Source organism: Gordonia jinhuaensis (assembly GCF_014639795.1).
Taxonomy (GTDB): Bacteria; Actinomycetota; Actinomycetes; order Mycobacteriales; family Mycobacteriaceae; genus Gordonia_B; species Gordonia_B jinhuaensis.
This window is the reverse complement of record NZ_BMGC01000009.1, coordinates 57,672-115,342: the sequence shown is the minus strand read 5'-3', so window position 1 is coordinate 115,342 and position 57,671 is coordinate 57,672. Positions and strand designations below refer to the sequence as shown.

45 protein-coding genes and 1 tRNA gene (1 of these 46 only partly in view) are annotated in these 57,671 nt (G+C 66.9%); 15 read left to right on the top strand and 31 right to left on the bottom strand.

Annotated features, from left to right (window positions below):
- Window positions 1-90: 90 nt before the first annotated feature.
- The 6 genes from IEW22_RS08685 to IEW22_RS08660 are packed head-to-tail and all read right to left on the bottom strand — an operon-like array spanning window position 91 to window position 8,125.
- Window positions 91-1,770 (bottom strand): AMP-binding protein, encoded by a 1,680-nt coding sequence (locus IEW22_RS08685; protein ID WP_188586216.1) that lies wholly within the window; start codon window positions 1,768-1,770, stop codon window positions 91-93.
- A gap of 1 nt (window position 1,771) precedes the next feature.
- Window positions 1,772-2,596 carry an HpcH/HpaI aldolase/citrate lyase family protein gene (locus tag IEW22_RS08680; RefSeq protein ID WP_188586255.1) on the bottom strand — a complete coding sequence of 275 codons (825 nt, stop codon included), beginning with the start codon at window positions 2,594-2,596 and terminating at the stop codon, window positions 1,772-1,774.
- Between the two features lie 47 nt (window positions 2,597-2,643).
- Window positions 2,644-3,183, bottom strand: coding sequence for a MaoC family dehydratase (locus tag IEW22_RS08675; protein ID WP_188586215.1), 540 nt, complete (start codon window positions 3,181-3,183; stop codon window positions 2,644-2,646).
- On the bottom strand, window positions 3,180-4,322 hold the full coding sequence (locus tag IEW22_RS08670) for an acyl-CoA dehydrogenase family protein (RefSeq protein WP_188586214.1): 1,143 nt from the start codon (window positions 4,320-4,322) through the stop codon (window positions 3,180-3,182). The genes IEW22_RS08675 and IEW22_RS08670 overlap by 4 nt, the downstream gene beginning before the upstream one ends.
- A complete protein-coding gene (locus IEW22_RS08665; protein ID WP_188586213.1) occupies window positions 4,323-6,590 on the bottom strand; it encodes an acetyl/propionyl/methylcrotonyl-CoA carboxylase subunit alpha in 2,268 nt (755 codons plus the stop codon).
- Between the two features lie 11 nt (window positions 6,591-6,601).
- Entirely contained in the window at window positions 6,602-8,125 is a 1,524-nt protein-coding gene (locus IEW22_RS08660) for a carboxyl transferase domain-containing protein (protein WP_188586254.1), read from the bottom strand.
- A gap of 366 nt (window positions 8,126-8,491) precedes the next feature.
- Here IEW22_RS08660 and IEW22_RS08655 point away from each other — a divergent pair, with 366 nt between their 5' ends.
- Window positions 8,492-12,193 (top strand): indolepyruvate ferredoxin oxidoreductase family protein, encoded by a 3,702-nt coding sequence (locus IEW22_RS08655; RefSeq protein ID WP_188586212.1) that lies wholly within the window; start codon window positions 8,492-8,494, stop codon window positions 12,191-12,193.
- Window positions 12,194-12,313: 120 nt separating this feature from the next.
- Here IEW22_RS08655 and IEW22_RS08650 read toward each other — a convergent pair whose 3' ends face one another.
- The 8 genes from IEW22_RS08650 to sucC form a co-directional block, all read right to left on the bottom strand.
- Complete coding sequence (locus IEW22_RS08650) at window positions 12,314-12,988, bottom strand: MspA family porin (protein ID WP_188586211.1); 675 nt, start codon at window positions 12,986-12,988, stop codon at window positions 12,314-12,316.
- Between the two features lie 61 nt (window positions 12,989-13,049).
- The gene (locus IEW22_RS08645; protein ID WP_188586210.1) at window positions 13,050-13,772 is read right to left on the bottom strand and encodes an MspA family porin; all 723 of its coding nucleotides are present in this window, start codon (window positions 13,770-13,772) and stop codon (window positions 13,050-13,052) included.
- Between the two features lie 287 nt (window positions 13,773-14,059).
- Window positions 14,060-14,761 (bottom strand): TetR/AcrR family transcriptional regulator, encoded by a 702-nt coding sequence (locus IEW22_RS08640; protein WP_188586209.1) that lies wholly within the window; start codon window positions 14,759-14,761, stop codon window positions 14,060-14,062.
- Window positions 14,762-14,849: 88 nt separating this feature from the next.
- Window positions 14,850-15,818, bottom strand: a complete 969-nt coding sequence (locus IEW22_RS08635; RefSeq protein ID WP_188586208.1) for a nucleoside hydrolase — start codon at window positions 15,816-15,818, stop codon at window positions 14,850-14,852.
- A gap of 60 nt (window positions 15,819-15,878) precedes the next feature.
- Window positions 15,879-16,373, bottom strand: a complete 495-nt coding sequence (locus IEW22_RS08630; RefSeq protein ID WP_188586207.1) for an RDD family protein — start codon at window positions 16,371-16,373, stop codon at window positions 15,879-15,881.
- A complete protein-coding gene (locus IEW22_RS08625) occupies window positions 16,370-17,155 on the bottom strand; it encodes a hypothetical protein (protein WP_188586206.1) in 786 nt (261 codons plus the stop codon). The genes IEW22_RS08630 and IEW22_RS08625 overlap by 4 nt, the downstream gene beginning before the upstream one ends.
- A 134-nt stretch (window positions 17,156-17,289) precedes the next feature.
- Entirely contained in the window at window positions 17,290-18,192 is a 903-nt protein-coding gene (gene sucD / locus IEW22_RS08620; protein WP_188586205.1) for a succinate--CoA ligase subunit alpha, read from the bottom strand.
- Between the two features lie 13 nt (window positions 18,193-18,205).
- Entirely contained in the window at window positions 18,206-19,369 is a 1,164-nt protein-coding gene (sucC, locus tag IEW22_RS08615) for an ADP-forming succinate--CoA ligase subunit beta (RefSeq protein WP_188586204.1), read from the bottom strand.
- Between the two features lie 344 nt (window positions 19,370-19,713).
- On the opposite strand from sucC, the gene IEW22_RS08610 reads away from it, so the two are divergent.
- Window positions 19,714-20,961, top strand: coding sequence for a M23 family metallopeptidase (locus IEW22_RS08610; RefSeq protein WP_229742316.1), 1,248 nt, complete (start codon window positions 19,714-19,716; stop codon window positions 20,959-20,961).
- Between the two features lie 128 nt (window positions 20,962-21,089).
- Here IEW22_RS08610 and IEW22_RS08605 read toward each other — a convergent pair whose 3' ends face one another.
- From IEW22_RS08605 to IEW22_RS08580, 6 genes are all read right to left on the bottom strand, one after another.
- On the bottom strand, window positions 21,090-21,569 hold the full coding sequence (locus IEW22_RS08605; protein ID WP_188586203.1) for a hypothetical protein: 480 nt from the start codon (window positions 21,567-21,569) through the stop codon (window positions 21,090-21,092).
- A gap of 156 nt (window positions 21,570-21,725) precedes the next feature.
- A complete protein-coding gene (locus IEW22_RS08600) occupies window positions 21,726-23,072 on the bottom strand; it encodes a sensor histidine kinase (RefSeq protein WP_229742315.1) in 1,347 nt (448 codons plus the stop codon).
- Window positions 23,073-23,077: 5 nt separating this feature from the next.
- On the bottom strand, window positions 23,078-23,716 hold the full coding sequence (locus IEW22_RS08595; protein ID WP_188586202.1) for a response regulator: 639 nt from the start codon (window positions 23,714-23,716) through the stop codon (window positions 23,078-23,080).
- 24 nt (window positions 23,717-23,740) lie between these two features.
- Entirely contained in the window at window positions 23,741-24,982 is a 1,242-nt protein-coding gene (locus IEW22_RS08590) for a lipase family protein (protein WP_188586201.1), read from the bottom strand.
- Window positions 24,983-25,040: 58 nt separating this feature from the next.
- Window positions 25,041-26,468, bottom strand: a complete 1,428-nt coding sequence (locus IEW22_RS08585; protein WP_188586200.1) for an MFS transporter — start codon at window positions 26,466-26,468, stop codon at window positions 25,041-25,043.
- A 97-nt stretch (window positions 26,469-26,565) separates the two neighbouring features.
- Window positions 26,566-29,370, bottom strand: a complete 2,805-nt coding sequence (locus IEW22_RS08580) for a helix-turn-helix transcriptional regulator (RefSeq protein ID WP_188586199.1) — start codon at window positions 29,368-29,370, stop codon at window positions 26,566-26,568.
- Between the two features lie 171 nt (window positions 29,371-29,541).
- On the opposite strand from IEW22_RS08580, the gene IEW22_RS08575 reads away from it, so the two are divergent.
- A complete protein-coding gene (locus IEW22_RS08575) occupies window positions 29,542-30,009 on the top strand; it encodes a hypothetical protein (protein WP_188586198.1) in 468 nt (155 codons plus the stop codon).
- Window positions 30,010-30,118: 109 nt separating this feature from the next.
- Here the strand turns inward: IEW22_RS08575 and IEW22_RS08570 are convergent, their stop codons facing one another.
- From IEW22_RS08570 to IEW22_RS08560, 3 genes are all read right to left on the bottom strand, one after another.
- Window positions 30,119-30,427 carry a hypothetical protein gene (locus IEW22_RS08570; protein ID WP_188586197.1) on the bottom strand — a complete coding sequence of 103 codons (309 nt, stop codon included), beginning with the start codon at window positions 30,425-30,427 and terminating at the stop codon, window positions 30,119-30,121.
- A gap of 206 nt (window positions 30,428-30,633) precedes the next feature.
- Window positions 30,634-33,099 carry a UvrD-helicase domain-containing protein gene (locus tag IEW22_RS08565; protein WP_188586196.1) on the bottom strand — a complete coding sequence of 822 codons (2,466 nt, stop codon included), beginning with the start codon at window positions 33,097-33,099 and terminating at the stop codon, window positions 30,634-30,636.
- Window positions 33,100-33,206: 107 nt separating this feature from the next.
- The gene (locus IEW22_RS08560) at window positions 33,207-35,195 is read right to left on the bottom strand and encodes a hypothetical protein (protein ID WP_229742314.1); all 1,989 of its coding nucleotides are present in this window, start codon (window positions 35,193-35,195) and stop codon (window positions 33,207-33,209) included.
- Between the two features lie 151 nt (window positions 35,196-35,346).
- On the opposite strand from IEW22_RS08560, the gene IEW22_RS08555 reads away from it, so the two are divergent.
- The 3 genes from IEW22_RS08555 to IEW22_RS08545 all read left to right on the top strand — a co-directional run bounded on the left by IEW22_RS08555 (window position 35,347) and on the right by IEW22_RS08545 (window position 39,059).
- Entirely contained in the window at window positions 35,347-35,673 is a 327-nt protein-coding gene (locus tag IEW22_RS08555; RefSeq protein WP_229742313.1) for a chorismate mutase, read from the top strand.
- Window positions 35,674-35,854: 181 nt separating this feature from the next.
- Complete coding sequence (gene pgi / locus IEW22_RS08550) at window positions 35,855-37,561, top strand: glucose-6-phosphate isomerase (protein WP_188586194.1); 1,707 nt, start codon at window positions 35,855-35,857, stop codon at window positions 37,559-37,561.
- A gap of 25 nt (window positions 37,562-37,586) precedes the next feature.
- The gene (locus IEW22_RS08545) at window positions 37,587-39,059 is read left to right on the top strand and encodes a hypothetical protein (protein WP_188586193.1); all 1,473 of its coding nucleotides are present in this window, start codon (window positions 37,587-37,589) and stop codon (window positions 39,057-39,059) included.
- Window positions 39,060-39,072: 13 nt separating this feature from the next.
- On the opposite strand, the gene IEW22_RS08540 is transcribed toward IEW22_RS08545, so the two are convergent.
- Genes IEW22_RS08540 through IEW22_RS08530 form a run of 3 tightly spaced genes read right to left on the bottom strand, consistent with a single transcriptional unit; the run spans window position 39,073 to window position 41,878 of the window.
- Entirely contained in the window at window positions 39,073-39,831 is a 759-nt protein-coding gene (locus IEW22_RS08540; RefSeq protein WP_188586251.1) for an SDR family oxidoreductase, read from the bottom strand.
- A 2-nt stretch (window positions 39,832-39,833) separates the two neighbouring features.
- Complete coding sequence (locus tag IEW22_RS08535; RefSeq protein ID WP_188586192.1) at window positions 39,834-40,970, bottom strand: Ca2+-dependent phosphoinositide-specific phospholipase C; 1,137 nt, start codon at window positions 40,968-40,970, stop codon at window positions 39,834-39,836.
- The gene (locus tag IEW22_RS08530; RefSeq protein ID WP_188586191.1) at window positions 40,967-41,878 is read right to left on the bottom strand and encodes an Fpg/Nei family DNA glycosylase; all 912 of its coding nucleotides are present in this window, start codon (window positions 41,876-41,878) and stop codon (window positions 40,967-40,969) included. Before IEW22_RS08530 ends, IEW22_RS08535 begins: the two co-directional genes overlap by 4 nt.
- A gap of 90 nt (window positions 41,879-41,968) precedes the next feature.
- Between IEW22_RS08530 and IEW22_RS08525 the strand changes: the two genes are divergently transcribed.
- Window positions 41,969-42,736: a 3'(2'),5'-bisphosphate nucleotidase CysQ gene (locus IEW22_RS08525; protein ID WP_188586190.1), complete on the top strand. Its 768-nt coding sequence runs from the start codon at window positions 41,969-41,971 to the stop codon at window positions 42,734-42,736.
- 51 nt (window positions 42,737-42,787) lie between these two features.
- Here IEW22_RS08525 and cobF read toward each other — a convergent pair whose 3' ends face one another.
- The gene (gene cobF / locus IEW22_RS08520) at window positions 42,788-43,549 is read right to left on the bottom strand and encodes a precorrin-6A synthase (deacetylating) (protein WP_188586189.1); all 762 of its coding nucleotides are present in this window, start codon (window positions 43,547-43,549) and stop codon (window positions 42,788-42,790) included.
- A gap of 276 nt (window positions 43,550-43,825) precedes the next feature.
- On the opposite strand from cobF, the gene IEW22_RS08515 reads away from it, so the two are divergent.
- The 5 genes from IEW22_RS08515 to IEW22_RS08495 all read left to right on the top strand — a co-directional run bounded on the left by IEW22_RS08515 (window position 43,826) and on the right by IEW22_RS08495 (window position 50,302).
- Window positions 43,826-45,094: an EamA/RhaT family transporter gene (locus tag IEW22_RS08515; RefSeq protein ID WP_188586188.1), complete on the top strand. Its 1,269-nt coding sequence runs from the start codon at window positions 43,826-43,828 to the stop codon at window positions 45,092-45,094.
- Between the two features lie 128 nt (window positions 45,095-45,222).
- Window positions 45,223-45,295: transfer RNA gene (locus tag IEW22_RS08510), tRNA-Arg, on the top strand.
- Between the two features lie 313 nt (window positions 45,296-45,608).
- Window positions 45,609-47,189: an APC family permease gene (locus tag IEW22_RS08505; RefSeq protein ID WP_188586187.1), complete on the top strand. Its 1,581-nt coding sequence runs from the start codon at window positions 45,609-45,611 to the stop codon at window positions 47,187-47,189.
- A 346-nt stretch (window positions 47,190-47,535) separates the two neighbouring features.
- Complete coding sequence (locus IEW22_RS08500) at window positions 47,536-47,793, top strand: hypothetical protein (protein ID WP_188586186.1); 258 nt, start codon at window positions 47,536-47,538, stop codon at window positions 47,791-47,793.
- Window positions 47,794-48,130: 337 nt separating this feature from the next.
- Window positions 48,131-50,302: a glutamine synthetase III family protein gene (locus IEW22_RS08495; RefSeq protein WP_188586185.1), complete on the top strand. Its 2,172-nt coding sequence runs from the start codon at window positions 48,131-48,133 to the stop codon at window positions 50,300-50,302.
- A 201-nt stretch (window positions 50,303-50,503) separates the two neighbouring features.
- Here IEW22_RS08495 and IEW22_RS08490 read toward each other — a convergent pair whose 3' ends face one another.
- From IEW22_RS08490 to IEW22_RS08475, 4 genes are all read right to left on the bottom strand, one after another.
- Window positions 50,504-50,902, bottom strand: a complete 399-nt coding sequence (locus tag IEW22_RS08490) for a type II toxin-antitoxin system Rv0910 family toxin (RefSeq protein WP_188586184.1) — start codon at window positions 50,900-50,902, stop codon at window positions 50,504-50,506.
- Window positions 50,903-50,926: 24 nt separating this feature from the next.
- Window positions 50,927-52,108, bottom strand: a complete 1,182-nt coding sequence (locus IEW22_RS08485; RefSeq protein ID WP_188586183.1) for a lipase family protein — start codon at window positions 52,106-52,108, stop codon at window positions 50,927-50,929.
- Window positions 52,109-52,191: 83 nt separating this feature from the next.
- Window positions 52,192-52,485: an antitoxin gene (locus IEW22_RS08480; protein ID WP_188586182.1), complete on the bottom strand. Its 294-nt coding sequence runs from the start codon at window positions 52,483-52,485 to the stop codon at window positions 52,192-52,194.
- A gap of 139 nt (window positions 52,486-52,624) precedes the next feature.
- Window positions 52,625-55,135: an HAD-IC family P-type ATPase gene (locus IEW22_RS08475; RefSeq protein ID WP_188586181.1), complete on the bottom strand. Its 2,511-nt coding sequence runs from the start codon at window positions 55,133-55,135 to the stop codon at window positions 52,625-52,627.
- A 258-nt stretch (window positions 55,136-55,393) separates the two neighbouring features.
- On the opposite strand from IEW22_RS08475, the gene IEW22_RS08470 reads away from it, so the two are divergent.
- The 3 genes in view from IEW22_RS08470 to IEW22_RS08460 are tightly spaced (each overlapping or abutting the next) and all read left to right on the top strand, a layout consistent with a single transcriptional unit that may run on beyond the window.
- Window positions 55,394-56,104 (top strand): TetR/AcrR family transcriptional regulator, encoded by a 711-nt coding sequence (locus tag IEW22_RS08470; RefSeq protein WP_188586180.1) that lies wholly within the window; start codon window positions 55,394-55,396, stop codon window positions 56,102-56,104.
- Window positions 56,101-57,339, top strand: coding sequence for an amino acid deaminase/aldolase (locus IEW22_RS08465; RefSeq protein ID WP_188586179.1), 1,239 nt, complete (start codon window positions 56,101-56,103; stop codon window positions 57,337-57,339). Before IEW22_RS08470 ends, IEW22_RS08465 begins: the two co-directional genes overlap by 4 nt.
- Window positions 57,327-57,671 carry the beginning of a D-arabinono-1,4-lactone oxidase gene (locus IEW22_RS08460; protein ID WP_188586178.1) on the top strand. 981 nt of this gene lie beyond the right edge of the window, so 345 of the gene's 1,326 nt are visible here — the first part of the coding sequence; it begins with the start codon at window positions 57,327-57,329; its stop codon lies off the right edge, out of view. The genes IEW22_RS08465 and IEW22_RS08460 overlap by 13 nt, the downstream gene beginning before the upstream one ends.

The following is a 57,671-nucleotide window of genomic DNA, read 5'->3' as shown; positions in this document are numbered from 1 at the left end:
CCGGCGGCCCGCGCACGACAACATCGCACATGCGACCGACAGTTGATCACTCGACACCCCGCTCACACCCAGCCGGGCACCGGGAGACGATCATCCCGGCAGCTCGGCTCCCAATGCGAGGATCTGCATGGCCTGTTCGCGCATCTCCACCTTGCGCACCTTGCCGGTGACCGTCATCGGGAAGTCCTCCACCACGTGGACGTAGCGCGGGATCTTGTGTCGTGCGATCTGCCCGGTCGCGAAGTCACGGATGTCAGCGGCGGTGAGTTCGGCTGCACCCTCACGCAGACGTATCCACGCCATCAACTCCTCGCCGTACTTCGGGTCCGGAACGCCGATCACCTGCGCGTCGATGATGTCGGGGTGGGTGTAGAGGAATTCCTCGATCTCGCGGGGATAGATGTTCTCGCCACCACGGATCACCATGTCCTTGATACGTCCGGTGATCTGCACGTAGCCGTCGTCGTCCATCACCGCCAGATCCCCGGTGTGCATCCACCCGTCGCCGTCGAGGACCTGCTCGGTCTTCTCGGGCTCGTTCCAATACCCCGACATGACGCTGTAGCCGCGCGTGCAGAACTCCCCCGTCGACCCGCGCGGCAGGGTGGTTCCGGTGACCGGGTCGATCACCTTGATCTCCAGATGCGGGCCCACCCGGCCCACCGTGCCCACCCGTTGGGCGATGGTGTCCTCGGAGCGGGTCTGGGTCGACACGGGCGACGTCTCGGTCATGCCGTAACAGATGGAGACCTCGCTCATGTGCATCTCCTCGACCACCCGGCGCATCACCGCGGCCGGGCAGGGCGAGCCGGCCATGATGCCCGTACGCAGTGTCGAGAGGTCATGGTCGGCGAAATCCGGCAGTGCCAGCTCCGCGATGAACATCGTCGGCACACCGTAGAGACTCGTGCACCGATGTGCCGCAACGGCTCTCAGCGCAGCGGAGGGATCGAAGGTCGCCGACGGGATCACCATCGCCGCGCCGTGGGTGGTGGCGGCGAGGTTGCCCATCACCATGCCGAAGCAGTGATAGAAGGGCACCGGGATGCAGATGCGGTCCGCGTCGGTGTAGTGACACAGTTCGCCCACCAGATAGCCGTTGTTGAGGATGTTGCGGTGACTCAACGTCGCACCCTTGGGGTTACCGGTTGTCCCCGAGGTGAATTGGATGTTGATCGGATCGTCGGGATGCAGTGCCGCACGCGCGTCGGCCACCGTCTGCAATTCGTCGTCGGTGGGCGGCGCGGTGAGCTGCGACCATTCGGCGCTGCCGAAGATGATCGACGACTCGAGCTCGGGCAGTGCCTCACCCACCGCGGTGAGCATGCCCGGATAGTCGCTGTCGCGGTGCGCGGGTGAGGCGAGTACGAGTCGTATACCGACATGACGCAGCGCGAACTCGATCTCGCGCAGCCGATACGCCGGGTTGAGGTTGACCAGGATCGCGCCGATCTCGGCGGTGGCGTACTGGGTGATCACCCATTCAGCCCTGTTCGGCGACCAGATTCCGAAGCGATCGCCGCGGCCGATCCCTCGCCGCATCAGCCCGGCTGCCAGCACCCGCACCGCGTCGCGGAACTGCCGGTAGGTCAGCGTGGTTCCGGTGACCTCGTCGATGAGAGCGTCGTTGTCGGCGAAGCGATCCGCGGTAGCCGCCAGCGAATCGCCGATGGTCATCTCCAGCAGCGGCGGTTGCGGCTCGCCACGCGAATACGACAGCCCACTGTTCGCGGCATCCTCCGGATCAGCTGACGTGATGTGCTCGCTCATCTCACTCTCCTGCGGTGTCTGTCGCCGCAGTGGTCGCGGCATGTCGGGCGATGATGCTGTGCGCCTGCGTGATCACGGGGCCGTCGACCATCGTCTCGCCGAGCCGGAACACCCCGCCGCGGCTGTGCGCGGCATCGACGATCTCGCGAGCGCGGATGTATTCGGCCTCGGTGGGCCGATAGCAACGACGGATGACCTCGACCTGTGCGGGATGGATACATGCGGTGGCGGCGTAGCCCAGTGCCACCGCATCGGTCGCCTCGGCCGCCAACCCCGACACGTCGTCGATGTCGATGTGTACCGCGTCCACGGCGAAGCGACCGAATGCAGCGGCAGCCAGTCGCACCGTCGAGCGCACACATCTGGCGACATCCCGATACGTGCCCGAATCGCGTTCTGTGGCAGCGAATCTGCTGGATCGTCCGCCCATCGCGGCGACCAGATCTTCGGCACCCCACATGAGTCCGGCGCAGTTGTCGGCCATTGCGATGTCGGTGGCGCGTACCGCACCCAGCGGTGTCTCGATGAGCGCGATCACCTGCTGCGCGACGTCGGCGAGCTCGTCTGCTGATTCGGATTTGGCGGTCATCACCACCTGATACTCGGTCTGTGCAAGCGCATGCAGATCTCGAGCGCGATCCTCGGTGCCGGCGGCGTTGATCCGCACCACCGTCCGTGTGGGATCCAGCGGGAGTTCGACCAGTGCCCGTCGCGCCGCCTCGCGCGCATCCGGGGCCACCGCATCCTCGAGATCGAGGATCACCACGTCGGCGCGCGCGGCGGCTTTGGCGAAGCGGTCGGGACGATCGGCCGGGCAGAACAGCATCGCCGGTCCCGGCGGCGTCCAGCCGCCGGCACCCCGCGGGTCGGTCGTCACGCCACACCTCCCGCCGATTCACTGCCGCCACTGGCAGCCATGCGCACCAGCGTCGCCCGCGAGGCTCTGGCCACGATCTCGCCGTCCTGATTGCGGCCCACATGTGTCAGATCGACCACGCCTTCCCCTGGGCGCGAACGGGATTCACGCTTTCCGGTGCACACTGTCTCGGCGTAGAGCGTGTCACCGTGGAACAGCGGATGGGGGAAGGCGATCTCACTGAAGCCGAGATTGGCCACAAGCGTGCCCTGGGTCAGCTGAGCCACCGACAGACCGACGATCGTCGAGAGCGTGAACATCGAATTGACCAGCCGCTGCCCGCCGAATCCGGGTTGTGTCGCGGCGAACGCCGCGTCGAGGTGCAATGCCTGGGTGTTCATGGTCAAGGTGGTGAACAGCACGTTATCGGCTTCGGTCACCGTCCGACCGGGGCGGTGTTCGTAGATCGTGTCGATCTCGAACTCCTCGAACCACAACCCGCGCTGGGTGATCCGCCGACCGGCGTGCTGGGCCGAGTCGGCCTGCGAAACACTCATAGTCCCAGCTCTCGTGCGATCAGCATGAGTTGCACCTCGGTGGTGCCCTCGCCGATCTCCAGGATCTTCGAGTCGCGGTAGTGTCGCGCGACCACGTAGTCGTTCATGAATCCGTAGCCGCCGTGAATCTGGGTCGCCACCCGCGCGTTGTCCATCGCGGCCTCGCTGGCCACCATTTTCGCGATGGAGGCTTCCTTCTTGAACGGCTTGCCCGCCAGCATCTTCGCCGCGGCGTCGTAGTACGCGGTGCGTGCGGTGTGGGCTCGCGCCTCCATCCGCGCGATGGCGAATGACACCGACTGGTACTGGGCGATGGGCTGACCGAACGATTGCCGCTGCGTCGCATACTTCACGCTCTCGTCGACACACCCCTGGGCGACCCCGGTCGCGAGGGCGGCGATGGCGATACGGCCCTCGTCGAGAATCGACAGGAAATTCGCGTAACCGCGGCCGCGTGTGCCGAGCAGGTTCTCCTTGGGCACGCGGACGTCGGTGAACGTGAGCGGATGGGTGTCCGAGGCGTTCCATCCCACCTTGTTGTACGCCGGTTCGGCGGTGAAACCCGGTGTGCCCGAGGGGACGATGATCGTCGAGATCTCCTTGCGTCCATCGGGCTTCGTCCCGGTGACGGCGGTGACGGTGACATTGGAAGTGATGGAGGTGCCCGAGTTGGTGATGAACTGCTTGGCGCCGTTGATGATCCAGGAATCACCGTCATCGACGGCGGTGGTCGCGGTCGCCCCGGCGTCGGATCCGGCTCCGGGTTCGGTGAGGCCGAAACCGGCCAGCGCACGCCCGGAGGTGAGGTCGGGCAGCCACCGCTGCTTCTGCTCCTGCGATCCGAAACGGTAGATCGGCATCGCGCCGAGACTCACGCCCGCCTCGACGGTCACCGCCACCGACTGGTCGACCTTGGCGAGTTCCTCCAGCGCGAGTGACAGCGCGAAGTAGTCGCCGCCCATGCCGCCGTACTCCTCGGGAAAAGGCAGACCGAACAGGCCCATCTTGCCCATCTGATCGACGACCTCATACGGGAAGCTGTGCTCGGCATCATGTTTCGCCGACACCGGAGCCACCACCGACTGCGCGAAGTCGCGCACGGTGTGGATCAGGTCGTCGTACTCCTGCGTGAGTTCCATCTAGTCCTCTTCTCGAATGGCGATCGTCGCCAGGGATTGGCCCGCGGCGACCTTGTCGCCGACGCGGACTCGGACATGTGCGTGACCGTCGAGTGGGGCGGTGAGGGTGTGCTCCATCTTCATGGCCTCCACCACGACCACCGCAGTACCCGCCGTCACGTGCTGACCGTCGCTGACTCCCACCGCGACGACCGTGCCCGGCATGGGGCTCACGATGTCGCCGACCGCGTCGGCAGCCGCATCGTCGGCGAGTGTGCGGGCCTGTCGGAACTGCCACGTGCCCGTCGGACCCGACACCCACCAGATCTCGGGATCCTCAGTGCCGCTGTACCGCCCGGGCCCATCCGCCGCTGCGGCGACCGACCACTGTTCGCCGACTCCGTCGAGGATCAGCCGCACCCGGCCCTCGCCGTCGGGTCGATAGCGTATGTGTGAACTCCACTGCGGGTTCGTGGTCTGGGCACTCGCGGCGCCGGTCTCGGTGTCGGTCTTGAGGGTCACGGTCACTGTTCCCGTGAGCTCGCCTCGCGCGGTCGAGGCGATGTCGGCGGCCACGCTGTACACCTCGCCGTCGCGGGTGAGCCGGGTGATCACCGGCGACCGTCCACCGATACGCCAGCCCACCGACTCACGCCACGGATCACCGTCTGGATCACGATGCGGGGCAACCTCTCCCGACGACGCGGAGTCTCTCACGCCCAGACGCCCGGTGGCCACGCGTGACAACCCGACCACCGCTGCGGCCTGCGGAGGCGGCGTAGGCGCCGCATACTCCTCGGCGACCCGGTCGAGCAGTTCGGTGTCGAGTCGCGCCTCGATGACCTCAGGGCGTTGCAGGACATGACGGCAGAAGTCGATGTTGGTCACCACACCGAGCACCCGGGTCTGCGACAGCGCACGGTCGAGGCGCTCGAGTGCCTGAGCACGGTCGTCGCCATGTGCGATCACCTTGGCCAGCATCGGATCGTAATCGCTGCCGATCTCGAGTCCGCGCACCAATGCGGAATCCACGCGCACGCCACTGCTCCCGCCGGTTTCTGGCTCCTCGAGTGCGATGACCGTCCCGCCGGTCGGCAGGAATCCGGCTGCGGGATCCTCGGCGTACACCCTCGCCTCGATCGCATGTCCGGACAGGATCACCTCGTGTTGAGCCACTCCGAGCCGCTCGCCGCGCGCCACGCGGATCTGTTGCTCCACCAGGTCGAGACCGGTCACCATCTCGGTCACCGGATGCTCCACCTGCAGCCGGGTGTTCATCTCCATGAAGAAGAACTCGTCGGGGCGGTGTGCGGAGACGATGAATTCCACTGTGCCCGCACCGGTGTAGCCCACGCTGCGGGCCGCGTCGCAGGCCGCGGCACCGATACGTGCCCGGGTGGCCTCGTCGAGCAATGCCGACGGTGCCTCCTCGATCACCTTCTGGTGGCGCCGCTGCAATGAGCATTCGCGTTCGCCGAGATGGATGACCGATCCGTGTTCGTCGGCGAGCACCTGCACCTCGATGTGGCGGGGGGTGTCGACGAACCGTTCCAGGAACAGGGTGTCGTCACCGAATGCGCCTGCGGCCTCACGCCGTGCGGTGACCAGTGCAGCGGGTAGCGCGGCCGGGTCGTCGACCCGATGCATTCCTTTGCCGCCGCCGCCCGCGCTGGGTTTGATGAGAACGGGGAATCCGATGTCCCCGGCCGCCGCCACGAGTTCGTCATCGGTGAGACCGGGCCGCGAGATTCCCGGGACCACCGGCACGTCGCGTTCCCCGACGGCCGCGCGTGCGGTGATCTTGTCCCCCATCGTCGCGATCGCTGATGCCGGCGGTCCGATGAAGATGATGCCGGCCTCGACCAGAGCTGCGGCGAAATCCTGGTTCTCCGAGAGGAATCCGTATCCCGGATGTACCGCGTCGGCACCGGCTTGTCGTGCCGCGGCGACCACCGCGTCGATGTCGAGGTAACCCTTGGCACTGGGCGTCGCCATCGGATCGTCGGCGGGCACGGGCGGCCCCACCCGTATCGCGGTATCGGCGAGTGCCACATGGGCGGCGTCGGCATCGACATCGGTGTAGATCGCGACACTACGGATACCCAGTCGCCGTAACGTCGAGATCACGCGGCAGGCGATTTCGCCGCGATTGGCCACGAGGACCGTCCGGATCGGGCGAGCAGTCCCCGCCGCAGCACGTGTCCCACCCTCGCCGGAGGAGATGTCTCGCGTGTCACCGGAGTCGCATGCGGAGTCCGCAGGCAGGGACACAGTTGTCGAGCTAGCCATCGTCGTCACCCTCACATCCGGAAGACGCCGTAGCGCTGATCGGCCAGCGGCGCGTATCGACACGTCTCGAGTGCGAGACCGAGAACCGTGCGCGTGTCGGCGGGATCGATGATCCCGTCGTCCCACAGTCGCGCGGTGGAATAGTAGGCGTCGGATTGACGCTCGAACTGCTCGCGGATCGGCGCCTTGAACTCTTCCTGCTCCTGCTCCGAGAAGACCTTTCCGGCACGTTCGATCTGAGCGCGCCGCACCGTGGCCAGTGTGTCGGCGGCCTGCGGACCACCCATGACCGAGATCCGGGCATTGGGCCAGCTCCACAGGAATCGTGGCGAATACGCGCGCCCGCACATCGAATAGTTTCCGGCGCCGAACGATCCGCCGATCATCACCGTCAGCTTCGGAACCCGCGCGCAGGCAACGGCGTTGACCATCTTCGCGCCGTTCTTCGCGATGCCGCCCTCTTCGTAGGCGCGTCCCACCATGAAGCCGGTGATGTTCTGCAAGAAGACCAGCGGAATACGTCGCTGATCGCACAGCTCGATGAAATGTGCTCCCTTGAGGGCGGATTCGCTGAACAGCACACCGTTGTTGGCCACGATCCCCACCGGGTGCCCGCAGATGTGGGCGAAGGCGGTGACCAGGGTGGTCCCGTAGTTCTGCTTGAACTCCCGATACCGGCCGCCGTCGACGAGGATCTCGATCACACCGCGCACGTCGTAGGGTGTGCGCGTGTCGGTGGGCACCACGTCGTAGAGGTCGGTCTGGGCATGCAGAGGCGGCACCACCGGCGAGCGCTCCCACTGTGCGGCCTCGCGGGGGCCCAATGTCGCGACGATGTCCCGGACTGCGGCCAGCGCCTGCTCGTCGTTGTCCACCAGGTGATCGGTGACACCGGAAACCGCGGAGTGCATCGCTCCGCCACCGAGATCCTCGCCCGACACATCCTCGCCGGTGGCAGCCTTCACCAACGGCGGACCGGCCAGAAAGATCGTGCCCTGATCGCGCACGATCACGTTCTCGTCGGTCATCGCGGGCACATACGCACCGCCGGCCGTGGAGGATCCGAGCACCGCGGAGATCTGCGGGATACCGGCCGCACTCATCGTGGCCTGGTTGTAGAAGATGCGACCGAAATGTTCGCGATCGGGGAAGACCTCGTCCTGGGCGAGGAGCATCGCGCCGCCGGAATCCACCAGATAGATGCACGGCAACCGGTTGGCGGCGGCGACCTCCTGTGCACGCAGATGCTTCTTGACCGTCATCGGGTAGTAGGTACCGCCGGAGACCGTGGCGTCATTGGCCACGATCATCACCTCGCGACCGGCGACCCGGCCCACCCCGGTGACGATGCCAGCGCTGGGCGCCTTGCCGTCGTACATGCCGTAGGCGGCCAGCGGCGCGATCTCCAGGAATGGCGATCCCACGTCGAGCAGCCCGTCCACCCGGTCGCGCGGGAGGAGTTTTCCGCGCTCGAGGTGTCGTGCCCTGGCACGCTCCCCACCGCCGCGGGCCACCTGGGCGAGGCGTGCTCGCAGCGTGGTGACCGCGGCGACGTGAGCATCACGGCCAACGGCTTCATCAACCCTGCCGTCATCAACCCTGCCGTCATCAGCCCCGACCGATTCTGTGGCCGGTCCGGCGTGCGTGGAGGTGCTGGTCACACCGCGCCTTTCAGTTAGTGTCGATTAACTGAATCTGACTGTAGCGCAGCATGCCTCTTGATGTAACCCAAATCTCTCATCTTCATTTGAGTGCCGCAGGCCACGTGCACTCGTACTGTGGAAGGCGGGAATCCACCACCTCGGATTCCCGCAGGAGCCGGACCACCCATATCCGCGCTGCACCCGCCGAGGTCACTCGAGACCGCCCGAGGGTGCCGACACGACAGGCCAGGTGTACCCATGACCCTCGCCGGCGAAGCGGCCGACAGCACTTCCAACAACCAGCCCGCACTTAACCGACCCACACCCAACCGACTCACACCCAACCGACCCACACCAGGGACGCAACCGCATGAACGGCTCATCGACCCCGGCGACGTCGCCCTCACCGACCGCTACCTGCGCGAATCGGGTCCGGTGTTCCTCGGCGGTATCCCGGCACTGGTGCGCATGATCGCCGACCGGGTGCGCGTCGACCGACGGGCCGGTGCGCACACCGTGTCGTTTGTCTCCGGTTACGAGGGATCACCGCTGGCCGGCTTCGATCTCGAACTGATCCGCAATCGCACACTTCTGGAACCGTTCGACATCGTGCACCGGCCCGGACTCAACGAGGAACTCGCGGCCACCTCGGTGATGGGCTCACAGCTCGCCGCCACGATCGGCGCCCTCGACGCCACCGCCGACGGGCGGACACGCACCGGCGTCGTCGGCTACTGGTACGGCAAGGCACCCGGCCTCGACCGCGCCAGCGACGCATTGCGCCACGCCAACATCATCGGCACCCATCCCGACGGCGGGGCGGTGGCGCTGGTGGGTGATGACCCCGGCGCCAAGAGTTCGACAGTCCCGTGCACCTCCGAGATGGCACTGGCCGACCTGTACATGCCGACCCTCGCACCGGCCGACTCCCAGGACATCCTCGACCTCGGCGTCCACGCGGCGATGATGAGCCGGGTCAGCGGGGTGTGGACGGCGATGAAGATCTCCGCACACGTCGCCGACGGCGCATCGGTCGCCCTGGTGGATCCCGACCGCGTGGTCCCGGCGCTCGGCGAGCTCGGGCGCAGCCCACATGTGCCCAGCGGCCGGCTTCTCGGCGCCGATCTGATGGAACTCGAGCAGAATCAGCTCACCATCCGCATCCCCCGTGCGCTGGCCTATGCACGCGCCAACCGGATCAACCGCATCACTGTGTCCAGCGGCGACGACCGGATCGGGATCGTCGCCGCGGGTAAGACCTACCTCGACGTGCGCAACGCTCTGCACCTGATGGGACTCGACGACTCCGAACTGAACCGGCTCGGGATCCGGCTGCTCAAACTCGGCATGGTCTACCCGCTGGATGCAGAAGTGGTGCACCGCTTCATCACTCACACCGCCTCCGGGGGACTCGACGAGGTGATCGTGGTGGAGGAGAAGCGCGACTTCATCGAGACCATGATGCGCGACATGCTCTACCGCCACCCGGCGGCGCCACGCATCGTCGGCAAATGCAACGAGGACGGCTCCACGCTCTTCTCGCGCTTCGGTGAACTCGACGTCGACTCCGTGACATTGCACCTGGCTCAGCGTCTGGCAGCCGTCCACCGGGTGGCACCGGCGCAGGCGTGGCTCGACGAGCACACGGCACGGGGTACCGGTACCCGCATCGACCTACCCCTGGCCGTGCGCACCCCGTACTTCTGTTCGGGGTGTCCGCACAACAGCTCGACCAAGGCCTCCCCCGGCACCCTCGTCGGCGGCGGGATCGGTTGTCATGCCATGGTTCTGCTGATGGATCCGGCGCAGGTCGGCGACGTGGCCGGGGTCACCCAGATGGGCGGCGAGGGCGCGCAGTGGCTGGGGATGGCTCCGTTTGTCACCGCCGACCACTTCGTGCAGAACATCGGCGACGGCACCTTCACCCACTCCGGTTCACTGGCGCTGCGCGCAGCGGTCGCCGCCGGGGAGAACATCACGTACAAACTCCTCTACAACCAGACCGTCGCGATGACCGGCGGGCAGGATCCGGTGGGTGAGCTCGGGCTGGCGAGGCTCACCCGGCTGCTCATCGCCGAAGGCGTTGCACGCGTGGTGATCACCTCCGACGATCCGCGTCGAACGGCCAAGGCCGATCTCGCGGCGGGCGTCAGCGTGCGCGACCGAAGCGACCTGGCTGCGGTGACCGAAGAACTCGCGGCCACGCCCGGGGTGACCGTGCTCATCCACGACCAGCAATGTGCTGCGCAGAAGCGCCGTGGCCGCAAGCGCGGGCGGATCGCGCCCCCGACCCAGCGAGTGATGATCAACGAACGCATCTGCGAGGGCTGCGGGGACTGCGGAAAGAAGTCGAACTGCCTGTCGGTGCAGCCTGTCTCGACAGAGTTCGGCCGCAAGACCCGGATCGACCAGAGTTCCTGCAACGTCGACCTCTCCTGTCTGGAGGGTGATTGCCCCTCATTCGTCACCGTGGTCAGCGGGCAGCGCACACCTCGCCGCGCCGCGCCGATCGCTGCGGAATCCACCGCCGAACCGACACCCACCCGCACGGTCACTCCGACGCGGGACTTCACCATGCGCATCGCCGGGATCGGCGGCACGGGTGTGGTCACGGTGTCCCAGGTGCTCGCGACCGCGGCCTTCCTCGACGGTCGGTCGGCGCGCACGGTCGACATGACCGGGCTGGCACAGAAGGGCGGTGCGGTGATCAGCGACCTGAAGATCTCGGCCTTCGAGTCCGCCTGCGGAGGCGACGGCCGCCCGCCCGAGCGTGCCGCCAAGGCGGCCTCTGACACCTGCGACGTGTACCTGGCCTGCGATGCGCTGGTAGGTACCGACCCGGCCACCCTGCGGGTCACCGCGGCCGATCGCACCGTGGCGGTGGTGTCGACAACCCAGATCCCCACCGGGGCGATGGTCATCGACACCGCGGTCGGATTCCCCGCCTCGCACGCGATCCACGATGCGATCGACGCACGCGTCGCGCGGACGGCATATCTCGATGCCGGGTCGCTGAGCACGACGCTGTTCGGCGACGAGCAGTTCGCCAACATGCTGATGGTGGGTGCGGCGTATCAGACGGGCGCACTGCCGATCTCGGCGGCTGCCGTCGAGCGTTCGGTGGAGCTCAATGCGGTCGCGGTCGACACCAACATCCAAGCGTTCCGGCGAGGACGGCAGCTGGTCGCCGATCCGGACGCCGTCGCACGCGCCATGCGACCGCACCCCGCCACCGGCACCGGCTCGCCCAGCAACTCGGTCGCCCCGGTCGGCAGCGTGGACAGGCCCTCCCCGAGCGCGGCGGCACGGTCTGCTGCCGCGGCTGTGGGTTTGGACTCCGAACTCACCCGGACGGTCGCGGTGCGGGTCGAGGAGCTGACCGCCTATGCCGACAGCCGTTATGCCGGTGAGTATCTGAGCGTCCTCGGCGAGCTCGCGCACGTCGGCGGCAGCGCCGAGCTCGTCGATGCGGTCGCGCGCAACCTCTACAAGCTGATGGCGTACAAGGACGAATACGAGGTGGCCAGGCTCACCGCCGATGCCGCGTTCGCCGCACAGATCGCCGGGGACTTCGGCGAGGACGCGACGGTGTCGGTCCGCCTGCATCCGCCCCTGCTACGGGCGATGGGCCGCAAGGACAAGATGAGCTTCGGTCCGCGGACCGCGCCGGTACTCGCGGCGCTCGCCCGATGCAAGAGGCTGCGCGGAAAACGATTCGACCCGTTCGGGCGCACCGAGATCCGGCGCACCGAACGTGCACTGGTCGCCGAGTACCGGGAGCTCGTGGACGCGATATGTGCCGCACTCGCCGCGCGACGGTTCGACGACGCGATGTTGCCGGCGGTGGTGGAATTGGCCGCACTTCCCGACATGATCCGCGGATACGAGCAGGTCAAGCTGGACAACGTCGCCCGTTACCACGACGAATTGTCCCGCCGCCGTGACGAACTGGAGATCTGAGGGCCTCTCCGCATCGCCGGCCACAGACCGCACAGGACACAGAACCGCCCTGCGACTCCCGAGATGGGTTGTCGCAGGGCGGCTTTCCTGTGAGAGGTCAGGAAGTCTCAGGCGGACGTATCAGCCGATGCTGAAGGGCTTACCCCAGACGGTCACGACCTGGTCGGTGCTGCTCGTCGACACCTTGATGGTGGCGAACGAACGAGCCTGCGCGTATCCGGCGCATCCGTTGATCTGGATGGTCGAGTTGATGTAGGTGAACGACCCCTCACCACCGGAGAAGGAGAACTTCGACGCGTGGGAGTCGGCACCGAAGGCGTCGGCGGACTCCACATCGGTGAGGTAGTAGCTGTAGACCTGACCGGGGCCGAGCGAGATCGACGTCGTCGAGGTGGGCTTGAGGGTGATGTCACCGCTCGAGGTCGGCGTGGCAGCGTCGGCGCCGCTCTCGCCTGCCGAGAGCAGGTTCACCTGGCAGCCGACCAGATAACCGGCCTGGATCTTGCCCTTCGCCTTCTTGTCGGAGACCTTCACCTGGTATTTACCCGACACCGTGGCGTTGCGCAGCAGCGGTGTGGAGCTCATGCCGGGGCTGAGGGTGGCGGTCTCGCCGGAACGGGTCACCGTGACCTTGGTGCCGTCGGAGAGAGTCTGCACGTCGGTCTGACCGGGCAGCTTGACAAAGGTGTCGGCGCTGGCGGCCCCCTGTGACAGGAGCCCGATTCCGGCGGTGGCCACGGCCACGGCGCCGGCCATCCGGACGCCGCGGCGCGCGGAGTTGCTGGAGAGCTTCATTGCGATGAGTCCTCGTATCTTGTGGGTCAAGCGATCTCGTGGAGAGCGGAAAGGGGGAAGGTCAGCCGATCGAGAACGGCTTGCCCAGCAGGGTCATCTTGACGTGGTCGTTGCCGGTGGTCTCCACGACCGCGAACGAGCGGGCCTGGGCGTATCCGCCGCAACCCTGCACCGCGATCTGGGTGCGATCCCAGTTGATGTGGTACGTGCCGGCTTTGGTGATGTCCTTGGCATCGAGCAGCGCAAAGGTCACGTTGCCCGGGGTGAGCGGGATGCTCAAGGTGCCGGTGAGTGACGGCGTGGCCGAGATGCCCAGCGCACCACCGGCGGAGAGGCTGGAGATGTTGACCTGGCAGCCCACGATGTAGCCCACCGACAGCGTGGCAGCAGCACCGTCGGTCGAGACGCCACCCGACCCGGGCACCGTCGCGAACTGCGGAAAGGTGTTACCGGTGCTGTTGGGTCCCGAGGCGGCACCGGAGGTGTCTCCGGCCGGTCCGTTGGCCGGCCCCGAGGGTGAGGCCTTGAGCTTCGGCGCCTTCAACGTCACGTCGCCGCTCACCCACGCCACGCGCCCGGCACCGTTGGCCGCCAGCGACGGCGAGACCTGCACATGCTCGTTCGTGCGGGTCAGCGTGAGGCCGGCACCCGACTGCTGACCGTCGGGCAGTTTGACGAACGTGTCGGCGGCAGCGGTTCCGTAGGTCGAGAACGCGATCGCAACCGCGCCCGAGACCATCGTCGCCCCCACCAGAGCACGCCTCATCGAGACGTTCACACTCATGAATTCCCCTTGTACATCGTGCGCCGGCGAACCTTCGCGGGCAGCTCGTCTGGTCGCCTGGAAATCGGCGAACGGGCGAATCGTCCACGTCGCAGCGGAACATCAGGGAAACAATTCACGACACCGTCGTGAAAGTAGAAAGTATGAAAAGCGCTGCGCGACAACGCTTTACTAATTTTACCGATGGATGACGATATATTCTCGGCCGGAATTGCACTGCCCTGGCGCCTCACCGGTACCCGATTCGCAGTCGCTGCGACCTGCGCCGCACCGGTCGCACCGACCGCTCAGAGCTGCAGTGCGGCACTCGCCATCTCGATGAGCAGCTCACGCGCTCGGGCGTTGTCGATGTTCGGCAGGCGTGGCGACGAGTTGAGCAAGCCGAAGGCCGCCTGCACCCGGAACCCCGCTTCGGATCGCGCGAGCTGTGGTGCGTACCGCAGGAGGACGTCGGTCCACAGTTCCACATACCGGCGCTGCAACGACCGGACCGTCTTGCTCGCATCCGGCGACAGCGACGACAGGTCACGATCCTGGACGCGGATCAGATCAGGTTCTCCGAGCGCGAAATCCGTGTGGAATCCGATCAGGCCGGCGAGCGCGGCACCAGGGTCGCGGTTGGCCTCCACCACGGCGGTCCCGCCCTCGAGGAGCCGCGCGGAGATGTCCACGAGCATCGCGGCGAGAATGTCGAGCTTGCCGTGGAAGTGCCGATACATCGCCGGGCCGCTCACACCGGCCTCCGCACCGATGTCCTCCAGGCGAACGCCGGAGAACCCGCGTTCGGCCATCAGCCGCGCCGCCGCCTCGAGCAGCTCACGCCGGCGTTCCGCTTTGGCGAGGTCGCGCCTGGTGGGCGGCCGGGTACCAGAGGCACCGGGGTCAGAGATGCCAGCGCGGTCAGACGAGACCGCTGGGTCGGCAAGTGCTGGGTCGGCAAGCGCTGGGTCGGCAGGCGCTGGTTCTGCGGGGCTGGGATCGTCGGACATCGTCTTGACGACGTTACTCCAGCACGTTCGTCTCACCCGAGCGCCGTGGTGGTCCCCCATCCGGCCGACGATGCGGGCGCCGAAGCCCTCAGACCGAGAGAATCGCCTCACGTAGTCGAGGGGCGAACGGTTCGGCGATCTCGAGCACCACGCGGTGGCGTGCACCCTCGGGGGCGGGATAGCCGCGGTAGCGACCTCTCATATCGCAGATCGTCCGTCCGCGACCGGGGCCGTCGGTGACGTCCACCCGGATCCCGACCGTCGGCGCGCACACCGTGTCGATGTCACCCGCGGCGATCGCCGCGGCCAGCGGATCATGCAACGCCACACAGGGTTCGCCGAAGATCGGAGTGTAGAAGGACATGTAGGTGTCGAGCATCGCCGAGATGGCCTGAGCGGCCGGCCGGCCCGATTGCGTCAGCGCCTGCTGGTCATCGAGGGAGAACCGGTGCGCCATGGTGACGTCGAGGCCGACCATCGTCACTGTCCAGGGGGCTGTGAACACGGCGTCGGCCGCCTCGGGATCGTGCCAGATGTTGGCCTCGGCCACCGGAGTCACGTTGCCCGGCGCACAGGCCGCCCCGCCCATCACCACCACGTCGGCGACGAGTTGCGGCAGCTCCGGTTCGCGCTCGAGTGCGATGGCGAGGTTGGTGAACGGACCCACCGCGAGCACGGTGAGCCGTCCCGGATGGGTATGGGCCAGCTCGATCACCATGTCGGCCGCATCGCCTGCGACCGCCTCGGCCGAGGCCGCCGGCAGCTCGATGTCGCCGATCCCGTTGTCGCCGTGCACCTCCGGCGAGCCGCCGTCGAATGCGCCGACCATCGGATCGTGTGCGCCGACGGCCACCGGGATGTCAGCGCGGCCGGCGACACCGAGGAAGTCGAGGGTGTTGCGGGCGGCGGCCGCGGCCGAACAGTTGCCGCTCACAGTCCCGATACCCACGAGATCGACCTTCGGCGAGGCCAGCAGATATGCCAGCGCCATCGCGTCGTCGATACCGAGATCGGTGTCGTAGTAGATGGGTGTGATGGCCTCGGTCGACGTGCTCATGATGGTCGATTGTAAGCGGGCACAGCATGATCCATCGGGTGACCAGACCGCAGACCCCGGTCAGCCGTGCGCCGCACCGTTGCCGGGGGGCGGCGCGAGAGCACTCGCCGACACCCCCGGCTCACGCGTATAGACCACGCGGGTGCGCAACGCGATGTCCTGGACGGAACGGCGTCCGGCGTCGACCCCCGACCACAGCAGCCCCACGCCGAAGAACGTGCAGAAGACCGCCCGCAGCAGCGCGCGCCGCCAGCCGATCCGTCGGCCGCGCACGTCGACCACCTCCAGTCCCATCAGCGCCGCACCCGGTGTGCGTCCGGAGATGGTCCAGCTCGACGCCAGGTAGACGACGATCACCACCACGGTGGCGGTGCCGGAGAAGATCAGCGACAACGACGGCATGTGATAGTGGCGCGGGGCGTAGGTGAACGACGCGAGCATCAGGCCGAGGTAGGCGACACCGAGCACGATCAGCACGATCACCAGATCGATCACGGAGGCAGCACATCTGGTGACCACACCGGCCACCCGAAGGCGAACCGTCGCGGTGCTCATCGCCGATCACCTCCCTCGCGCTTCGACGAATCGGCACGTGTGGATCGGGCCGCCCCATCACTCGCCGGCCGCTGCACCTCGATCGTCGGGGCCTCGATCTCCTTGCGGCGCAGCAGTCTCGACATCACCCGCGCCACTGTGTCGTCGGCCTGTTCACCCTGAACCCGCACATCGGCCACCACCTCGGTGGTGACACCCATGGTCGACTCGCGGATGATGCGCGGCAGGTCGACATCGTCGATGACCATCGATGCCAGCCCCACGAGGTCGACACGGTCGATGATCGCGTCGACATCCACGCGTGCGGCGACGGCGTTCACGTCGATGAGGCGCGCCACGCCGTCGAGGTCGATCTGGCGGGCAACGGAGTTGACGTCCACGCGGTCGCGGATGATGGCGTCGAAATCGAGCCGGTCGATGATGCGGTCGAGATCGATGGCGTCGGCGATCGCGTCGAGGTCGACATTCTCCTTCACCAGCGAGGTGAGGTCGAGGGTGGCGACGATGTCGGCGACCACCCGCGCGACGAGGATCTTGACGACGACAATCGCCACCGGCAACTCGAGGAACAACGTCCGTTCGCCGGTACGGGCGAGGACATCGCCGACTCGGCGGATATGACGACCGACGAATGGCAGTCGTGCGGCGAGCCGGGCACCGGCCACCCCCGTCACCGCGACCACCTCGGCGCCCAGCACCGCGCCTCGAACCATCAGTGACGCCGCACCGACAGGCACCGTGACCAGCCGCGTCGAGGGCGCCACAGTCACCACTTCGTTCACATCGGCATCCTAGACGCGAAACGCCGGATCCCTCTCGGGGGATCCGGCGTTCACGCATGCTGTGCGGGGCGTCGACGGTGCCCGGCGATCACGACGCGCCCGATCACGGCGAGCGACCCAGCGGGTCGATCGGGTCAGAGAGCCTTGTAGAGCTCGCGGGCGAGGACTGCGGTCTCACTCGGCGTCTTGCCGACCTTGACACCGGCGGCCTCGAGCGCTTCCTTCTTCGCCTGGGCAGTGCCCGAGCTACCCGACACGATCGCGCCGGCGTGGCCCATGGTCTTGCCCTCGGGGGCGGTGAAGCCCGCGACGTACCCGACGACCGGCTTGGAGACGTTGGCCTTGATGTAGGCCGCGGCGCGCTCTTCGGCGTCGCCGCCGATCTCGCCGATCATCACGATGACCTTGGTCTCGGGATCCTTCTCGAAGGCCTCGATCGCATCGATGTGCGTGGTGCCGATGACCGGGTCGCCGCCGATGCCGATGGCGGTCGAGAAGCCGAGGTCGCGCAGCTCGTACATCATCTGGTAGGTCAGCGTGCCCGACTTCGAGACGAGGCCGATCGGGCCCTTGCCGGTGATGTTCGCCGGGGTGATGCCCACCAGCGACTCCTCGGGCGTGATGATGCCCGGACAGTTCGGGCCGATCATGCGGGTCTTGTTGCCGTGATCGACGTTGTAGGCCCACGCATAGGCGGTGTCCTGCACCGGGATGCCCTCGGTGATGACCACCAGCAGCGGGATCTCCGCGTCGATCGCCTCGATGATGGCGTCCTTGGAGAACTTCGGCGGCACGAAGGCGATCGACGTGTCGGCGCCGGTCTTCTCCATCGCCTCGGCGACGGTGCCGAACACCGGCAGCTCGATGTCGTTGCCGTCTTTGTCCTTGTGGGTGACGGTGGTTCCGGCCTTGCGTGCGTTCACGCCGCCGACCACGTTGGTGCCCGCCTTGAGCATCAGCGCGGTGTGCTTGGTGCCCTCACCGCCGGTGATGCCCTGGACGATGACCTTGTTGTCTTTGTTCAGAAAGATTGACATGTGACGTGGCCCCTTACTTGCTCGCCAATTCGGCGGCCTTGTCGGCGCCGGAGTCCATGGTCTCGGCGAGCGTCACCAGCGGGTGGTTCGCATCGGCGAGGATCTTGCGACCTTCCTCGACCTTGTTGCCGTCGAGGCGCACGACCAGCGGCTTGTTGGCCTCGTCACCGAGCTTGTTCAGCGCACCGACGATGCCGTTGGCGACAGCGTCGCAGGCGGTGATGCCGCCGAAGACGTTGACGAACACGCTCTTGACCTGCTCGTCACCCAGGATGACGTCGAGCCCGGCGGCCATCACCTCGGCCGAGGCGCCGCCACCGATGTCGAGGAAGTTCGCCGGCTTGACGCCGTTGTGCTTCTCACCCGCGTAGGCGACCACGTCGAGGGTGCTCATGACCAGACCGGCACCGTTACCGATGATGCCCACCTCACCGTCGAGCTTGACGTAGTTGAGGTCGTTCTCCTTGGCCTTGAGCTCCAGCGGATCGGTGGCGTCCTTGTCCTGGAACTCGTCGTGGTCGGGGTGACGGAAGTCCGCGTTCTCGTCGAGCGTGACCTTGCCGTCGAGCGCGAGGATCTGGTCGTCGGGGGTGCGGACCAGCGGGTTGACCTCCACCAGGGTGGCGTCCTCGCCGACGAACACCTCCCACAGCTTCGCGATCGTCACGGCTGCGGCGTCGAGCACCTCGGCGGGCAGGTGACCCTGCTCGGCGATCGAGCGAGCCGTTGCCACATCGACACCCTTGACGGCGTCGACCGGGACCTTGGCCAGTCGCTCGGGCTTGGTCGCGGCGACCTCCTCGATCTCCATGCCGCCTTCCACCGAGCACATGGCCAGGTAGGTGCGGTTGGCGCGATCGAGCAGGAAGGAGATGTAGTACTCCTCCGCGATGTCACTGGCCTCGGCCACCAGCAACTTCTTGACGATGTGACCCTTGATGTCGAGTCCGAGAATGTTTTCCGCGTTCGACTGTGCGTCATCCGGGGTAGCCGCGTACTTCACACCGCCGGCCTTGCCGCGACCGCCGACCTTGACCTGGGCCTTGATCATCACCGGCTTGCCGATTTCCTCGGCGATAGCCCGTGCGCCCTCGGGGGTGTCGGTAACGCGTCCGGGAGTGGTGGGAACCCCGTGCTTGGCGAACAGTTCCTTCGCCTGGTATTCGAAGAGATCCATTCAGTTCACCGTTTCGTTGAGTTGTCCGCGTGTTGTGTGATTCGCGGACCACAACGAGACATTAGACCTCTCGATTTCGGGCCTGTCGGGACCGTGCCAAGCGTGTGTGCCACGTCACTGCCGACAACCGTACCCGTATGTGACGCGTGTCACATACGGGAATTTTGCCCGATAGCTGTTGCGACTCCCGCAATCATTTCGTTACCGTCAACGCGGCACCAGATCACGAGATGGTTACGACATCGTGAATCTGTAGTTCGCAGTTGACGAATCGGGCGTCAGACACATCTCTGACCACCCGGTTTCCACCACTGCAGAACACCTGCCGCCACGAGGTGAAGGGTTTGAGGATCTTGGTTGACCGGAGCGCGACGAGTCCCAATGGTGCGGGTCGAGACGACCGGCGTCAGCGTGCCGGTGATGCCTATCGCATGCGGCTGGACTCCGACGACCTCCTCACCCCCTCGTTTTCCGATCGCAGCGGATACCTCGACTCCGGCGACCCCCGCGGCGAGGACAACCGCCGACCCCAGTCGCGTCGCACCGCCGGTGTCGCCTACGCCGCGCATATGACCGAGAGTCGGGTGACCGGAGTCGCCTATCTCGATGACGAGATCCGCGATGGGGGAACCCTCGACGGGGAGATCGAGGAGTTCGAAGCCGACTGGTCGAGCCGCTGGTCGCCCACTGGCTGGGAAACCGCACCGGCGCGTCGTGAGTCGCCCTCGGAGATCACCCAGGACATCGTCGTCGCCGAGATCGAATTCGACGAACGGGTCCACGAGCACCCGTTCGAGGTCGGCGGTGCACGCGCAGACGACTACACCCCGCCGATCTCCTATGTCGCACCGGACACACGTCCCCGCAAGGGCAAGGGCCGCCACCGCCTGCAGGCTCCGCCGAGTTCGTTGCGTGGCGGACGCGCCGCACTGGTCGCCGTGGCCGCCGGTGCGGCCGTGGCAGCGGCGTCGGGTCAGATCACTCAGCAAGAGCAGAAGGTGACCACCGCGGCTCCGATCGACGGCACCAAACTGGTGGCCGCGACCGTCGACACCGGTGACTCCGATGTGGTCCGGACTCCCGTCCAAGCCGACATGCACGACTTCACCGACCAGCTCAAAGAGGGCTCCACGATCGCTGCGGCGAAGGCGGCGGCCGATGCGGCCTCGCGTCGCCCGTTCTTCGATTCCCCTATCCCGCTGGGCCAGTACGACTTCACCTCCTGCTACTGCGGCCGCTGGGGCACCTTCCACGCGGGCGTGGACTTCGCCGCCCCACTCGGGACGCCGATCCACGCGGCCACCGACGGTGTGATCATCGCGGCGGGCCCGGCGTCGGGCTTCGGCAACTGGATCCTGCTGCGTGCCCCCGACGGCACCGTCACCGTCTACGGACACATGTTCAGCTCAGGCGTCCTCGTCCACGCCGGGCAGCGCGTGGAGGCCGGCGACGTGATCGGTCTCGTGGGCAGCGACGGACAGTCGACCGGCCCGCACTGCCACTTCGAGGTGTGGAAGAACGGGATCACCAAGATCGACCCGACCCCGTGGCTCGCCGAACACGGTGTGCGCATGAGCAACTACACCGGCTGATCCTCGGCCGAACCGCTGCAGAGGCACCAGCTGCCACCGGCATCACTCTCATCGACACCGATGACAGGACGCCGATGGCAGTCGGGCTCGCCCGTCAAACGGGCAGCGGCTCACGGTGAGCTGATCGCTCACCACTGGTCGTAGCTGACGTTCACATTCGGGTACCAGCTGTCGATGTTGGCGTGGATCCAGTACCCACCCGATCCGTACCCGCTCATCCCGGTCATCGCCGTGTTCACATCACCGCGCACGTTCTCGAGCTCGTAGGTCGCGATCGGGCCGAAGGCGCCCACGTGGTAGTTGACGAAGTCGGTCATGTAGGGCGAGTTCGGTGCGACCGAGACCACGGTTTCCGAGGCACCGGGGGCCAGCACCTCCTGCGGGGCGTTCACCCACTGCTGTCCGCCGTTGGTTGCCCCGGCCAGCCACTCGTAGCGGTTGGTGTGGTTGGTGATCGTCATCGCGGTGGTCGGCTCACCCGGGTGGGTGACCGGAAGCGTGCCGGCGTTGGCCAGCCCGACACCGGCGACGGTCGCACCGGCTGCGACGGCGATGCCCACTGCTGCGGTAGCGGCACGGCGGGTGGTGAACTTGTTCGAGATCTTCATGGTGACTCCTTGTGCTCGCCGGGCGGGTGGATCGCCGCCGCGTCCGGGAATGTGTTTGACACCAATGACTTTGCCGTGTGAACAGGCCACCGGACATCGCCCTGATGGGTGAACGTACGGATGACCGAGGGGTCCACCGATCGGTGGATGCTCACGTCAGTTCGACGACGACGAGTCGATGACGACCGGAAGTTGTGCGATGGCCACGGTCCCCCGCACCGGCCGTGCGGCATCGCCCTGACCCGTCGACCGCGGCCCGCCACGTCGGGGCTCGACGGACAACGTGCCACCCGACGCTTCGATACGCACACGCCGTGAGGCCAGACCGATGTGCCCTTCGGCCAGACTCCTGGCCATCTGCTGGGTGTCGACACCCACGCCGTCATCGACGACGACGAGCCGGGCGGTGCCCCCGCCCTGTTCTCCCCCGCCCTGTTCTCCCCCGCCCTCTTCTTCCCCGTCATACTCGATCGTCATCTCGACATGCTGTGCCGCAGCGTGTTTCACCACGTTGGTGAGGAGTTCACGGGCGGTCGCAAACAGCAACGCGTCGACGTCTGTACGCAGATTCGGCGGCCACCCGGCGGTGTCGAGCGAGATCGTCAGCCCGGGTCGGGTCGACTGCGCACGCACCAACTCGGCGAGCGCCGTTGGCAATCCCGCCTGCTCGAGGATCGCCGGATGCAAGACCGTCAGAGTCGACCGGAGCAGCGCAGAGGACTCCCGCAGCGCCTCGGCGACCCGGTCGAGTTGGGCGCCCTCGCCGTCATGACGGAACTGCTCGAGCTCCTGTCGCGCGGCGAGCACGTACTGCAGCGCACCGTCATGGAGGGTCTCGGCGAGCTCGCGTCGCTCTCGGTCCTCGATCTCCCTGGTCTCGTCGAGGAGTCGTGAACGTTGCGCGGCAAGCGATCCGATGGTCTCCACCCGTGATCGCTGGACCGACGAGAGCAGCACCGCACCCAGGCCCAGTGCAGCGATGACGAAGGTGTGCAGTACCACCGACGACCACGGTTCACCGTTGGCCGATCGAGCCGCCCACGCCGCGAGGAAGAAGACGATGACCGTCGGCACCACGATCGCGACGCACACCGACGGCCGCAACTGCGTGGCGGCGATCATCGGGATGATGGCGAATCCGACGATGAGCACATCCGAGGTCCAGCTCGTCTGATCAGACCGACTGGCCACCAACGCAACCGCCGTCAGGGTGGCGAGGTCGATGAACAGCACCAGCCACACGAACCGCACCGCGGTGATCCCTCCGCGCGGCGCAACGACAGCCAGCGCGACACACCACACGAGGTAGCAGATCGCGATTGTCCATGTGAGGACCAGATGGTGCGCCGGCGGGTCGAGAGCGACCACCGCCACCACGAACACCGCGAGCAACAGTCGCAGGATCGCCTGGATGCGGATCCCACGCAACGCATGATCGAGCAGGATCCGGTAGATGGTCTGTTCGTCGGCGAGCTCACGCAGGCCGAGTCGGGGCGTGGCCATGACGATCAGTCGATCAGCCCGCGCCGCATACCTTCGGCGACGGCGGCCGCCCGATCGGATACACCGAGCTTCTCGTAGAGCCGCTGCGTGTGCGTCTTCACCGTCGACGCCCCGATGTACAGTTCGGCCGCCACCTGGGGGATGGACAGCCCTCGTGCGAATGCGTTGAGCACTTGACTCTCTCGTTCGCTGAGGACCGGCGTATCCGATCCGGTGTGTGCCCGGATCTGCGCGGCGACGCCGCCGGCGAGTTCGGGCGGGATCACCGTCTCACCACGTGCCACGGCCATGACCGCGCGCACGATCTCATCGCGATCCGATTCCTTCGACAGATATCCCGAGGCACCCGACTGCAGTGCCTCGAACACGATCGGTGCGTCGGTGATCGCCGACAACAACAGCACTTTGGTGCCCAGACCGTCACGGCTGACCGAGTGCGCGACGTCGACTCCGCTCATCCCCGGCATCTGGTAATCCACCACGGCGACATCGGGCGAGTTCTCGCGGATCGTCTCCACACCGGAACGGCCATCGGAGGCCTCCCCGACCACCGACACCCGTCCGGTCGCCGCCAGCCCCCGCGACAGACCGTCGCGGAAGAAGGGATGGTCGTCGATGACCACCACGGTCACCAGTTTGTTCATCGGCACCCCTTCTCGTCCCGATCGTCAGCCGGCCGGTACCGGGATCGGTCCCAGATCGGTTGTGGTCCCAGCGGCCTGGCAGTCCACCCGCGTAGGCCGCCCGGCGAACCTGTCCGCCAGGAACCGCGAGGCGTCGGTCTCGAACACCGGATAGGCAGTGCCGTGACTGAGTCCCGCGTAGCGAATGTAGTCGACCCGGACCCCTCGCGAGCAGTACTCGGCCGCGAGTGAACGCACATCGGCGGTGATCATCACGCCATCACCCGTCTGGTCCGACTGTCCGATGCCCAGCAGCATCGGAACACGCGGCGTTCCGGCCGCTCCCATGATGTTGTCGTTCAGCGCCGCGGCCACCGACGGCACATCTTTGAGTGACTGGAAGGGCGCGCGCACCATCTCGGCGTCGGTGAGCCCCGGGAACTGACCGAGAAAGTCTGCAATACAACGAGTCTGGATCTCGGAGGTGGTCTGCATGCCGCGAGCCGACAGGAAATCGTTCACCGGGAGGTGGTAGGCGCGCTCATAGCCGACGACGATGGCCGGTATCGCCGACGACCAGTCCTGGGTCCCACTCACATAGGTCAGATTGTGAGCGAGCTCGACCGGGAGCCCGCCGGCCGCGGCACCGACGAGGTGCAATTCGGGCGCATACGTAGACGCGAGTTCAGCGGCGTACTGGGTGGGCACCGAACCGCCCGAATAACCGACCAAACCGACCGACGTGGACGACGAGACGCGAAGGACCGACTCTGCGGCCCGGATTCCGTCGAGTGCTGCGTACCCGGACTGTCTGCCGACCGTCCACGCCAGGTCGGGTCCCTCGTAGTCCGATGTCACCACCGTGTGCCCGGCTGCCAGATACGACCCGATGCTCAGCTCTTCTGCGGTGGTGAGAGGTGAAACGCCGTTGCCGCGCAGCGTGTACGACGGATCGCATACGCCACCGAGTCCGTCGTAGGCGATCTGATAGCTGACGATGTCACGCACCGGAGCGCTGTCGGACGGCCGGAGGATGGTGGTGACGGTCGCGGTCGGCGAGCCGTGCTGATCGGTCGTCCGGTAGAGCGCCTGGGTCGCACGAACCGGTGTCGGCACACCGGCGAACGCGATGGTCACCGTCCGCGTGCGCAGCACGGTGCCCGGGCGCGTACTGCCGAAACCGGCGGGCGGCGTGTAGAACGGATCAGCCGACGGTGCCGATCGGCCGAGCGTGCCGGGGTGTGCGCCGAGGACGGCTGCGCATCGGCCACAGATGGCGTCACGCACGCGAGGATGGCCACCATCATCGCGACCAGCGCACCACGTCGGACGGATCGTCGGGACCTCACAGTGACTGACATCGAACTCCTTGGATCGGTGAATGCTGTTGACTACCGCACCGCGGCAGCCCGACCGCCGCGATCACGGCGGCAAGGACCATCACCCCGGCGGTGAGAGCGAAACCCACTGCGGTCGCGGCGCCGCCGTGTGCGGTGCCGACGACGGCGGCGAACACGCCGAGACCCAGAACGCCGCCGAGTTGGCGACATGTGGTCATCACACCGGATGCCTGACCGCTGCGGTCATCGGGGACGGTGGCGATCGTCGCCGCATTGAGCGGACTCAGGATCGCGCCCATCCCGGTTCCCGCGCAGACCATCCCGATGCTCACGACGACCAAGGACGCGGCCGCGAATCCGGCGGCGGCCACGCACAGTCCCACCGCGAGGATGACGCTGCCGCCGACCACCACACGCCGTAACCCGAACCGCTCGTAGCGAGCGCCGATCAGCTTGGTGGCGACCAGCAGCGGGATCACCAGCGGCAACAGGCTCAGACCCGCGGCGGCTGGTCGAAGATGCAGCGAATTCTGCAGTGCGACTGCGCCATACACCGATGCCACGGTCATAGCGAAGCCCAGCGCAGCCAGCACGATGGTGTTGGTGGCGAACGTCATCCGGCGAAACAGACCGATGTCGAGGATCGGTTCACTCGTACGGCGCGCGAGCACGACGAAGGCGGCAAGGGCAATCGATCCCGCACACACGGTTGCTGCGAACGCCGTTGACTGCCAACCCCAGTCGGGCAGTTCGATGAGTGCGGTCGCCAGCATCCCCAGGCCGGCCGACAGCAACACCATGCCGCGCACGTCCCAGGTCTGTACCGGTGTGCGCAGATTCCGCGGTGCGGCGAGGTGGATCAGGTACATGCCCGCCAGACCGACCGGCACGTTGACGAGAAACCCCCACCGCCAACCGATGAATTGTGCACACAGACCTCCCACGGCTGGTCCCACGAGTGCGAAGCCCTGGCCGACACCGGTGTAGACGGCCATCGCGCCGGCTCGACGCGCCTTCGCGATGCCACTCGTCAGCAGGCTGAGCGTCGCGGGCATCAACAGCGCGCCCGAGATGCCCGCCACCGCGCGCGCCGCGATCACGATCTCGACGTCCGGTGCCAGAGCGACCGCCGCCGACGCCGCGATGAACCCGGCCATCCCGACCCGAAAGACCCGCACCGCTCCCCACGCGTCGGCGAGCCCGCCGCCGAACGGGAGAAAGACCGCGAGGGTGAGCAGATAGACCGAGACAACCCACGACGACTCGGTCGCCGACATGTGCATGTCGCGCTCGATGCTCGGCAGCATCACTCCGACGATGCTCGAGTCGAGAACCAGCAGCACCATCGTGGAGGTGAGTGCGGTGAGAAGCAGTCGCTCGCCAGTCCCGTCGCCCGACATCGAATGCGTGTCGGTGGGCCGTGGCGCGAACATCGTGATCTCCGTGGGTCGATGGTGGCGGCGACCATCTCACCGTCCGTGCACCACGCTAGGGAGATCGCGAGATCAACACATCAGCCATCTCGCCGATTCATCGGTCGACGTGGTGTCCCCCGATCGGGGTAGCCCACCGGTCCGGCGAACTGGCGGCCACCTCCACGCGCGATCGCAGACCGGTCTTGGCGAGTATGTGCGAGACGTGCGTCTGCACCGTGCGCGGCGAGATGTACATTCGCGCGCCGATCTCCCGATTGGTCATACCCTCCCGGACGAGCATCGCCACACGTAGTTCCGTTGCGGTGAGACGGTCGCCACGACCGTCGCGAGCGCGGCGCACGTCGCGGGGGCCGCGACGCAGTCCAAGGGTGCGCAGACGTGCCGACAGGCGGTCGATGTCGACACGCGCACCGTTGACCGCGTAGATCGCCATAGCCCCGTCGGCTGCCGACAGCGCGCTGTCCCGATCTCCGGATGTCGCTGCCACACAAGCCAATTCTTCCAGTGCCTGCGCCTGCTGCCATCGGAATCCGGCGGACTCGAACAGTCCTGCAGCTTCGGCGAGCGCCGTCGGATCGGCGCACAGCAGTCCTCGCGCATGGGCAGCCGTGGCACACAATCGAACGGTCGGCTCGGCCACGCTGTCCGCAGACGCTGCGGCGTCCATCCCGGCGGCGACATCGGCACCGATCTGTTCGGCGAGACGGCGGTCGCCCACCTGCAGTGCGACCCGCATCAACTCCGTTGCGTGGTCGAACAAACCGAGTCCCGGCGACAACCGCGACGCCGACCACAACGATCGCGTCAGGCTCAGCGCCTCGTCGGTGGCGCCTTCTGCGGTCAGGAGCGCGACCTCGGCCACCCCCGGCACATCGCGGGCGAGATGCAGCGGCAGTCTGCGGTGCCGGAAGGCATCGAGCGTTGCCCGCGCCGAAACGGTGTCACCCCGATGTGCAGCGATATAGGCCCGGTATCCCACCGCGGCGGAGATCCAGCCGCTACCGACGTCATCGGCCAGCTCGATCGCGGTGTCGCTCTCGGCAACGGCATCGTCCCACGTCGCCTCGACCACGGCGATCACCGCCGACATCATCCCGATGTAGGGATCGGCCCAGCGCCGGTCGTCGCAATTGTGTTGCCGGATCTGCGTCACCAGCCGCCGCGCGGCCCGCGGTCCGTCACGCTGCAGCGTCGCCAGCGCACACGTGACGCTTCCGGCCCAGGTGAGATCGGTGACGTCCGGCGCCGCCGTCGGCGAGAGTTCCCGCATTCCGGCCGTGGGAGCCCCGGCTGCCACCAGCCGCGTCGCGACCAGTACGCGACACATCTGGATAACGCTCGTCCAGCCGGCCGTGGCGGCGGTCGCCGCGATGTGCGCCAGTTCGGTGGTCGAGGGGAACTGCCCCGACAGCAACGTCAATCGCAGTCGGGCGAGAGTGAGCCGCTCATCGACGTCACCGGGGAGATCGAGGTCGGCCAGCCGTTCGATCAGCGCGGCAGCCGCATGGGTCTGGGCACGGTTGATCAGCTGGTCCACCAGTACCAGTTGCAGCTCCGCGGCCACCGACCACTCGGTGACGGTGCGCATCCGGTCACAGATCAGCTCCTCGGCGGCCGGCGCGCGTCCGGAGCCCACAAGACGGTGCACGCGTCGCAGCAGATCGTCACTCTTCCCGTCCGGATCGACGCCCGCACCGGGATAGTCGACATCTGCATCAGCGGACCCGGCCGGCAACGCCGCGCCGACGTAGTGCTCGGTGTCGGCCGCCGCAGCGCGCAGATGCCGGATGACTGCGGCGTCCATGTCGGCGCTGCGACCCCGCAGCAGATGATGTGCCACGTCCACGGATGCGAGTCCGCGCCGGGCAGCCACATGCGCAACACGCTGGTGGGCCATCCGACGTGAGTCGGGATCGATTGCGTCATAGACGATCTCGCGGTACACCTCGAGGGCGAAGTCCAACCGCCCGCCACGCATGTGACGGACGAACCCGGATGCGAGGACGCTGTCGAGCGCCGCGTCCAGATCCACCTCGTCGGTGAACAGGATCTCCGACAGCACACCGATCTCCACGCTCGTTGCGCACACCGCGAGCGCCGCGAGGACGGCCCGGCCCAAACCGTCGAAGTCCTCGAAGTGAACGCGCACCACACGGTCGAGCTCGTCGGTGCGCTGCAGACCTCCGTTCGCGAGATCGACGGTGCCCGCCGGACCGTCGGCGAGCTGGCCAGTCTCGTCGAGGCAGCGGAGAATGTCGATGATGAAGCCGGGATTTCCGGTGCCATCGCACAGCGCGGTGGCCAATCCCGGTCCGGGGAGACGCCCGGTGTGTTCGACGACCACCTGACGCGCCGCCGGCCCGTCCATCGCCGGCAGGTGCCTCACGCGGTCGACCTGATCGACGATCGGGGCCGGAGTCCGCAGATACCCGGCGATCGTGCCGCTGACCACCACGAGCAGGGGCAGCGCACGCGCCATCCGAATGAGTCGTTGCACCACGCGCAGACTCGCCCCGTCGGCGTGGTGCGCATCGTCGATCCACACCGCGACCGATCTCACCGAAGCGAACCCGGCGATGCTGTCGAGGAGCACTTCGGCGGGATGCGCACCGGCGGGGATCTCGCCGGCGAGTTCGGCGATGACCCCGAATGCGCGGTCGCCGCGGCCGTCATCGCCGCTCGCGCGCAGTACGACGACGTCATCCCCACTCGAGGCCTCGAGCTGGTCGAGAATCGAGCCGATCACATGCGTCTTGCCGATTCCCGGCGGTCCACCGACATACAGACTGCCTCCGCGACGCTCGCCGTCGACGAGGCCGCCTATCAGTTCGCGCCGCAACAGGCCCTCGACCTCGGCGCGCGAGGCCACGATGTCCTGGCCGTCGTACGCCGCCTCCACCCGCGCGAGCATAGTCGTTTTTTCGCGTTTTTCCCCCGATCGGGGGACCCCGCAGTCATCCACACGATCCGCCGGACAGCGGAATCCGCGCGGGGCGTCTCACCGGCAGAGTTCTGGGTGTCACCAACAAGCTCCGACCTCGGGCCGGACGAACTCACAGGGAGCACTGCCATGAACGTCACCTCGAAGATCACCCGCAAGCGCGCAGTCGCCGGTGTCGCCGGCCTGGCGGTGGCCGCCGGCCTCGCCGCGACCGGAGCCGGAATGGCCAACGCCGGCACTCTGCCGGTCACCCATCCCGGTGAACCGACCACCGCGATGACCATCACCAATCACAGCAACCACTACGAGTTTCTGACCGGCGCCACCCCGGGAGCCGGACACTGGGTCGACGCACCGCAACAGGTCCTAGCACCGGGCGCCTCGGAGACCGTGGTGGCCGTTGCACCGAATGCACCGGCGATGACCACCTTCGTCAACTACCGGGTCGGCCTGACGGGACCCGTTGCCACCTACGAGTTGGAGAACATGGCGGGCAACGTCAACTACGCGATGTCGGGTGTGGGCGATCACTACTTCATCGACGCCAACATCAGCAGCGGATTCCCCAACGTCAACGCCACCTACAACCTGTCCTGAGCCCACTCATCGCGAATCGGCCCGCCCCGTCTGTACGGGGCGGGCCGAATGCGATCACGCGATCAGGCAATCAGGCGACATCTCCGCGCAGTGCCCGTCGCTCACCACATCACGGGATGATGTTGTGCGGAACGAAATTTCCCACATCGACCGGCGGCAGAGCGCGTACCGCCGCCATGATCACGTCGCACACCGGGCCGGTGGGCACTCCGGTCTGGCACACATAGTTGTTGAGCTTGTCCCAGCTCTCGCAATGACCGACAAAGCAGTAGGTGAGCCCGTCGGCAGTGCGGCTCCACGGCGGGGTGGGCGGCTTGGGCACGTTGACGTGATCGGCAGAGGCAATCGGCGCCGTGGACAGCAATGCGATCGCCACTCCCCCGAGGACGATCGATATCCGTCGCGTAGGTTTCACCATCTGAATGCTCCTGATCATGCGGGCCGCCCGCACGCGCGAGCGGCCGGTTGTCCGACCCGATCCACATCGTGGAGCATTGAATCCGTCCGAACATCCGCCACATCGCTGATCTTGCGGCCCGCGGTGAGCCCGGACACGGATCTCGGGGAGATGGTCAGCGGACGATCCACACCCGCACTCGCAGACCAGTGGGTTGGCGTGCGACCTCAGAGCTTCTCGACCGGGAGCCCTCCGAGGGTCATCAACGTGACCCGACCGGCCGAGCCGAAGTCGAAACTCACCCGCTCGGTGGGACCGGCACCCTCCTTGCCCACGACCTTGCCCATCCCGTACTTGGGATGAGTGACCAGATCGCCCACAGCGAGCTCGACGTGCTTGTTGCGCCCGCGCGTGGGATCCGCGGAGTAATTCGACCGCCCCGGCCCGGGACCCGAACCCGACTTCTCCCGACCCTCGCGACCGAAGATCCCCCGACTGCCGCCGGAATGACCGCGCTGCGGCTCGGTGCGCCGCCAGTCGATCAGATGCTGCGGGATCTCTTGCAGGAACCGCGATTCGGGGTTCGCCACCGGCTGCCCCCAGGCCGAGCGAACCATCGACCGAGTGAGATAGAGACGTTTGCGGGCGCGGGTGATGCCGACGTAGGCGAGCCGCCGCTCCTCACTGAGTTCGGCCGGGTCCCCGAGTGCACGCATATGCGGGAACTGACCGTCTTCCCAGCCCGTCACGAACACCACCGGGAACTCCAGGCCCTTGGCCGTGTGCAGCGTCATGAGGGTCACCAGCCCCTCGGAATCGTCGGGCACCTGATCGGCATCGGCGACCAGTGAGACGCGTTCGAGGAATGCCGCCAACGAGCCGGGCTCCGGTTCGCCGTCGTCGGGATCGGGTCGCTCGTCCTCGGGGATCGCAGCCGCGTCGGCACTGAATTCCCTTGCCACCGAGATCAATTCGTTCAGGTTGTCCAGGCGGGTGCCGTCCTGCGGGTCGTTGGACCCCTCGAGTTCATCGCGGTAGCCGGACCGTTCGACGATCGCCTCGACGAGATCGCCGAGATCGGCCGACTCGACGCCGGCATCCACGGTCGCGACATCGGTGGCGTCGTCGGCTGCGGCACCGAAGGTTTCGACGAAGTCGCTGCGCAGTCCCTCGATCATCGTCACGAATGCCGAGATCTGTTTCACCGCACGGGTGTTGAGCAGCGCCACCTTGCCCTCTGCGCCGTCACGTAACGCCTGGTAGAAGCTGACGCCGGCATTCTCGGCGTGTACCGCGACACACGCCTCGGCGCGATCACCGATACCGCGGCGCGGGGTGTTGAGGATGCGGCGCAGACTCACCGAATCGTCGGGGTTGGCCACCACGCGCAGGTAGGCGACAATGTCGCGCACCTCTTTGCGTTCGTAGAACCGCACACCGCCGACCACCCGGTAGGGCACCCCGAGCCGGATGAACATCTCCTCGATGGCACGCGAACCGTTGTTGGTCCGGTAGAACACCGCCACATCGGAATAGGTGAACTCGCCTGTGTCGGTGAGGGAATCGATCTCACCACCGATGAAGGAGGCCTCGTCGTGTTCGTTGTCGGCGACATAGCCGACGATCAGCTCGCCGTCGCCGGCATCGGTCCACAGCCGCTTGTCGCGGCGACCGGAGTTGCGGGCGATGACGGCGTTGGCCGCCGACAGGATGGTCTGGGTGGACCGGTAGTTCTGTTCGAGGAGAATGGTCTCGGCGTCGGGGAAATCACGCTCGAATTCCTCGATGTTGCGGATGGTGGCGCCACGGAAGGCGTAGATCGACTGGTCGGCGTCACCGACCACACACAGCTCCGACGGGGACACCGACCCGGCGTCGGCATCGGTGCCCACCAGCTCGCGCACCAGCACGTACTGGGCGTGGTTGGTGTCCTGGTACTCGTCGACGAGCACGTGGCGGAAGCGACGACGGTAATACTCGGCGACCTGCGGATGCGACTGCAACAGCGCGACCGTCTCGCCGATCAGATCGTCGAAGTCGAAGGCGTTGGCCGCCCTGAGTCGCTGCTGGTACTGAGCATAGATACGCGCGAGGGTGATCTGCATCTGGTCTGCGCCCTCGGCGTCGGCCGTCGCCTGCTCGGGGGTGATGAGTTCGTTCTTGAGGTTGGACACCTCCACCGCCACACCGCGCGCACTGAACTTCTTGGGGTCGAGTTCGAGATCGCGCACGATCATCGACAGCAGCCGCCGCGAATCGTCGGAATCGTAGATCGAGAAGTTGGAGTTGCGATTGCCCAGCAACCCCGACTGGGCACGCAGGATCCGCACGCAGGTGGAGTGGAAGGTCGAGACCCACATCCGCGTGGCAGCCGGCCCGACCAGTGCAGACACCCGCTCGCGCATCTCGGCCGCGGCCTTGTTGGTGAACGTGATCGCCAGGATCTCCCCCGGTGCCACGCCGCGCTCGGCGAGCAGGAACGCGATCCGCCTGGTGAGCACGCTCGTCTTGCCCGAACCGGCGCCCGCCACGATCAGCAGCGGCGATCCGGAATGCAGTACGGCGGCGCGCTGCGGCGGGTTGAGCCCGTCGAGCAGTGCGGCACCGCGCGGCGACAGCGTGGCGGTGCCGAGTTCTTCGGGTCCGAGATTGCCGCGTGCGAGTCCGGGCAGGGCGGGATTGGGGGTCTTCATCGCCGACCAACGTTACCCGCGCGTACCGACAGATCTCGCCAGGAGGCGTGGTCCGGCCGCACCCCGGACTGGCGGGCCCGGGCAGTGAGGTCCGTGCAGCAGCGGGATCAGTGCAGCAGCGAGGCCATCACGACCTCGCCTACCCGTCCGGAGCCGATGTGCAGCGACAGCCCCGGGGTCAGCGGTCGCAGCCGAATCGACCCTCCGGCCCCGGTGGCCTGCACCCACACCGGATGCAGACCGGCTCGCACCGGCACCACCACCGGGTCGGAGTCGCCGATACGCACCTCGACCCGTCCGTCGGCGGTGGCGCAATACGGGATCTGCGCCGTCCAGGTCCAGCGGGCCAGCGGACCGTCGAGTGCGATCGTCGATGGACCGGTGACCTCGGGGCGGTCGCAGCGCCCACGCCCCTGGCTGAAGGACCGCGCGGGTGTGATGGCCCCGGGGACCATCCGCCCGCTCGGGTCGAGTACCTGCAGACGGTCGGCGTGATCGGTGATGACCGGACGATCCCTCACCAGGCCGAACACATGCGAGATCTGGTTGTCGGGGTAGGCGATCGGCAACAGCACCTCCAGCGGGAGGGGCTGGTCGAACATCGGCACCGAGGCGTTCTCGGCGAGCGAGGTGCGTGCCTGCGACAGATAGGCGCCGGTGGGGTTGTCATGCCAGGCCCGGGTGAACCCCACGGTGCCGACCACGGACGAGGCCACCAGCACGAGTGCAGCCACACCCGCACCCACGCGTGCGGCAGGCGAGGACAGGATCGCACCGACGTCAGTGCGCCGCCCGGCTCCGCGGACCTCACCCACCGAAGCGGTGGCCACACGGGCATTGGCGGTGGGCACCGGGGCATTCCCTGCCTGACCCGTTCGCGGCGGGGATATCAGGATCAGCACCAGCGCCGCGGCCGCGACCACCGCGACGTCGGGCAGATACCGCAATGTCTGGGCGAGTTCGAGTGCGGTGTCGGGTCCGCTGCGATTCCACAGCGGCGGCACCTGGGAACACACGAAGTAGACCAGCGTCACCACGAGCACCGCCGCACCGCCGCGTCTACTCAGCGCGTAGACGCCGATCACGAGCAGGACGAGCACCCCGAGCACGATCATCGCCGTCGGTGCGAATCCCATCGGCGGGCTCGGGTTCCACCGATCCCAGCGCCAGGGTCCCCCGACCATCGCCGGAGCCACCGCATGGGTGATCGTGCGCCACAGCAGCAGCACCGTCTGACGAGGCGAATGGTCGGCACCGGGATGCCAGCCCGCCGACGAGCCGGCGGCCACCAGGTAGATCACGCCCCACACCACCGCGGCGGCCACCAGCGCGAACCACAGTCGCATCGACCGTCGCACCGCGGCCCGCCGGTCGGGGGTTGCCAGCACCGCGAACGCGATGGCGGCCGGCACGATCAGCATCGACTTCTCGAAGAATGCGCAGGCCACCAGCAGGATCGCCACGCTGCGGACGATCATCCACGGGGTGGCGGTTCGTCGTCCGCGCGCCACCAGCACCGCATCGGCGATGATCCAGGCCAGGCCGGCCTGCATCGGCAGACTGTTGATCCCGGCCGCCCACCAGGCGAATGCGGGCACCGTCATCGGCGTGAACAGAAAGAACAGCCACGCGGCCAGCACCGCCGGGCAGACCCGACCCGCGATCACCACCAGCATCCGCGCCACCGCCACGGCGGCGACCAGTTGCCCGATCAGCAGGCTCGTCGCGGCGAGTGGCCAGCTCAGCGGGGCCAGTTGGGTGCACACACCGGCCACGAGGAAGGCCGCGGGCATGAAGTGCCCGTCGTGGTCATGTCCGAGATACGACCACGACCAGAGCGAATGCGTGGAGGCGCGCCCCACCAGCACCAGATCATCCCAGTAGAAGTTGCCCCGGGTGAGAAGCCAGATCCGCAGGGCCAGGTGGACCACCAGCGCCACCGCGCCGACAATCAGCAGCGGACGCGCCCACCGATCCGACGACCACCACGTACTCGCGCCACCTGCTAGACCCTCGCGACTCGCACGTCGCCCGGATGTGACGACAGAAGACGACGAGTCGTGTACGGGCCTGCGCTCCCGCGAAACCGCACGCATGCCCTGTTCTTACCAGCCGTGGGTCAACACCCCGCACGTCACACGCCTGGGCACACGGATCGACCCGTGTGCTTCCCGGACGCGGCGCCCACGCGTGTCCATCACGCACCGAGTGCGATCAGGGACGTCGGTGCGTGGCAAAATCACCTCGGTGAGCACCTCCGATGATCGCCCTGGCGCCGGATCGCCGTTCGAACCGCATGCCTATGGTCTCGACGTCGATGTGGACGCACTTCCCGACGACATCGAGGTACTACGACGGGAGATCGACCGTATGGACGCGCTGATCCTCGCCGCCATCAAACAGCGCAGTGCGGTGTCGAAGAAGATCGGTCGTACCCGGATGGCCTCCGGTGGCCCACGTCTGGTGCACAGCCGAGAGGTCAAGGTGCTCGAGCGTTTCTCCGACCTCGGCCAGGAGGGTCACACCCTGGCGATGCTGCTGCTGCGCCTGGGGCGCGGCCCGCTCGGGCGCTGAGTCACCGAGCGGACATCTGCCGCGACCCGGCTCGAAGACGACAAGTCGGCCGACTGTGATAAGTCCGGCGCCAGCGAAGATCCCGTGCTGAGCGACTGTTCCTCGGGCTAGGCTCGTGAGGAGCGGGGCGGCCTCGTCACGGCCGTCCACTGATGCGACGACGAGAGGTCGGAGATCGACGATGGCAGACGGAAATCGCGACAAGAATCAGGAATTCGACATCACCGCCACCGCGCAATGGCAGGCACTCGCCGAACATCAGCCCGAGGTGGCAGCACTTCATCTGCGAGATGTGTTCGCAGAGGACCCGAATCGTGGCGACGAACTGACCGTCGATGTCGGAGATCTGCACATCGATTACTCCAAACAGCGCGTCCTTCGCGAAACGCTCACCAAACTCGTTGATCTCGCTCGTGCGGCCGACGTCGAGGGCAAACGCGACGCAATGTTCGCCGGCGAGCACATCAACAACACCGAGGATCGCGCCGTGCTGCACACCGCACTGCGCCTGCCCGCCGACGCCACACTGTCGGTCGACGGTCAGGATGTGGTCGGCGACGTCCACGAAGTCCTCGACAGGATGGGGGCTTTCACCGACGCGCTGCGCAGTGGCGAGTGGAAGGGCTACACCGGCAAACCCATCGAGACGGTCATCAACATCGGCATCGGCGGCTCCGACCTCGGCCCGGCGATGGTCTATCAGGCGCTGCGCCACTACGTCACCGGCTCAATCCACTGCCGTTTCGTCTCCAACGTCGACCCGGCCGATCTCGTGGCCACACTCGACGGCCTCGATCCGGAGACCACACTGTTCATCGTCGCGTCGAAGACCTTCACCACACTCGAGACCATCACCAACGCCTCGGCCGCCCGTCAGTGGCTGGTGAAGGCACTCGGAAGCGATGATGCGGTCTCCAAACATTTTGTGGCAGTGAGCACCAACGCCGAGAAGGTGTCGGAGTTCGGCATCGACACCGCCAACATGTTCGAGTTCTGGGACTGGGTGGGCGGACGCTACTCGGTGGATTCAGCGATCGGCCTGTCGGTGATGGCCGCCATCGGCAAGGAAGCTTTCGGCGAGTTCCTCGCCGGTTTCCACATCGTCGACGACCACTTCCGCACTGCACCGCTCGAGGCCAACGCGCCGGTCCTGCTCGGGCTCATCGGCCTGTGGTACGACAACTTCTGGAATGTCGCCTCCCGGGTGGTACTCCCCTATTCCAATGACATGAGCCGCTTCTCGGCCTATCTCCAGCAGCTGACGATGGAGTCCAACGGCAAGAGCGTGACCAAGTCCGGCGATCACGTGACCGCCGACACCGGCGAGGTGTTCTGGGGTGAGCCGGGGACCAACGGCCAGCACGCCTTCTACCAGCTGCTGCATCAGGGCACCCGCATGATCCCCTCGGATTTCATCGGATTTGCCACTGCGACAGACGATCTACCCGTGCTGTCGGCATCCGACGATCCGCTCACGGCGCAGAGCGACGGGTCGATGCACGATCTACTGATGAGCAACTACTTCGCGCAGACGAAGGTGCTGGCGTTCGGCAAGACCGCCGAGGAGGTCGCTGCCGAGGGAGTCGAAGAACGACTGGTGCCCCATCAGGTGATGCCGGGCAACCGGCCGTCGACCTCCATCATGTCTCACGAGCTCACCCCGTCGGTGGTCGGCCAGCTGATCGCGCTCTACGAACACCAGGTGTTCGTCGCGGGTGCGATCTGGGGTATCAACTCCTTCGACCAGTGGGGTGTGCAGCTCGGCAAGAGTCAGGCCAAGGAACTGCTCTCGGTCATCACTTCTGCGGATTCCCCTGCCGCACAGAGCGACTCGTCCACCGATGCGCTGGTGCGCTGGTACCGCAAGCAGCGGGGCCGCACTCCGTGATCCTCGACGACGGCATCTGGTCGCGATGAGCGAAACGCACGTCGCACGGCTCGGTGTTGTCGACGACATGTTCTGGCGCACCCATCACGGTCTCGGACCGACCGTGGTGATGCAGGGAATCTGGCGGATCGACGCACACATCCCGGTGGCGGCGTTGGTCCGGGCCCACGCCGCCCTCGCGGCAGGTCCGCTGAACCGGGTGGTGCGCAGGGCGCGGATCCCGTTCGCGCGCAGGTACTTCGTGACGACGACCCGTGTCGCGCCGATTCATCGCGAACCGGGCGAGATCGACGACGTCCTCAACTGGGCCGACCGAATGGCTCGCCGGCCCATCGACGTCGACGAGGGGCCCGTCTGGGAACTGTCGCTGGCCTACGAGACCGGCGGGGCGACCACGATCAGTCTGGTCTGTTCACATCTGGTCGCCGACGGGCGCACCATGCTCGACCTGGCCGCGGCCGCTCTGCATGAGTCGACCACACCAGGACCGAGCGCACAGGAATCGATCACGCAGGGATCCGGTGCGCGCGGGCCGGCGGCTCCCGGTGTCGCCGACGATGTCACCGACGCACTGTCCCAGCTCGCCGCGCTGGGTCGGGTCGCACGGACGATCGTCCGTGGCGTCACCGACCGCCACGTCCGTCGAGAACTGTTGTCGGCATTGCCTTCTCGTGCGGTGCCGCTGCGGGACGGGCCGACCAGGTCTGCGCCCGGCCGGGCCGGATGGCGTGAGCCGACGCAGATCGTGGATTTCGACGTCGCCGACTGGGACGAGGCGGCCACACGTCACGGGGGCTCGTCGACCGCCTTACTCGCCGCGATCGCGGGCTGTGCGGCCGGCGTGCTGCGCGAGACCGACGACGTCGAGGTCGCGATACCGATCGCCCGGCGCGCCGACGCACACGGGCCGCGCAGGGATATGGCATCACCGGCAGACGGGGGCATGCGTGCCAGCTGTCGTGACGCCCGCTCGGAGGCTCTCTCGGCGGCCGTGGTGCGTACCCCCCGTCCCCCCTCCGCCGACCTCACCTCCATCGAACGGCAGCTCCGCGACGCACGCGAGTGCCTCACCGGCGATCCGGCCGCGCACCGGACCCACCGGTCGCCGGCGTTCGGACCGCCCGCGGGTATGCCGCCGCAACTGCTGCACCTCGTCGGCGACCGGATCGCCCACCGGCTCATCCCCGACCCCGGCGCCGGTGACGCACTGGCGAGCGTTCTGCACTCCGATGCGGACGCGTTCAGCCCCGACGCCCTGACCGGGGGCCGCGCGGCGTCGCTCTTCTCCCGTATCGCCGTACGCGCCGTCTACCCGCAGCTGACCGCAGCGACGGCCGATCAGACCCGGATGTCGTTGCGGGCCTGGATGATCCGAAACGGATCAGTGGTGACGGTCGCCTTCTGCGCCCCCGATGTGCAGGTGGTCGATGCCACCGATCTGGCGAACGTGATCGAACACTGCGCCAAGCAGTGGGGGCTGACCCCGACACCGTGGTGAACCGGCACCGGATTCAGATCAGGCGTCGCACCACCGGTTCGGGCAGAAACCGCAATGCCTTGTCGACCACCGCCCACGGCCAGGTGGGGACCACGACGCGTTCACGTTCGCTGTCGATGGCCTCGACCATCGCCGCCACCCCGGTGTCGTAGTCGGTCATCATCGTCGTCGTCACGCCGGCGTTGATGTCGGTGGCGATGTAGCCGGGCAGCACCACGCTGATGGTGATCGGACTGCGGGCGAACTCGACCGCCAGCCCCTGTCCGAGCGCGCTGACCCCGGCTTTGGACGCCGAATACGCCGCCTGCGCCTTGGGCAGGCCGTGGACAGCACTCATCGAGCTGACGAGCACGAGATGGCCTGCTCCACGTTCGCGGAACAACGCCAGCGCGGCCTCGGCCTGAGCGAGCGCACCGATGAAATTCGTGGTGGCGGTCGCCAGATTCGCGTGCGGCTTACCGGTTCCCAACGGTGCACCCTTGCCCAGTCCGGCGTTGACGATCACCCGGTCGAGTCCACCGAGCTGTGCGTCGAGATCGGCGAATACGGCTGCGACAGCGTCGGTATCGGTTACGTCGAGCGGGGCGACGGCCACCGTCGCCGCCGTCGGCTCCAGCTCGTCGGCCAGCGCCTGCAGGCGGTCGAGCCGGCGCGCACACAGCGCCAGCGACTTCCCCCGTGCGGCGTAGGCGCGTGCCATCCCTTCGCCGAGGCCGGAACTGGCACCGGTGATGAGGATCGTCTTCCGGTCAGGTGCGGGACGCGAGCGCAGGATTATGTCGGCGACCTTACCGCCGCGGTCACCGGATTCGGTCGCACACTGACCCCTCCGGGTAGCTGCGCCACGAAAGTGCCGTCCCCCCAACGGAACGCACGCCCAGCGACCGGGAAGTCGGTGGAGATCATCTGCGCCCCGGAGTCGAGCGCACACCGCACCCTGGCGTGATCGTTGCGTTTGGCTGTCGACACCGGTACGTCGGCACGGGTACGCACCACGAAGCCCCGCTCCACCAGCGCCCTGATGTGGTCGGCGGACTCCCCGCGCGGGTCGTTGCGCATCACGATCGCGGCGTCGGGTTGATCGGGGGCGGGCGTGGTGAAGGCGACCCGACCCTCGAGATTCGGACGATCACGGGTGTAGGCCGCACGCGTACGGCGGTGATGGGAGGAATTCTCGTCGCCGGCGTCGAGAAAGCAGATGATCCGGCCACGGATGTCGTCGACCAGCGGCCATCCGTCCTCGAGCACACTGGCTCGCAGGGACTTTCCCGCGATGCGCAGATCGTCGGGCACCAGCAACCGGTCACCCGCGACCGCACGCAGGGTGTCGTCGAGCTCGTCGAGTGCGGTGGCCGCCGCGTGGGCTCCCGTACTCGCCGACCCGCCGGGTGCCGACCACGACGGCACCCCGACGCCACCGACCAGGCGCGAGAACGGCCACCCGCGTTTGAGCTCCAACTGGATCACCAGCGGGACGTGGTGCGGGTGCGCAGCCGACCAGCCGACGATGTCCTCGAGAGCGCCGACCAGTCCCGCACGCACGGTTCGATAGTCCTCGTCGGGTCCGTGCATCACCTTGATTCCCGGTCTCGCCAGTGCGGGGTCGCCGATCTCACCTCTCCCACGCCACCGTCGGGCCAGTGGGCGGCGATACCGACCGCCGTCGGGGTCGGGGTACAGGTCGAGCTCGAGTCCGCGCACATTCTGCTCACCGAGTTGTCGTGCAAACGGCAGGTGGTCGTAGCGGTAGCTGTCGAGGTCGGCGCCGAGCAGCCACGGGAATCGCTCGTCGGGTACCGGGATCCGATGACATGAGTTGTGGGTGGCAATGAACTGGGTCTGGTTGAGCCTCAGTCCCGGCGGCAGCGCGTCGAACTCCGGGTGTTCACGCCGGTCATCGACCGAATTCACTTGAGCAGCCGGGACATCCGACGGTCGGCGAGGATCCGGCCGCCGGTCTGGCAGGTGGGACAGTACTGGAATGAGCGGTCGGCGAAGGACACCTCACGCACGGTGTCCCCGCACACCGGACACGGCATGCCGGTGCGCCCGTGCACCTGGAGCCCAGATCGCTTCTCGCTCTTCATCGTCGCGACCTCCTGACCTTCCAGCCGTGCGATGGCGTCGAGCAGAACCGACCGCATGACCGAGTAGAGGTCGGCCAAGGCCGTGTCGCTCAGTGTCTTCACCGACGCGAACGGCGACATCTTGGCGGTGTGCAGGATCTCGTCGCTGTAGGCGTTGCCGATGCCGGCGATCACGCGCTGGTCGGTGAGAACATTCTTGATCCGGCCGGTCGCCGCGGAGATCGTGGCCGCGAACTCCGGTTCAGACAGCGCCAGCGCGTCAGGTCCGAGCGAGGCGATCTTGTCCACATCAGGGATGTGGTCGGTTCCCGCCGCCGTACGCGCCACCCATACCGCGAGTCGCTTCTGGGTACCCGCCTCGGTCACATCGAATCCTTCGCCCGGCAGCCCACAGTGCACCCGCAGCGCGATCGGCCCCTTGCCGCCTGGCCGCGGCGGCGTCTGCGACAGATTCTGCGACCAGCGCAGCCAACCCGCCCGCGACAGATGGATCACCAGATGGATCTCGCCGTCCGCCTCAGGTGCGGCACCCGGACCCGGGACGGTGGTGAACACGAGGTACTTGCCGATCCGCCAGACACGCTCGACGGTGCGTCCGGCCAGCGCCGTGATGGGCGGGTCGGCGGTCTTGAGTACCGACAGCGAGGCGACGTCGATGCGCCGGATCGGCAGACCTGCCGCACGCCCGTCCACGTAGTCGGCGATCGCGGTGACCTCGGGAAGTTCGGGCATACCTCTAGTGTGCTCTACAGGAGCACTGGGCATGGGTGCCTTCATCGCAGACGACACCCTGTCTGGTCGAGCAGGAAGGTATGTGAGCCGATGAGTCCACGCCAGACGGGCCCACTCGACGGTGCGCGGTTCGATGATGCACAGTTGTCGGCCCATCTCGCCGAGGGCGCCGGTCACATCCTCACGGCGATCCGGCACGAGGGCCTGGTCGGCGGAAGTCTGCTCGGCGACCTCGGCGATGCGATGGCGCAGGCATGGATCTCGGCGGTTCTCTCGGTGCACCGGCCACACGATGCGGTGCTGTCGGAGGAAGCCGCCGACGATCCCGCACGACTTCGTGCCGAACGCGTGTGGATCATCGACCCGCTCGACGGGACCAAGGAGTTCTCTGCCGGTCGCGACGACTGGGCCGTGCACATCGCGCTGACCATCGACGGTCGCCCCGCCGACTCCGCGGTCTGTCTGCCCGCGACCGGCGAACTGTTCGGCACCGACACGGTCACCGAGCCGACCACACCGTTGACCGGGCGGCTCGCCTCACCGCGCTTCTGGGATTCGATGCCGGCCGAGGCCGCCGCGATGCGACTGGGTCTGACACCACTGCGTATCGGTTCGGCGGGCGCGAAGGCGATGGCGGTGGTGCGCGGTGACGCCGACGCCTACATCCACGCCGGGGGCCAGCACGAGTGGGACAACTGCGCACCGGTGGGCGTCGCGCTGGCCGCGGGACTGCACTGCAGCCGGCTCGACGGGACCGAACTCGTCTACAACCAGCCTGTGCCCTACAGCACCGACTTCCTCATCGCGCGACGCGAGATCGCCGACGACATCCTCGAGGCGATCGCGCCGATCTGGTGAGCGCGGTCTGACGGCGTGCAGAGCCGTACCGACCCGTCCGGCAGGTACGGCTCATGGCTTGCGTAGCAGATAGATGTCCATGATCCAGCCGTATTCGGCGCGCAGACGCTCCCGCGTCGCCGCGATCTGCTCACCCACCTGGCCCACCTCGCCGGCGATCACCACCTCGTGGTCGGTTCCGAGATAGGCGCCCCACCAGATCAGGTCGTCGGCGTTCGCGGTCTCGCGGAAGGTGCAGTGGGCGTCGAGCATCACCACCTGGTTGCGGTCGGCGCCGACCGGCGTCTGCGCCAGTCGCCGTCCGGTGGTGATGTGGATCGGTTCACCGATCCGGTTGACCGGGACACGTGCCGAGGCGGTGAGTGCGGAGACGCTCGTGACACCGGGGATCACCTCGACGTCGAGCAGCTCTCCGGCCGCGGCGGCGGTGGCGACCATGTCGTCGGCCAGGCGCATCGAACTGTCGTAGAGCGCGGGATCACCCCACACCAGGATCGCCGCCGACCCGTCGGCGGGGACCGACCCGGTCAGCGCCGCGTAGAGCCGCCTCGCGCGTTCGCCGTGCCAGCGCCGCACCTCGGCGTCGTAGTCGGCCGGATCGCGGTCGCGAGGCGGGTCGGGCACGGTGACCTCGCGATGATCGGAGCCTGCGAAGCGCGTGAGCATGTCGCGGCGTATGTCGGCCAGCTCGCCGGTCGAGGCGCCCTTGTCGATCAGCAGGAAGACGTCAGTGGCGGCGATCGCATCAACCGCGGCCAGCGTGAGGAGGTTCGGATCGCCGGGTCCGATCCCGATCAGTCGTAGTGTGCGCATGACCCGCCCAGCCTAAGCACGACCAGACCAGCTCACGCATGACCCGCCCGGCCGGAGAGCGCGCGCACACCCGACCCCAGCCGAGCGACACCGCTGTCGATCCTGGCCGGTGATCGACGCCTCATCCCCCATGCGCGGAGCGCGGGAACGAATGAGCGACCGAATTGGTTCACGAACTCGGAGACTTTTTTGACCCACGCGGAATGAAGGCGGATAGTTACCTGTTGAAACTATCTGTCTGGGTCGAAGCTGGGAGAAACCGGAAGGGGAGCGGCCGTGATCATCGGAGTCGGGCTCGCCGTTGTCGCCGCCATCGGGTACGGATTGTCGTCGGTACTGCAGGCCGTCGGCGCCCGTCAGGCGGCACACGCCTCGAGGACCCCCGCCGAGGCCGGGTCACATGTCACCGAGACCGGCGGGCCGACTCTCAAGTCGACCATCGCGGCCGCCCTGACCGGCGCGTTCATCATCGGCGCGATCATGGACATCCTCGGATTCGCGGCCGGCGCGGGCGCTGCCCGAACGCTGCCGCTGTTCCTGTCGCAGACGATCGTGGCGGGCAACCTCATCATCACCGCGATCCTCGGCGCACTGCTCCTGGGTATCCGACTGCACGGATGCGACTGGGCCGCGATGGCCCTGGTGATCGTGGCGCTGTGCATGCTCGGTGTCGCCGCACACGACGGTGGCCGCACCCACGTCTCGGCGCCCTTCCGCTGGGAGCTGCTGCTGGCCACGATCGCCGTGGTGGTCATCTCACTCGTGGTGGTACGCCACGCGGGACGAGCGGGTTCAGTGCTCGCCGGTGCGGCCTCGGGCGTGCTGTTCGGCGCAATCGCCGTGGCCGTGCGCGTCCTCGACGGCGTGGCACCGTTCTCCCTCGTGAACCTGCTCTCGGATCCGGCAGCCTGGACGATCGCGATCGCCGGGGCCTTCGGCTTCTATCTGCACGCTGTCGCATTGCAGCTCGGTGCGGTCAACGGTTCGACGTCGGCCATGGTGGTCGGCGAGACCGCGGTACCCGGCATCGTCGGTGTCGCCCTGCTCGGTGACACCACCGTCGACGGCCTGGGCTGGCTCGGTGTCACCGGTTTCCTCCTGGCAGTCGTCGGTGCGGTTCTCGTCGCGATGTTCGGATCCGACGAGGCGCGGCGCTCGGTCGAGTCCAACGAACTGCATGCCCCCGCGGAGATGGTGGCCCGCAGGCAGCGCGGGCATGCCGCGGACCTCGACACCGCTGGGACTCGGCACGGGGACTCGGTTCTCGGCTCGCGCGATTGGGCGAGGGCCGATCAGCGGGGACTCGATCAGCAGGCGCTGGACTACCACGAGACCCCGACCATGGGTGAGACCCCGACCATGGACGAGACCCGGGCCATGGGCTATCACTTCTTCACCGGCCGAGAGGCGGTGCGAGACCGGGTGCACACCACCGGGGAGATCCACGTGTTCGACCGCATCCGGCCGCGTGTGAGTCGTGCCGACGACTCCGAATCCGACTCCGCGACAGCATGTTCGCGGTCGTGCGGCGACCGTTCCTACTGACCACTCACCGATTCACCGCAGCCAGGCAGAGGCGCCATGCCGGCTCCACGGATCACTCAAGTAGACTCCCCGTGTCGGTCGGGCCGACCGCGGTCGCCGTACCGCCGGGCCGGTCAGCTCGACGTGTCGCCCTCGTAGCTCAGGGGATAGAGCACCGCTCTCCTAAAGCGGGTGTCGCAGGTTCGAATCCTGCCGGGGGCACTGTGTGACATTGGCACTGTGTGACATTCCTGCCGGCCTCTGGCCGGTGTGCGCCCTCTCTGTTGTCAACGAGAGTCATGCAGTTGCAGCGTCTGACATCCCCACCACCCTCCGGCGCGCTGTGGAACATCCGTACCAGTCTCACAGCTCGCCACATCAGACCATCTCATTACTTTTGCTTTTGCATCTCTAAACCATTGCGGCACAATAGTTTTCACATCTTCTGGAAACATACCGGCAACATTGCTCGTCAACACTGAGTCATCGTTCAATCAGACGGCCCGACGGCCGGACACGAAAGCTGACCTCACCGATGACGTCCATTCCCGCCGGTCGCGAGAACGTCGACCTTCCCGCGAGTACCGACCAAGAGCTGTCCAAGCTGCAGAAGCACTTCGGTCGCACCGACATCTTCTTCTATCTCGTCTGCACACTCTTCGGCGTCGACGGTCTCGGCACACTCGCGACCAAGGGTGGAGCCGGCTTCACCTGGCTGGTGGTGTGTCTGATCCTGTTCGCCGGACCGGCCGCGCTGCTGCTGGCCGAACTCGGAGCCACCTACACCGACGAGGGCGGTCCGTACGTCTGGACGCGGATGGCCTTCGGGCATCTGGCTGCGGCGGTGAACAACCTGCTCTACTGGGTCACCAACCCGGTGTGGATGGGCGGCACGCTCGTGGGCACCGCCATCGGCGGACTCACCGTGTTCTTCAACAACGACAGCGACTTCGGCAAGGTCTTCCTCTACGTCTTCGGCATGCTGTTCATCTGGGCCGGTGTGCTTTTCGCGATCCTCAGCTTCCGGGTCGGCAAGTGGATCTCGACCATCGGCGCCTTCGCCCGTTTCGCGCTGCTCGGCGTGTTCGCGCTGGTCATCGTGCTCTACGGTTCGCAACACGGACTCCACGGCATCGGTGCCGGCGACCTCAAGCCGAGCTTCTCGAGCTTTGTGGCACTCGTCCCGCTGATCCTGTTCAGCCTCGTCGGATTCGAGCTGCCCAGCGCATCGGGTGACGAGATGACCGACGCGGCCAAGGATGTGCCGTCGGGAATCGCCAAATCGCTGGTCACCGTCGGCGTGCTCTACGCACTGCCGGTGCTGGGCATCCTGCTGGTGCTGCCCGCCAGCCAGGCCAGCGGACTCGCGGGTTTCCCCGACGCCATCAAACAGGCACTGACGGTCTTCGGCGGCAGCGTCACCACCGCGCAGGACGGCACCGCCACCGCTCACCTCAGCGGTGCCGGTGAGGCCATCGGCTGGGTGATGGGCATCCTCATCGTGATCGTTGCCTTCACCTCGGGCCTCACCTGGATCATGGGCTCCGACCGTGCGCTGGCTGTCAGCTGCCTCGACAAGGCCGGCCCCCGCTTCTTCGGGAAGTTCTCCGCCGTGCACGGCACCCCGGTCCGGGTGAACGTCCTCTCCGGCGTGGTCTCCACGATCGTCTTCATCGCGGCCACCGAGATCACCAGCGGCAACGCGGCCAAGTTCTTCACAGTGGGCCTCTCGCTCGCCGTCTCGACCACGCTCATGTCCTACATCGGCCTGTTCCCGGCGGTGGTGATGATGCGACGCAAGGACCCCGACCGACCGCGCCCCTTCCGCGCGCCGGCCGCGGGCGTGATGACGGTCATCGCGATGGCATTCATTCTCTTCTGCACCGTGCAGGTGCTGTTCCCCGGCCTCGGCGACTCCTGGTTCGGCTCCGACTACCGGCCCGACGGATGGGATTTCTCCGAGAGGTGGGTCTATCTGCTGACCGAGGCGGTCCCGCTGATCATCTTCGTCGGCACGGGTGTCGCCTTCTGGCTGATCGGTCGACGCCAGAATTCCGATGACGGTCCGGCCGAGGCCACCGGCGCCCCCGATGTACCCGTCGGCGTCGCGGGCTGAACAGCCGGCCGCACACACAGCACCGACAGAATCACCCACGGGCATGGTCACCATCAGGTGGCCATGCCCGTGAGTTGTCTGCCCGTGAGTTGTCTGCCCGTGAGTTGTCTGCCCGTGAGTTGTCTGCCCGTGAGTTGTACGCCCGTGAGTTTTCGGTCACGAATCGTGTAGCACTCGGACCACAAATCACCGGGCCACCGGGACGAAAGTCCCTCGTCACCACTCCCGCCTGTCACAGAGAGCATCACAGGTCCCACATGTCACGGATTCGAGAAATTCTCTATCGGAAAGTTGCGATGTAGTAATACGATGTGAGCAGGTCAACTACTTCCTGCGGAGGTTACGCATGGAACTCAACCCCTCGATCGAGATGGCCACGCCGTTACCGGACAGGCCGTTTCACGTCGACCCTGCAACCATCGTCCACGCGCGCGTCGCACAGTACTTCCGCGAACTGCCCGACAACCCCGAACCCCTGTTCCCGTTGGTTCGCCGACTCACCGGCGAGGGTGTACCCACCGCCGACAGTCTGCGCATCCTCGGCATCGACCCGGCGTCGTATCACGCCTGGGAGGTCAGTCAGGTCGGCTCAGCCGCCAGCTGATCCACTGACCTGCGGTCACCGACCGCATATGTAGACAGCCCCGCACATGCGGGAGTCCGGGCACCCGTCCGACCAGCGCCTCACGATGGTCGGACGGGTGCCTTGCCTTGTGCCCCTGTCGTCTCGTGGCCCTGTCGTCTCGTGGCCCTGTCGCTGTCTTGCGCACTCCTTAGCTTCAGTTCGTATCGACATCCCCGGCGCTCCAATTCAGCGACCGCTTCGCGCTTTTCACGCACTTCACATATGCGCAACGCTGCGGCGACACCCCGCTCATAGCGTGGGAGCCCCAGTGCCTCCCCGCCATCAGGTGGGAGGACGAATTGCAGGAGCGATGCCAATGAGTGGCAGCTTTTCCCGACGTCAAGCCATCGATGCCGTGACCGGCTTCGCGTTGCCGGACTGCGTGACCGACGAGTATCTCGGAGATCTCTTCGGCGAGAACGTGTTCAGCACCTCGGTCATGAAGGCGCGACTCCCCAAGATCGTGTTCAAGAAGCTGATGGCCACCATCGACAACGGCGCACCGATGGATCCCACCATCGCTGACGTCGTCGCCTCGGCGATGAAGGACTGGGCGATCGAGAAGGGCGCCTCGCACTACGCCCACGTCTTCTACCCGCTCACCGGTTTCACCGCCGAAAAGCACGACTCATTCCTCGAACCCGACTCCTCGGGCGCCTCCCTCGCGGAATTCGCCGGCAAGACACTGCTGCAGGGTGAGCCCGATGCGTCCAGCTTCCCCAATGGTGGTCTGCGTGGCACCTTCGAGGCGCGCGGTTACACCGGCTGGGATGTCACGAGTCCCGCCTACATCCTGGAGAACCCGAACGGCAACACCCTGTGCATCCCCACGATCTTCATCTCGTGGACCGGCGAGGCACTCGACAAGAAGACCCCGCTGCTGCGTTCGCAGCAGGCGATGAGCAAGCAGGCCAGCCGCCTGCTCAAACTATTCGGACACATCGACGTCGACACCGTCGTGTCCTACGCGGGTGCCGAGCAGGAGTACTTCCTCATCGATGAGCACTTCTACTACGCCCGCCCCGACCTGATGACAACCAACCGAACCCTGTTCGGCGCCAAGCCTTCCAAGGGTCAGGAATTCGACGACCACTACTTCGGTGCAATCCCCGACCGAGTGCTGGCGTTCATGATCGAACTCGACCGCGAACTGTTCAAACAGGGCATCCCGGCGAAGACGCGACACAACGAAGTCGCACCCGGGCAGTTCGAGATCGCGCCGGTGTTCGAGCGGTCGGTGCTCGCCCACGATCATCAGCAGCTGATGATGACGACGATGAAGCGCGTCGCCGAGAAGTACGGAATGAAGTGTCTGCTGCACGAGAAGCCGTTCGCGGGTGTGAACGGCTCGGGCAAGCACGTCAATTTCTCGCTCGGCAACAACAATCAGGGCAACCTGCTCAACCCCGGCGACACCCCGCACGACAACATGCAGTTCCTGACGTTCTGCGGCGCCATCATCCGGGCCGTGCATCTGCACGGCGGTCTGCTGCGCGCGGCGGTCGCCTCGGCATCCAACGATCACCGGCTCGGCGCCAATGAGGCGCCGCCGGCGATCATCTCGATCTTCCTCGGCGACCAGCTGATGGATGTCTTCGAGCAGATCGCCAAGGGCGGGGCCACCGGCTCCAAGCAGGCCGGCGTAATCGAACTCGGTGTCGACACCCTCCCGCCGCTCAAGGCCGATCCGGGCGACCGCAACCGGACCAGCCCGTTCGCCTTCACCGGCAACCGGTTCGAATACCGCGCACCCGGCTCCAACCAGTCCATCTCCGACCCGATGGTCGCGATCAACACGATCCTGGCCGACTCACTGGACTACATCTCGACGGAGCTGGAGGGGCTGCTGTCCGACGGTATGGAGCTCGGCGACGCGGTGCAGAAGGTGCTGCAGGAGATCTTCATCGATCACGGTGCGGTGGTGTTCAACGGCAACGGCTACTCCGACGAGTGGCAGGCCGAGGCGGCCGCGCGCGGGCTGAAAAACCTGCGCACCACCGTCGACGCCGTCACCGAATACACCTCGCCGGAGGTGGTGGAGATGTTCGAGAAGTACGGTGTGCTCTCGGCCCGGGAACTCAAGGCACGCGAAGACGTGATCTTCGAGTACTACGCGCTCACCCTGCTGGTCGAGGCCAAGGAATCCTCCGAGATCGCGACCACGATGATCCTGCCCGCCGCGGTGCGTTATCAGGGTGAACTCGCCGGTACCGCGGCTGCGCTCAAGGCCGCCGGGATCGAGGCGCCGGTGCCGATGCTCGCCGAGGTCACCGAGGCGATCGCCACCCTCACCTCGTCGATGGCCACCCTCGACAAGGCGATCGCCGACTTCCACGGCGAGAACGAGTTAGAGGAGTCGCAGTACGCGCTGGAGACCCTCATCCCGGCGATGTCGGATGTCCGCGATGCGGTCGACTCCCTCGAGACGATGGTCGCCGACGACCTGTGGCCGCTGCCCACCTACAACGAGATGCTCACGATCCTGTAGGCGACGCGCGAGCGTACACAGATGACATGGCTACGGGCCACCGACCGGCTATACGCGGTCGGTGGCCCGTAGCGGTGTCACTGGTGTACATGTCACTGGTGCACATGCCGCTGGTGTACATGCCGCGCCGACACTCAGGCGGCGATGCCGCTCAGGCCGAGGCGTCGTCGTAGATCGACACGAATCGCGCGAGGGAGGTCTTCAGTTCTCGCCGACGCCGAACGCCACCACCTTGCCCACCGGACCGAACAGTGCGATCCCGCCGAGGTCCACGGCGAACACGATCTGCGAACCCGAGTCGGTCGGCGTCACCGACAGGTCCAGCGACACCTTGACGCCTTTGCCGCTTCCCTTCAACCGCACCCTCTTCGGTGGATCGTAACTGTCCACCTTCCATGCGATCGGCATCCGCACATCCTTGATGACGATCACCGAGTCGACCCGCAGGCCGGCGGCGAAATCGTCGGGCGTGGGCAGCGGGTCGGTCCGCCACCCACCGTGCAGTGTCAGCCAGTCGCCGTAGCCGGCGAGATCGGAGACGGCTGCGAACGCGTCGTCGGCGGACATCGTCACGTCGACCTGCTGGGTCACCTTGGGCACAGTTGATCACCCTAGCCGTGCGCGTCACCCGTGCTGGAGGTGATCGGCGAATCGCTCACTCAACCACGTCAGTACCTCATCGGTCGCGTGCAGATCGGTGTGTCCGCGCCCGGGTCTCACCTCGTGGGTGATGTCGTCGCCCATCGCGACCGCGCGGGCGACCGCGCCGGTGGTCGGGTCGGGTGCGACGATCTGGTCGTCACTGCCGTTGATCACCAGGATCGGCCCGGCGGCCCGACGTTGCGGCAGCGCCCATGACGAGAGCACAGTGTGCAGCCATAGCCTGGCCGACCGGTCGGCGATCGTCGCATCCCCGGGTGCCACCGTGGTGAGCGCCGAATACCGCACGATCGCCCGGTTGGGCGGACAGCTGGTGAATTCAGTTGTGTGAGCAGCTAATTGACCCCGGATGAACTGCGAACGGTCAAGCGTCGGATACACCACGGCGAGTCCGTCGATGATCATCGGCAGGAACGACTTCTGCAGGTAGGTGAACGTCGGCGGGTGGTCGACGGTCACCAGCGGTGCCGTGTCGGCGGCGGGGGCGAGCGCGGCGGCGCCCACGAAGTCGAGGTCCGATCCATAGTCCGACGCGCTCTCGGCCGCCGCCCAGGCGGCCCGCCCGCCCTGCGACGAGCCGAAGGAAGCCCATTCACGTGAGGTCTGCGGCACCACTGTGCGGGCCGCCCGCACCATGTCGATCATGTTGTGCGCCACGGTGCGTGGCTCGAGATAGGGGTGTCCGGGGTCGCCGTTGCCCCGCGCGCCGAGCCCCTGATAGTCGGTGGCGGCCACCACGTAGCCAGCGCGGGCGAGGTCGGCGACGGTCCCCGATTCCCCGAGCAGATCCGGATGATCCGACGGCCCGCAATCGGGGGTGGTGCCGGTGGTGCCGTGGCCGAAGGCGATGATCGGCCAGCCGCCGACGGGTGGGTCGCCGGGCGGGACCACCACCACTCCCGAGACCTCGGTGCCGATCGGGGCATAACCGGCGGTGGAGCTGTACACGACACGGTAGCCACGCAATCCCGCGAGCGAACCCGAGCCTTCGAAGACGTTGCGCGACACGACGGTTCCGGGCTCATTGGTGGCAGCCGATCCCGACACCGGCGCCGGGGCGGTGAAACCTGACGTCGCCGAGGAGGTCTGCCGTATCGCATCCTGCCGACCGGTCGAACACGACACCAGGCCCGACACGGCCACCATCGACACCAGGACAAGCGCACAGACCCGCACAACGCGCTCGACGGTGCGGGGTCCCGCACCGTGCGAATTGCGGATGCCGGGCTTCAGGAGGTGGGCGGCTCGCCCTCCCCCTTCGGCTGCGGCGGGGTCTGCTCGGCCGCCTTCGGCTGCTCCGGGGCGGGTGTACCCGGGGACTGTTCGGGGGTACTCGGCCCGGTCTTCTCGTCGGTCTTCTCGTCGCCACCGACGTATTTGTTGGCGGCGTCGCGGCCCTTCTCCACGGTGTCGTGATATTTGCCCTTGGTCGCCTTGTCGATCGCGTCGGCGCCCTTGTCGATGTACTGCTTGTTCTGGCTCAGCAGTCCCTTGGCCTTGTCCACCATGCCATTGAAATCCATAAGGGAATTCTAGATAGCAAACCGGCGGTCTCGTGCGAATCGCCCCGAACCGTGACGTTCTCTTCACACTCACAGCCCACCGCACGTCGATCCCAAACACCCTCGACGGGCCCCACGAGAAGCGGTCGATCGACGTGTTTCAGGACGCTTGGGTGAAGCCATGCGCAGCGTCGTCGGCGGCATCGTCGGCGGCCAGGCGTCGGCTGGTGAACTGGTGGGTGATCTCCACGCAGACCATGCCCACGATCGCGCAGGTGAAGGCGATTGCCGTCTTGTGCAGGTTGCTCGGGTCGAGGGAGAACATGTGCTGGAAGAAGGGCACCGTGAAGATCACCACATAGGCCAGCGCACAGAACACCAGGAGAACGATCTTCCACCAGTTGTACGGCCGAGCCACCACCACGAGGACATACCACGCGATGGCGATCATCGTGATGAGGGCCGTGGTCGCGGCCTGGGTCTGATCCGGTGTCATCGCCACCGAGTCCTTGCCGCCGATGGTGGCCGCGCTCGCGCCCGGATACACCAGCAGATAGGAGACGAACGTCGCCACCCCGACCACCACACCCGAGGGGATCGCCAGACGCAGCACCCGACGCACGAAGCCGTCGCGCGCGCGTTCGTTGTTGGGCGCCAGCGACAACACGAAAGCGGGCACGCCGATGGTGAACCACGCCGAGATCGTCACGTGGATGGGCTGAAACGGGTAGGAGATGGCCGAGAAGCCGAAGATCTTCGCGGCGATGCCGCCCACACCGACCAGCACCGCCAGCACCACCGCCGAGACCGTCTTGGTGAGGAACAGATTCGACACGCGTTCGATGTTGCCGATCACCCGCCTGCCCTCGCCCACCACATAGGGCAGAGTGGCGAACTTGTTGTCCAGCAACACGATCTGCGCCACCGAACGGGCAGCGGAACTACCCGCCCCCATCGCGACGCCGATGTCGGCATCCTTGAGCGCGAGTACGTCGTTGACGCCGTCTCCGGTCATCGCCACCGAATGGTCGTGTGCCTGAAGCGCATTGACCATCGCACGCTTCTGCTCGGGTTTGACGCGGCCGAAACTGGTCGCCTTCTCGACCGCGGCAGCCAGCTCGTCCTGGTCGGTGGGCAGCGTGCGGGCGTCGACCGACGATTCGATGGTGCCCAGTCCGAGGGATGCGGCGACGGCACCGACCGACACCGCATTGTCGCCGGAGATCACCTTCACCGCGACATGCTGCTCACCGAAGTACTCGATGGTCGCACCGGCATCTGGTCGCACCCGCTGCTCCAGCGCGATCAACGCCACCGCCACCACATGTCCAGGCGCGGTGAGCCCATCGTCGGTGTCGGTGTCGACCGGCACGTCGGTACCGGCCAGCAGCAGGATGCGCAGCCCGCTCGAGCCCAGTTCCTCCGCACGCGCGGCCGCATCGCTGCCCTGCTCGAGCAGCACGTCGGGGGCGCCGAGCAGCCAGTTGCCACGACTGTCACCCGAGCCGTTGTCGCGGAACGACATCCCGCTCCACTTCTTGGCCGAGGAGAAGGGCGCGATGGCGGTCACCGACCAGTCCGGGGCATCGGGGAGCCCATCGGCGATCGCCTGCATGCTGGCGTTGGGGTGCGGATCGTTCGCCGCGAGCGCCGCGAGGACGTCGTCGATCGAGACCCCCGCGATGGCCGCCTCCGCACCGGCGACCGGGTCGACCTGCGAGAGCTTCATGCCGTTCTCGGTGAGTGTGCCGGTCTTGTCGGTGCACACCGTGTCCACGCGTGCGAGGCCCTCGATCGCCGGGAGCTCGTTGACCAGGCACTTGCGCTGACCCAGCCGGATCACACCGACCGCGAACGCGATGGTGGTCATCAGCACGAGACCCTCGGGCACCATCGGGACCAGTGCGGCGACCATGCCCAGGATGCTCGACCGGATCCCACTGCGGCTGACGACGAGCTGGTTGACGATGGTGAGCACTCCGGCGGGGATCAGCAGCCAGGTGATGACCTTGAGGATCTGGTTGATCCCGTTCATCAGCTCCGAGTTGACCAGCGTGAACGTTCCCGCCTCGCCGGTGATCTGGGCGGCGTAGGCGTCGGCGCCGACCTTCTCCGCGCGATAGGCTCCCGACCCCGAGACGGCATAGCTACCGGACATGATCTTGTCGCCCGGCGACTTGTCCTGGGCGTCGGATTCCCCGGTGAGCAGAGATTCGTCGACGTCGAGCGCCGAGGCCTCCACGACCACGCCGTCGACGACTGCCTGATCGCCCGGGCCGAGTTCGATGATGTCGTCGATCACCACCTCGTCGGTGCCGATCTGTGTCACCACGCCGTCGCGGCGCACCGACGGGCGCGTCTGACCGACGATCGCGAGGTTGTCGAGGGTCTTCTTCGCGCGGATCTCCTGGATGATGCCGATCGCACTGTTGGCGATGATCAGCAGCGCGAAGAGTCCGTTGATGAGCGAACCGGTGAGCACCACGAGGATGAACAGCACCCCGAGGATCGCGTTGATCCGGGTGAACACGTTGGCCTTGACGATGTCGCCGACCGTGCGTCCGGATTTGTCGGGAACGCGGTTCACCTGACCGCGCGCGACCCGATCGGCAACCTGCGCAGAGGTCAATCCGGTACGGACGTCGACGGTATCGGCCTGCGCAGTGCTCACCGGACTCCCCTCTCACCCACCGCCTGCGCGCCCTCGCGTGGGTGCGGGTGGTTCGAACGCATCGTCTGCTCAGCGTATCCCGGCAGGTGCCGACCTCCCGGCTCGCCCTCATGCATGTGATCCGCAGGTACGAAGCGCCGGACACCTGTACGGTTTTGGCTCACATGCATTAACCTGACATGGACTGGGTCACCTGCCCAACTCATCGCGACAGCGCCGTGCCGACGTCCTCGGCCATCCTCGTGAAGGGGGTCACCGATGCCGAGACTGTCTCTCGACGAGCGCCGATCCCTGCTGGTCGACGCCGCTTTCCGGGTCATCGGTGCGCATGGCGTCGAGGCCGCGACCACGCGGGCGATCTGTGCCGAGGCGCAGATGCCGCAGGCGAGCTTCCACTACGCCTTCACCTCGCGGATGGAACTGCTCGACGCGGTGGTCGAGACGGCGCTCGAGACCGAGCTGACCGCGTTGACCACACATGTCGATCCCGGTGTGGGCGCCGCGGTGTCGGTGCGCGAGAACTTCCGGCGGGCGATGCGCGGATACGTCGACGCGGTGGTCGCCGATCCGGCCAGGGAACAGGCGATGCTGGCGCTGGCGGCCTATGCGCGAGTGACGCCGGAGCTGCACCGATGGGGTGCCGAGATCTACGACCGCTACCACCGGCTCGCACTCGACCTGCTCTCCTTCGTGGAGACGACCACTGGCGTGACGATGTCGACGAGTCCGCACCAGCTGGCTCCCCTGGCGGTGGCGATCACCGACGGCATCACCTCGGGATATCTGTCGACTTTCGATGCCGCCACCGCCTACCGGACCGCCGAGATGGGTGCGCAGATCCTGGCCGCACAGGCGCTGGGCGCCCCGGGTGCCCACGACAGCAGTTCCCAGCAGGCCGGTTGGCCCGCCGGCAGTTCGCAGGTCGGCCCCGCGCCGACCACCCGACACGAGAAGGCAGGTGCACGATGAGTGTGTCCATCACCGAGGCCGCGACGTCACCGCGCCCGCCCGAGGACTGGGCCGGCCTCGACCGCGCGGTCGCCAAGGCGGGACTCGGCGGCGCGGTGGTCGCACTCGACTCCGCCGCACTCGAATTCAACATCGCCGACCTCCGCCGCCGCGCCGGCGGCGTACCCATCCGGGTGGCGTCGAAGTCGCTGCGGGTTCGCAGCGTCATCGACGACATCCTGTCCCGCGACGGGTTCGCCGGGGTACTCGCCTACGACCTCGCCGAGGCGATCTGGCTGGCTACCGAATCCGGCATCACCGATGTGCTCATGGGTTATCCGACGGCCGATTCCCAGGCGTTGACGGCGTTGGCCGGCGACGAGATCGCTGCCGCGCGGGTGACGCTGCTCGTCGACTCGGTCGATCATCTCGACCTCGTCGACGCGATCGTGCCGCCTGCCACGCGTCCGGCACTGCGCGTGGCGATCGACCTCGACGCCTCCCTCGACGCCCCCGTTCTCGGTCACCTCGGCGTGCTGCGCTCCCCCGTTCACACCACCGATCAGGCCGTGGCGTTGGCCCGCGCCATCGATTCCCGGCCGGGTTTCGCCCTGGTGGGGGTCATGTCGTATGAGGCACAGGTGGCCGGGATGGGCAATGGTGTGAGTGGTAAGAAGCTGCGCAACCTGGGTATCGCTGCCATGCAGCGGATCTCGATGTCCGAGCTGATCCGCCGACGCGTGCGGACAATTCGAGCACTGCGCGAGATCGCCGATCTGGAGTTCGTCAACGGGGGCGGCACCGGCTCGCTCGAGGTCACCTCGACCGACCCGTCTGTCACCGACATCGCCGCAGGCAGTGGCTTCTTCGGTGGGCACCTGTTCGACACCTACGCCCACTTCCAGCCCGCGCCGGCCGTCGGCTTCGGTCTGCAGGTGGTCCGCCGACCGGGCCCCGGCGTCGTCACCTGTCATGGCGGCGGCTGGATCGCCTCCGGACCACCCGATGCGACCAGACTGCCGAAACCGGTGTGGCCGCAAGGACTTTCCTATGCCGAGCGCGAAGCCGCCGGCGAGGTGCAGACACCGCTGCTCGGTGACGCCGCCGACGGGCTGGCCATCGGCGACCGGGTGTGGTTCCGCCACACCAAATCCGGTGAGATCAGCGAGCATGCGAACGAGATCGTGGTGGTGTCCGACGGCGAGGTCGTCGACACGGTCCCCACCTACCGTGGAGAAGGGAAATGTTTTCTGTGACAGTCACATCGCCGTCAACGCCATGGCGGAACTGGGGTCGCACCGAGTCGGTGGTCCCGCGCGCGGTCGCGACACCGGCGGATACCGCCGAGGTCGCCTCGATCATCGGAGGTGCGATCGAGCGGGGGTTGACCGTCAAACCCGTCGGCGCGGGCCACAGCTTCACCGGCATCGCCGTGGCTCCTGGTGTGCAGCTGAACATGTCGAAGATGCGCGGTCTCGTGCACGCCGACACGGCCACCGGTCGCGTGACCCTGCGCGCAGGCACTCATCTCCACGAGATCCCGGCACTTCTGGCACCGTACGGATTGGCGATGGCCAACCTCGGCGAC

Excerpts from the sequence above, each read along its gene's own strand:
- IEW22_RS08575 (WP_188586198.1), top strand. The coding sequence starts at position 29,542 with ATGAACGTCACCTCGAAGATCACCCGCAAGCGCGCAGTCGCCGGTGTC.
- IEW22_RS08530 (WP_188586191.1), bottom strand. The coding sequence starts at position 41,878 with ATGCCCGAACTTCCCGAGGTCACCGCGATCGCCGACTACGTGGACGGG.
- pgi (WP_188586194.1), top strand. The coding sequence starts at position 35,855 with ATGGCAGACGGAAATCGCGACAAGAATCAGGAATTCGACATCACCGCC.
- IEW22_RS08465 (WP_188586179.1), top strand. The coding sequence starts at position 56,101 with ATGAGTGTGTCCATCACCGAGGCCGCGACGTCACCGCGCCCGCCCGAG.
- IEW22_RS08650 (WP_188586211.1), bottom strand. The coding sequence starts at position 12,988 with ATGAAGCTCTCCAGCAACTCCGCGCGCCGCGGCGTCCGGATGGCCGGC.
- IEW22_RS08525 (WP_188586190.1), top strand. The coding sequence starts at position 41,969 with ATGAGTCCACGCCAGACGGGCCCACTCGACGGTGCGCGGTTCGATGAT.
- IEW22_RS08495 (WP_188586185.1), top strand. The coding sequence starts at position 48,131 with ATGAGTGGCAGCTTTTCCCGACGTCAAGCCATCGATGCCGTGACCGGC.
- IEW22_RS08505 (WP_188586187.1), top strand. The coding sequence starts at position 45,609 with ATGACGTCCATTCCCGCCGGTCGCGAGAACGTCGACCTTCCCGCGAGT.
- IEW22_RS08665 (WP_188586213.1), bottom strand. The coding sequence starts at position 6,590 with ATGGCTAGCTCGACAACTGTGTCCCTGCCTGCGGACTCCGCATGCGAC.
- IEW22_RS08485 (WP_188586183.1), bottom strand. The coding sequence starts at position 52,108 with ATGGTGGCCGTGTCGGGCCTGGTGTCGTGTTCGACCGGTCGGCAGGAT.
- IEW22_RS08560 (WP_229742314.1), bottom strand. The coding sequence starts at position 35,195 with ATGCGTGCGGTTTCGCGGGAGCGCAGGCCCGTACACGACTCGTCGTCT.
- IEW22_RS08635 (WP_188586208.1), bottom strand. The coding sequence starts at position 15,818 with ATGAGCACGTCGACCGAGGCCATCACACCCATCTACTACGACACCGAT.
- sucD (WP_188586205.1), bottom strand. The coding sequence starts at position 18,192 with ATGTCAATCTTTCTGAACAAAGACAACAAGGTCATCGTCCAGGGCATC.
- IEW22_RS08600 (WP_229742315.1), bottom strand. The coding sequence starts at position 23,072 with ATGGCCACGCCCCGACTCGGCCTGCGTGAGCTCGCCGACGAACAGACC.
- IEW22_RS08565 (WP_188586196.1), bottom strand. The coding sequence starts at position 33,099 with ATGAAGACCCCCAATCCCGCCCTGCCCGGACTCGCACGCGGCAATCTC.
- IEW22_RS08680 (WP_188586255.1), bottom strand. The coding sequence starts at position 2,596 with ATGCTGTTCTGCCCGGCCGATCGTCCCGACCGCTTCGCCAAAGCCGCC.
- IEW22_RS08670 (WP_188586214.1), bottom strand. The coding sequence starts at position 4,322 with ATGGAACTCACGCAGGAGTACGACGACCTGATCCACACCGTGCGCGAC.
- sucC (WP_188586204.1), bottom strand. The coding sequence starts at position 19,369 with ATGGATCTCTTCGAATACCAGGCGAAGGAACTGTTCGCCAAGCACGGG.
- IEW22_RS08640 (WP_188586209.1), bottom strand. The coding sequence starts at position 14,761 with ATGTCCGACGATCCCAGCCCCGCAGAACCAGCGCCTGCCGACCCAGCG.
- IEW22_RS08470 (WP_188586180.1), top strand. The coding sequence starts at position 55,394 with ATGCCGAGACTGTCTCTCGACGAGCGCCGATCCCTGCTGGTCGACGCC.
- IEW22_RS08685 (WP_188586216.1), bottom strand. The coding sequence starts at position 1,770 with ATGAGCGAGCACATCACGTCAGCTGATCCGGAGGATGCCGCGAACAGT.
- IEW22_RS08655 (WP_188586212.1), top strand. The coding sequence starts at position 8,492 with ATGACCCTCGCCGGCGAAGCGGCCGACAGCACTTCCAACAACCAGCCC.
- IEW22_RS08545 (WP_188586193.1), top strand. The coding sequence starts at position 37,587 with ATGAGCGAAACGCACGTCGCACGGCTCGGTGTTGTCGACGACATGTTC.
- cobF (WP_188586189.1), bottom strand. The coding sequence starts at position 43,549 with ATGCGCACACTACGACTGATCGGGATCGGACCCGGCGATCCGAACCTC.
- IEW22_RS08675 (WP_188586215.1), bottom strand. The coding sequence starts at position 3,183 with ATGAGTGTTTCGCAGGCCGACTCGGCCCAGCACGCCGGTCGGCGGATC.
- IEW22_RS08585 (WP_188586200.1), bottom strand. The coding sequence starts at position 26,468 with ATGTTCGCGCCACGGCCCACCGACACGCATTCGATGTCGGGCGACGGG.
- IEW22_RS08570 (WP_188586197.1), bottom strand. The coding sequence starts at position 30,427 with ATGGTGAAACCTACGCGACGGATATCGATCGTCCTCGGGGGAGTGGCG.
- IEW22_RS08595 (WP_188586202.1), bottom strand. The coding sequence starts at position 23,716 with ATGAACAAACTGGTGACCGTGGTGGTCATCGACGACCATCCCTTCTTC.
- IEW22_RS08605 (WP_188586203.1), bottom strand. The coding sequence starts at position 21,569 with ATGAAGATCTCGAACAAGTTCACCACCCGCCGTGCCGCTACCGCAGCA.
- IEW22_RS08500 (WP_188586186.1), top strand. The coding sequence starts at position 47,536 with ATGGAACTCAACCCCTCGATCGAGATGGCCACGCCGTTACCGGACAGG.
- IEW22_RS08630 (WP_188586207.1), bottom strand. The coding sequence starts at position 16,373 with ATGAGCACCGCGACGGTTCGCCTTCGGGTGGCCGGTGTGGTCACCAGA.
- IEW22_RS08645 (WP_188586210.1), bottom strand. The coding sequence starts at position 13,772 with ATGAGTGTGAACGTCTCGATGAGGCGTGCTCTGGTGGGGGCGACGATG.
- IEW22_RS08480 (WP_188586182.1), bottom strand. The coding sequence starts at position 52,485 with ATGGATTTCAATGGCATGGTGGACAAGGCCAAGGGACTGCTGAGCCAG.